The following is a 57671-nucleotide window of genomic DNA, read 5'->3' on the forward strand; positions in this document are numbered from 1 at the left end:
GCAAGCACTTGCGCGTTTTGAATCATTAACTCAGCGGTAAAGGCTTTATAAGTATTGGTTTTTAAATCATAAATAATTAAACCGTCTTTTTCGGCTTGCAGTACTTCCGCCATACTGCGAAACAGCATACCTGTCGCATCGTTTAATGCTGTTAGCTGGGTGATTTTTGCTTTTTCGGTTTGGGTGGCAAACTTACGGCTCTCAGCAAGGGCGTTCTCCGCCTTAATCAAATCCCACATCGCTTCACCAAGATTGTATATCTCAGTAACCGACCAGGCAGCAGCGCCCGCTAAGCCTAACTTACCTAAAAGCTTAGCGGTATTTTTAAGCCCACCATCAAGCACTACACCTGCAGCTGCAGCCGTTTTTTGAGCGGCTTCAAACTTAACTAACCACTCAATCGCTTCCTTAGTGCCTTTGGCCATGTCGATAAAATAGCTACCTACTTTAAACGCAGCCCATGCTCCGGCAACCATGGCGATGGTATCGCTATATTCATACAAAAATAGCCCAGTACTTTTAACACCTTCACCAATACTGATAATGGCATTACTGATCTCAAGCGCCCATTCTCTTAAACGGCCATCGGCGGCCATAGTGGCAAACTCGGTATTAAGCGCAGTTAATTGGCCTTTTAACCAATCCATTGCACCGGCATTTGATACCTCGGCATAAAATGCGCTTAAATTATCTTTAGCGTTAGAAATTAAGCCCGATAACAACGCCATGTTAGCAGCTGCAGCACCCGCCGCGCCTTTGGCCATTTCATCCATCAATGCCTTAATCACATCGCGGCTAAGCTTGCCTTGTTCGCTCAGCTTTTGCAGCTCAACGGTATTTTTACCCGTCGCCTTCTCAAGCAACTCCCACACGGGTACGCCGCGCTCAATCAATTGCAGAATTTCTTCTCCCTGCAATTTTTGCTTTGCCCAGGCTTGACCTAGCGCAAGTGAAATACCTTCAACTTCCTGAAACGAGCCACCTAACTTAAATGCCTGGTCAACAATGGCTTGCATTGAGCCATTCATAGGATCAAGTCCAAAGGCTTTAAGCTTTACAAAAACCTGGCTGACTTCTTCAAGCTGTAACGGGGTGTTTTTGGCAAAGTCTTTCACCCATTCAGTGGCTTGTTCACCGCCAGCAATAGACCCCATCAAAGCATTAAACTGCACACCTAGACGCTCGTACTTATCACCGGTTGAAAAAATGTCTTTCACCGCTTGAGTAACACGGTCAAAGCCTAAATACGCACCGGCTAATGCAGTGACTTGGCCAATTACACCGCGTAATGAGTTGGCATGTTCGCGGGCACTGTTATTGCCTTTGTCCAAGTCTTTGGCAAACTTATCAACTTTACGGCCAGTACCATCCAGTTCAGCGCCTAATTTACGTTGAGCAACGGTGAGGTTGTTGTAGTCAATGCCCGATTTAGACAGAGCATTTTGCAATTTAGTATGGCTTGACGATTGCTGCGCTAATTCGCGCTGCATTTGCTCCAGCTCTTTTTCAGCCACATCAATCGAGCGCGCCAACTGCACAAAGGGCGCATCGGTTTGGCTAGCACGTTGCTTTAAGTCTTGCAGTGCAAGCGCAGAAGCCGTTAGGGCGAGCTCTTGCTGTTCAAGCTCATTGCGTGAACGCTTAAAGGTGTTAATCAATTCTTGCTGATTGGCCAATCCATCAAGCTTATTGGCTAAAGTGTTGGCTTTTTGGCTGGTCGATTGGCTGCTGTCGCCAACCTCATTAAGTTCAGTGGCTAAGGGCTTAAGGCCATTAGTGAGCTGCTCGGTTTGTTTGCTTGTGGTACTGGCGCTTTGGGCTACTTGGTCAAGTTGTTGATCAAGCGGTGCAAGGCGCTGATTAAGTTCATCAACTTGGTTAGCACCGGATTGGCTGGCGTCACTGACACCATCGAGTTCATCTGCCAGGGCCTGCGTCTTAGGATTCGCCACATCCGACTCAACGCCGATGCGCTTAAGCTCATCAACTAAGGCGGCAATGTGCTGTTTACCGGTGGCTTCGGCAACAATACGCAGGGCGAGTTCTAAGGTTTTATCAGCCATGGCTCTCTCGATATATGTCGTTTAAATCAGGTTTAAACGAAGGTTAAACAGGCATGCAAAAGGGCACACGATTAATCGATGCCCTTTGCTTATTTAGTCTATTAACATTTGACTAGGCAGTTGGGGCATCTAACTCTGAATATTCAAAGGGATGGTCTTTACCTGCAACTAACTGTGCTTTACCGGCTAAGGTTGCGCTGACAAACTCGCTAGCAGCAAAGTCCAATGCACTGGTTGGCGATAAGCTGGCATCAAAAATATCCAGTTTGATAGGCTTACCGGTTTCAAGGTTGGTGCCTTCACCAAATAGGCGGGCACGTACCTGGGCATTAACGCCGCCTTTTACCAAGGTGCCACTAATGGCATTGTGCTGACCGGTTACCAGCACTTCTCCACCGGCTTCAACAGCACTGCCTTTTAGAGCGCGCACTAACCCAAGGGCGTAGTTCACTTCATAGTCGGTACCAAGCACGAGTGTGGCCGCATCTTTTTTCACACTAAACCCTAAGGTGGCAAAGTTAGATTGTGGTAATTGTGCCCAGCGTAAATTGGTCGGCAGTATTAAAGGTGTATCTGTTAAATCACCACTGCCTTGATTAATAACCTGAGTATCACCCAGCAGCGCCATCGCTATCAGCTCAGCGGGTTGATCGTCAAACATCCATTCAACCTCTACTGGCTTAGCAATTTTCACCACACTCAGCGCTTGGCCATAGTTAGCTTTCTTTTTACTACCACGCACTTTTTCATCTGCGTCGGTTTTAATAGCAAGCTTAGTGGTGTTAATAGGACCAATGATCCCCGTTGATTGTCCTTGGGCATTTAATCGGTCAACAAAGAAGTTGCCGGCAACAAGTAATCCACTCATAAGTATTTCCTTAAACGTTAACTAAAGATTAGGGTTAAAGCGTAACTGCACAGAAAAGGCCAATGGGTAATACCCATGGCTTTTACTGAAACGGGGTTTTATCGGGCTGTTGATGCGTAAAAACGGCCCCATTCTCTGACCATGTAGATCAATAGATTTGCCAGCTAGCGCGCTCAATGTTTTAACTAACAACTCACCCGCATCGGCTTCATGAATTGATAATCGGCACGCCAACATCACAAGCCAGGTTTGTTTAATTTGTGTCGTCGCGCCGCCTTGCGCGCTATCGGGTAAGGTGTCTCCCATGTAAAGCAAATGAACTGCTGGCGTTACTTGGCTACGCTCATCGACATCACTTAACTCATTAGCTTGGTAAACCTTTTTTACGCTTTTATTCGTGACTAAAGGTGCTAGCAATGCATTTAGCGCATCACCCGCCACCAGGTAGTTCTCTTTAATGTCATACATCAAATAAACCCCTTCGCGCTATTACGGCTAAACACGCTGCCAGCACTTTCTATCACCACTGTAAGTTCACTTTGCTTAACCGTTTCACCTGTATCAGCCAGCCCCAAACTAATATCGCCTTTGCTCACTGAGGTTAAAAACTTCACCACCGCTTGATAGCGCTTTTCAACTTGTTCAGGCGCTCTGTCGCCGTATAAAAAGTAACGGGCAATATCACAGCAATTACGTTCTAACACGGTCGGTACTGTCACTAGCGGCAGCTTATATCGTCCAACAATGTAGCCATCAATCTCAGCACTGGCATCAGACAAGGCTTGCTCAAGTACTGTCAGGTTAATTTCACCAGGCACGCTATCTTCACGCTCAGTCAGCAGCACCAAGTCTTGCTGACCAAACCGGCTTAGCATGTCGGCGGTGGTGGCATAAAGCGTGACATTAGACATACTTATTCATTCGCTTCTGTTTTAACGGTTGTCAGGTCAACAGACGTTTTCAATGTCTGGATTGCGCTGATTAACTCAGCTTTTTTCATTGCTTTAAAGTCAGTCACTTGCATCAATGCTGCCAGGTCTTTTAATTCTGCCACCGTCAACTCTTCAAGGTTTTTCTCCTTGCCATCAAGCTCCACTATGCCTGTTACTGTGCCATCAGCATTTAATGACGGATCACCGTTTGAAAGCTCCACACTCCCCGCCGTTGGTGCCACATCAGATACCGATACTGTGAGGCGTTTGTCAGCCTTAAATGCAGCCACTTGTTCATCCGATAACTCGGCCAAAGGTAAGAGGTTTTCGCCTTTGTTAAGCGCCACCCCCGCACGGCGATAACCAGTGGCCGCAAGGCAGACCACAAGAAGGACTTGAATTGTCGAAACAGATTTAGCCATTTCATTATTACTCCTAGTTAGTAGGTGATTTAGGCGTGTCCTTACGCCCAGTGTCGTTTAACTGATGATTACAGCTGCGGAACAACCAGTAACTGAAACTTACCTTTCAGCTCGTTTTGTACCGTGGTGCCACCTTCATCAATCAAGTCACGCTCTAAAATCTTACGTGCAGCTTGCTCAAGTGACGCGGGCACCACTAATAAGCTAGGGCGAATTTTGAGGGTTTTACCGCCATCACGAGTAAACGCGGTCATTTTCTCGTAGCTGTCCCACAAGTTCGTCGCGTTCAATGCTCGCTTGTTAGCAAAGGCCATTTGCCAAAAGCCAAAGCCGGCTTCGCAGCGCATGTCAGCACCAAACTGAAATTCGTTTTTGGTCCATACAGCAGGATCAGTTGGGTTAAACAAGGTGTTTAAGTCCAGCTTGCGACGTTCTTGAAAAATAAGCGGCTTCAATGGGCGCGTGGTATCAAGTAAAAACCACGGTTTACCTGTATAAGCACCGTCAACCACCATGTTAGGTACTGAAGCATCAACCCCAGAGCCGTCATGTGCAGCGTTCACTGGATGGTCAGTATCAAAGAAGTACTGGCCGTCATAGCAAGCGGTAGTAAAACCATCAGCAAGCAGCTGAAACACCAGATCATCAGGGAACTCTTGACCTTCTTGCGCTAACATTTGCACCATAGGCTTGTAAGTGCCCACAGTGTCATCTTCAACATCATCACGGCTAATGCCGATGGTGTTTTCAAAGGTGCGGTTAGTGATTGAATAGCCATGCTCTTTAATCGAGTTAATCACGCGATCGCCAAGCCACTCACGAAACGCAGGCATTGAACCCAACCAGCCATAGGTGTTCGACTTGGTATTGCTGGGCACTACGCTGGCAACTTGAAGATATTGGGGTTCAACATTATTCAGCGCATTTTGAAACTCCATCCGCACCATAGTGCGCAGGGCTTGTAAAGACGGTGCATTAATCGCGGCCATTAGTTTTGCTCCTTATCGCTTGCCTTTGCTTTGGCAAAGTCATCGTGCGACATGCCCCAGGCATCAGCCATTTGCTTTTCATCAGCGCTTAATGCGGCTAATGATGTTTTATCAGCGGGTTTATCCACTGTGGTGGTTTGCTTAGTGGTTAAGGCATTAATCGGCTGACGACCATCAAGGTGTGCTGACAATGCCGCCATGCCTTGCTGCTTACCCAAAGCGACTAAGTAATCTTGTTCACAAGTCAAAATGCGGCCGTCATCAAGCGCCGTCTTTACCGTTTGCTCAATGGTTAACTTGCCGTTTTCTGCCGTTAAGCTCACTAGCTGTTCACGCATTGCGTTATAGGTAGCAGCAGGGACAAACTGGCTTAAATCAGGGCCATTGGTGGCACTGAGCGCAACCAGTTTTTGATTAAGGCCATCAACGCTGCCAGCGGTGGTGGTCAGTTCATCAAGGGCTGATAACGCTGCAGTTTGCAGCTCTTCACTGAGTTCTGCCGCTGTGGCGTCAAACTCAATGCCCAGTTTTTGTAACATCGCTTGTAATAGTGGGTTCACATGAAATTCCTCCGAGGAAGTAAGGGCGTGGCCTGGGTTATTGATTGAGTGCTGATTTACGTGATGTTGATTTGCGTGGTGTTGATTTGCATAGTGTGGTGCCAGTTCGGCCGACAGCTGCGCTAACGGCAACATGCCATCTACGCCTGGACGGTTAGTTAATGCACCTGAATGAATGTATTGCGGGCGGCCGCTATCGGTGTCGTAACCGAATACCAGCGAGAAGTACTTGTACTCGCCAGCGGTTAAATAAGCGGTGGCGTTATCGGTAAAGCGCGGTTTAATAAACAAACCTTGGCCTTGTCGATATTGCACATCAGCAAGGCTAAACCAACCGGCAGCGGGTGCGGGTTGACCGTTTTTGTCTTTGTTGAGGGTTTGGTGTTCGTAGTCAATAACCAGATCACCGGCTTGGTGTGGGGTGTTGGCTTTAAGCGCAGCAAAGGCGATGGCATCCATCAACCACTTGCCAGCTTTAACATCGCTTGGGCGTCCATCTACTGCGGCAAAGTAACCAGCAGGCAACGCTTGAATATAACCATCGGCATTGGCCGTAGTGACATCAAAGGTTAACTGGCTGCTAAGGGCGGTAAGCTGAAACATAAAAAAGGCACTCTCAATAACATTGGAGTGCCTAGAATGCGGGTTTTACGAATTTGAGCGGATATGAAAGGTTTCGGGATTAATTTGAGCTATCAATTAAAATACTGTATTGCTTTTCTACTTGAGACCATGCCCCATGACCAAAATAACTCAAGTGATCGAGTTTTTCGCTTAAATATGTAAAAACCAACAACTCATCGAAGATACTACAAACATCATCATAAAAATGTAATGGGTTATTATCCTTAACTGGGATGCCTATATCCCATTGCCTAATGTTCTTGATGTTTAATGGAATCCATTTAACATTTGATGTGTCTTCATCACTTACCTTGATTGGTTTAAAGTTGAGATACTTTTCACATTTATTAATAAGTTCGATGTAGAAGTTCTCCAGCGCAGAACTATTACCCTTGCCAGTGGTAATCTTTGGGTTATTCTCCATCATTTCTAGCTTTACCATGGATTTGACAGTATTCGATACTAACTCTTTTATTTCAGAACGAAAGCACATCACCCCACCTTTATCCGGATCACTTTTCACATCTAAGTAGGCTTGCCCATTTAATGGATATAGTTCTTTATAAAATTTATTTCTTTCGTAAAAGACCACATTGAACTTCTGTTCTAATACGTCTAAAAGCTTAAAAAACTCCTCGCGATGCTTGTAGTAATTCGCAAACGTATTCTGGACTTTAGTTGCCTGAATTTGCTCATCTGTTGTCTGCATTTGCTTTATGGTTAATGCTGAACGGTGAGTTGCTACAACTAATCCTATTAAAGGAAAAATAAGAGAAAAGACGGTCAAGGGGATTTTTTGATATGTAAAAAAATTATCAAGCGCAGCTTTAGTTAATGAAGGGTAATAATTTAAATTATTTGTATGACTTATTAATGCCGCCAGAACTAAAGCTATACTTAATGTGCCAATAAACACACACCAGAAATACCCGTTATTGAGCAAAGGCTTTTTTATATCAAAACTATCTCTGAAAATTCGGAACATGCACTTCTTCCCTAAAAAACTAAGAACCTCTTAGATAGCCAGAATAACCTAGTTTAAAACCCGTTTAAATCTTTGTTAAAGTGTTTAACTCACTTTAGGATGAACCTTGTATAGAAACGCCGCAGATTTACCATCTGATAAAGTTTGCAGTAACATGTTGGCTTAAGACTACAAGCTCGGACACAAAAAAAGGCACTCTCAATAATATTGGAGTCCTAGAAGCTGTTTTACGAATTTGAGCGGATGTGAGAAGTTTCGGGATTACGGAACGTAGCGTCTTAGATAACGCCTAAATACCCAGCCGTTTTTGTAACTTTCACTAGTCTGATCGTAATAACTGACAAATACCCAATCTCTATCTTTTTCATTAACTTCAAATGCATCAATGATTACACCTTGGCCAAAATTCAAAGTGTCTATGACTTGATACTTTTGCCCAGCTGCAGCTCGCACATTCAGTTTCGTGGATTTAACAAAGCGGCAGACAGAAAGCTGTTCTTCACAAAAATCTCTCTTTGCGGCAATAATTACTTGTTTCTCTGTAGCTGTTTTATCAGTACTTAAGAATGGTAAAGCTACTTGAGCATGTAATATAGCGAAAATATAAGGGTATATAAAAACTTTCAATAATTCGAAAATAATTGAAATAATTAACTGCCCATATTTTGATGGCTCAGTTGTTTGGGTCGCAATGAATTGCTCAGGTTTTTGACTTAATTTGTTTTGCGAATAGTCTTTAAATGCTTGAATTTCTGATTCATCAAAATCATCCAACAAAGTTATATCAACAATTTTAGCTTGTCTCATTAAGTGAGAAAAACTATCTGTCGTGAGGCGACCGACGAAATTCTGTAAGTTAACTGAGTTACTCAGTTCTTGAATTATTTTCGAAGAAGGATTATTAAGCTGACTCTCCATAAACTTAGGTGAAAACATCTCACTCATCATCTTGCTGGTGGCAAGCTGATGCTCCATAAATTTAGGTGAAAGCATCTCACTCATCATCTTGCTGGCGGCAAGCTGACGCTCCATAAACTTAGGTGAAGACATCTCACTCATCATCTTGCTGGTGGCAAGCTGATGCTCCATAAATTTAGGTAAAAGCATCTCACTCATCATCTTGCTGGCGGCAAGCTGACGCTCCATAAACTTAGGTGAAGACATCTCACTCATCATCTTGCTGGTGGCAAGCTGACGCTCCATAAATTTAGGTGAATACATCTCACTCATCATCTTGCTGGTAGCAAGCTGATGCTCCAAAAACTTAGGTAAAGACATCTCACTCATCATCTTGCTGGTGGCAAGCTGACGCTCCATAAACTTCGGCAAATCCAACTCCTGCATCGTTTCAACAGAAGTTTTTTTGAATTGCTCATTCAACTTGTTTCACCTTAGTTTATGATAAACAAACGAAGCATCCAGCATAACCTAGTTTAAAACACGTTTAAATCTTTGTTAAAGCGTTTAAGTGGTTTTAAGACAAGTCGTTGTACTAAGTTCAGGGTTAAGTCGCTTAAATCGTGTTTGAGCGCTTTACGCTTCAAAGCTTGTCAGCTTAGAATACCATCTTTATTTTTAAAACCATGGACGGCACATGAATACGACCTTTTCTAAATCTCCTCAAACAGAGCAGCAAGCTCCCGAATCCGAGACATCATTAAAGTGGCTTATCACTTTCCTGGCCTTTGTGGCTGCCTGCCTACTTGCGTTGTACTTTTTGAATTTCAATGGTGGCTGGGGAAACCAAGGCGACTTTGGTGCATTTGGTGACTTTCTTGGTGGAGTACTGAATCCCATTTTAGGCTTTGCCACTGTCGGGCTATTGATCTGGTCACTGAAAATGCAAATGAAAGAGCTGTCTCACTCTAATGAGCAGTTGGCTTTAACTAGGCAAGAGTTGAAAGAGACCAAAGAAGAAACAGCATTAAGTCGCCAAGCTATGGAAGCGCAGGTTACTCATTTAAAACAAGATGCAAAACTGACTGAACTGCAGGGCGTGTTAAAAGCTCAGCTTGATATCATCAACGACCTTCTCACGACCCAAGTTTATTCTCGAGCAACTGATAGAGGACCTATAGAAATTACCTTCGACAAAATATTGAACAATCATAATGAAGTTCTTAGATATAAAGGTGCATTAAGTGAGCTGCAGGATTCTGACGACCCCAACCCACTGAATATTATAGGGAAATCATTGGAAATACAAATAATTCAGCTTGGTCATATATCCTTAGAATACTCTAAAGAAACTAACTCAAAACTTTATGCGTTACCCTACCTTGTTAATGCAATATCACTGCTTAGCAAATTCTATAAATTTCAACCAAACAAAAGTATTGAGATTCTCTTGAAAGAGATTGATACACAAATAAAAAAAGGCGAAGACGAATTTTAATTAACGCTATAAAAGTCGATAACAATCTCAAGAATAGATTGATCATCCAGTACTCACACCAAAATATTGCCTTGCAGGAATAGCGGCTGGCCCTGCTAGCATTCCGTCAGTGCCACCAATGATGAATAGCGGCATACACTTTATTACTACCAATGGCTACCCAAAAGTCAACACTGTCAGCGCCAATGCTGGCAGCAAGCCCACCTGCACTGGCTTGTAATATCTTACCGCCCTGGCGCTTGGGATTAGTTTTAAGATAAGCATCACTTAATGATGACCATGACATATCATTAACAGGATTGGTCTCGTTTTCAAATGCGCCTTCGGTAGCTGACTCAAGTACTGCTCAACTAAGTTTAATTAATGGAATTTAATTATCTAGCTATAAGAATTAAGCTCTTTTTGTCATAAAACGGGAACTATTTAAATTTGCGCGTGTTACGGAGCGTTTAAGGGCACAGCCATTGCTTTATTAAGTCTATGCCAAAGCATGCACTAAATGGCTCTCAACTAAGTCGATAATATAGTCCTGTTCAAACGACGCGATGCCAATAAATGGCCGTGCGGGAATATCTTGATTGGAGAACATACTGAACGGGCTAGTGGTACCACCAAATTGGTGTATTGCTGCGTACTCTTGATTACTGCCAAAATCTAAACCGGCTTGATTGAGCTGATAATGTAGGGTATCGGCTAAGGTGCCCTCTTCGGTTAACACACGGTCAGTTCGGGTTTTACGCTCGATTGTTGTGCTGCTTAACGGCTCCCAAGGGGTACCATCTGGGGCTTGTTGATCGATAAATCGCTGTTGATGTGTTTGCAGCAAGTATTCACCAATTTCTTGGTACACTGCTGACATGTCTTGACCTTGCTCAAGCAAATGTTGCAATGCTTTGTTAAGCTCCGGTAGGCCCTTGGTTTCAACCCTTACAGAAGCGCCCGCCATTATTTAGGCTCACTTGTAGCCGTATAATGCTGTTCAAATGGCGTACTGACATAAAGGCTTTCCCACACTTCGGCAAAGTGTGCTCGCTCTTGGCCTTTAGCTTGTTGTTCAAGCGCTGCTATTTGTTCAGACTTTTCACTATGACTTAACTGATTATTGTTTATCACAATAAATGCTGCATCGAGTAACAATGTCGGCTTGCCTTGCTCTGTATCTGCATTTGCTTTAGCCAGCATAGCCGCTAGGGCATTATCCATGATTGACTCCTTTTGTGAGCACTTGTTGTACTAGCATATCAAAATAGGCGGCAATATCGGTATTATACTCGACCAATGCACTACGATTTAACACCCAGGCAGCAAAGTGTTCGGCATGCCATTCATAATGATTATAGCCACTGTATTGAGTAAACCCACTTTGAAGTGGTATGGAGGGGCTACCCGCTTTAAAGTGTAGCTGATGCCCTACTTCGTGCAGCCAGGTAATGACTGTACCGCTGTTATGTTTACCTTCGGCATAGTTTCTTGCAATACTAGATAACGAAAATTTAGCGGTTCCTTGTTGGGCAAAGTGGCCTGCAAGTGACACGATTTGCCTGAGTTCGTTAACATCTACTTTATCCAAACGAGTGGACGCTGCCACTTTAACGATTACATGATTATAGGATGAAGAAGTAAAACCCCAAGACCTTCGATAACTGCTAGATGTAAATAAGCGCCTAGGATGGTATTTGTCATTTTGCAAATAGTCTTTTACTTCCCCCTCAATAGCTTTCGCCCCTACATTATTAACGCCCATTTCGGCTTGTTTTAAAAAAAGACTCTTAACTTTATATTGTTCTAAAAAATGTCCTAACTGGTCAATTTGTGGCGCACTATTCGTTTGTTTAAAGGCATTCAATAAGGTGTTTAAACTGTCATTAGAGACGCCTTTAACGGTACTAAAACTATTAGGTACAATTTTTTGCTCTGGTTGATATACATTTTTAGTGTTAGCTAATGCTTGCTGCTTTTGTTGATTCTTCTCTCGCTTAGGGATGTAGTCAAAGCCTGGATCAATTCCCTTTGGTACCAGGTGCATTTCACCGCTGTGTTTATCTAACCACTCTCGGCTGCCATCATCCGGCCGTTGGCTGGTCTTTAATCCTAAGCGGTTAAACTCATGTTCACTTACTCCATACACACGGCATTTACAGCCCCAACCATTAGAGGGGAAATGGGTTTGCCACCATGGATCGTCTTTTGCCAATATAGTGCCATGCCACTTTAAATGCATTTCACGCGGATAACGGCTATCACCATGAGCATAACGCCAATATGCAAAGTGTTGCAGCTGCTCATACCGCCCCGCATTATAACTTTGACGCATATTGGTATTATAAATAACCCGTGCCCGCCAATCGGCCTTTCCTGTATGTGACCAGCCATGCTTGGCCACAATGTCGTTAAACTCTTTTTTAAACCAGGTAATCGATTTACCGTCACTAATAGCGGCGTCTACGGCACGCCTAAAGTCATTAAGCAAATCATCCTTCATTGCCCCAGCAACACTAAAAGCGCTGTTATGGCCTGCTTGCCAAATGTCATTCCAGCGTTCAGATGGCATATTCAGTTTTTGCTTGAAAAAATCAATTTGCTCGTTAAAAGGCAACGAGCCGTAACTGGCTTTGGCCATTAGTTACCCTCGCTAACGTCATATTGCCCTGCTAAATCACCTGCAACAAACGCTTGCTGCATCAGTTCGCTGGCCTCATCAATCGACAAATCAAACTCAGCTAGCAAAGCTTGCAACTCTTCTAAGCTGTCGGCACTGGCCACAATGGCACCAATTTGTTCAAGGTGATCACCCAATACAGGCTGCATGTTCGTCGCCAGCTGCTGGCCCATGGTATCTAACTGGTGCTCAGACTCGTCAAAGCGCGCTTTAACATCGTCGAGTTTAAGCTGGGTTATTTTACTGGCAGCTAAGGCAGCCAAGGCACTAGGGGGCTTTTGTTGCTCGTTATTTTGAGTTAAAGATGGTGCTGATGCCAAAGTGCCTTCTGGCATTAATACTGGTTCATTATTGGCAGGCTTTGGAATACGCGTTTTATCATGCAGCCACGTTTGTGGCACTTGCAGGCCCATACCGACTAATATCTTTAATGGCTCCGCTAGTTGGGTTAAATCTTCTGGATCGGTAATATCAAACACTAAACGCGGGTGACGACGTGAGCTTTGATAACTTTTGCAGTTAAGTGCGTATAACGGCGCGATTAAATCACGGGTAATGGTTTCGGCTATTTGGGCTAGGTCAGCATCGCGCAGTTCCTGGCGCACTTCGTTATGCACATTACCTAATGCATTAGTTGAACTTTTACCGTCAGCCTGTGAGGTTAACGTGCCCCCTAAAATCACTTTGCTCATGGTTTTTTCAGCCCAGGTGAACATCAGTTCAAACGGGTCAGCTTGGCCTGTGGCGGCACTGTGAAAATCCATCACCATGCCTTTAGGCATAATGCCGCCCGCATTATGACCAATGCTCATTACCGCCTGCAGCAAAGCACGTTTTTCATCATCACTGGCACCCGCTGGATATTGACCTATGCGCAGCGGCAAACCGTAAATCTCTAAAAATTCAGCTAAGTCACGCACACTGTAGTTTTTAAAAATAAACGGCCAGATTAATTGGCGTACTAATCCACTGCGGCTGACATAGCCAGATTTAGCGGGGTGAACATGCTTAATCCAACCAAACGGCCACAGCTCAGCACCTTCATGGGACGCATTACGTAAGCGCAGCTCATTGCGTTGTTCAGGATGGGTCATAAACCAGGACGGATCACGATACTCTGGCATGTCCACAAACCATTCACCCAGTTCACGTTTCCACGCCAGCTCATGCATGCTAAAGCCTTTTAAAATGGCATCTGCCATCGACTTCACCAGGCTTTTTATCCAGTTACCTTCTTCAAGCATTTCTTGCAAATACTCAGTGTCAGCTTTTTCAGCTGCAGTGGCATTACGCGGTGGGGTTAAATAGTAATCCACGCCAATTAAGGCGCGTTTGCGCTTATCTAGCTCAGCGTATAAATGGCCGTCTTTTTCTTCAATATCTTCAGCCAGCTCACACTGGGCAATCAAGTCACCTTGTTCGGCCGATTGTAAAATTTCTGCTGCACGTGCCGGTGTTAAGCCACTGCTTGGATGCTCACTAAAGGTTCGGTGCAAACCCACTAAACGTACATCGTCAGTTTGCAGGGCTTTAGCGTCACGCTGTTTAAACGGGCGACCTAAGTGATCAACTATCGTGCTTGTTCGTTCTCGCATTACCAGCAACCTCGCTGTGGGGTGTCATCGTCATTGGGGCGTGCATGGCTTCTGGCATTCACATCACGATGGTGACTTTTAGGAATAGGGGTAAATTCAATGGGCGCACCGTCAAGGGTTGAGGCATACACCATCAAAAATAAACTAATGGCGGCATCACCGTGGCGCTCTTTGTCTTGTCCTGTGCGCACATCGCCAAGGCAAGGCGTACCACGACGGTTAATGCTTAAGGCGCGTAAGTCTGTGCCGGTGTCGTCATCCCGCGGAATAGTGATTAAGCCGTCTTCAAAGTGGCTTTTAAATCGGGGCATTTGTTCGCGGTAAAAAGGTTCTGACAACATCACGCACTCAATCACTTCTGTGCCGTATTTGTCCTGGGCGTATTCGGCTAAAGCCTGGCCGTTACCGCGTGCATCCATACCGCCGCCGCGTAAGCGTGGCAGGCGATCAACAATGAAAAACAAGATTTGCTCTTGCTGTCTAAAGGGGATGTTTTTAAGCTCAACTTGCAGCTTAACGGTAATGTGTAAGTCCTGGGCCAATTCACCCACATCGATAACCGTTAAGTCACCACTGCGGGCAAAGTCTTCACCGAATACATGAGGCCGCGCTGGATCTAAATGGTCTAAAATGGGCTTTAACTCATCAGTACACCATTGCAGTATTTCAGCTTCACGCAGGTTTTCAGGCCACAAACCAAAGTCGTTATTTTTCTTCAACCGAATAACAGGGCCGCTTTGTTCAATGCTGGCCATACGTGCTTCAATTAGCGCCCGGTTTAAGTAAGCGCCACCGCCCGATTTAGGCACACAAAAATATTCTTCCAGCGCATCTTCTTCGGTTGCAGTGGCTTTAAGTAGCTTGGCTTTCCACTCATCTTCTGCGGCCTGGCTCCACTCAATACCTCGAATCTGGCAAATACGCTGATATAGCCCGTCACTACAGGCATCATCTAAGGTAATGCGATGGACTGAGTAGTCCTTTTTATCGGCACGGGAATCATTAATCAGTTCGTTAAACAGGTTTTCAATACCGTTGTGGGTACTGATCAAGCGCACTTTTGCGCCCCACATGGTTAACGCCAATGCTGCTTTAAGTACTTCGGCAAGACGGTCATGAAAGGCGGCTTCATCAATGGTTACGTTACCTTGCATACCACGCAGGTTTGACGGGTTACTTGATAGCGCTTGAATTTTAAAGCCTGAGGCAAAGTAAATGGCAAAGGTTAAAATTTCTTTGCCATCTTGGCCGTCATCAACAAAAATTTCCTCTTGAATATCGCCTGCGGCTTTATCAAACACCTTGGCCCACATGGCTGCGGCATCAATAAACTCGCGCGCCATTTCTTTATTACTGCCCACATAAAAGTGATTGGTACCGCCTTGGCCACGAGCTGCGCCAGCGGTTAATGATGCATCTGCCGCTTCAGCCCAGGTTAACCCGGTACGGCGAGACTTTTCAGCAATCTTAAGTGACGACTCATCTGCTATCCAACGCTTTTGATAACCTAGCAGTACTTCTTTAGGATCAAAAATATTGAGGTAACTGGCCTCAACAGCAGGGTCAAATACAGGTTTAGTAATACTGGCATGCTGGGCGTTCATTACACGATCCCCAAAATTTCACGCTTAAGTAACGCCACAGCATCTTTAGTCAATCCCGCTGACTTAGCGACTTTTTCAGCAGCATTAGCAGCCTCGTTAGCAAAGGCGGTGCGAATTTCTTTTTCACGTTTATGGCTGGCCATCGCGGCGCTTTCAAGACGCTGCACTGCTAACATGGCATCCTTAATCATGCCCACATCTGCCGCTTCACCATCTTCGTTTAATAGGGCTTTAAACAGCTGTGAACGGGCCATTTCTAAAATAAGCTTGGTAACTTCACCTGTGGGTTTATCGCCCAGCTCTGCGGTCCACACTTGGGTGATTTCGCGCATTTCACGCAAGCTTTTACCCACAGCCTCCATTTTGGTGGCATAGCGGTTAAGACCCGCGCGTGACAGTTGCTGGTCATCGGGCAAGCCAGCGGTGTTGATCAGTGCGTTAATTTCTTCAAGCAACTCAACCTGGCTAATAGATCCATCACGCAAACCTTTATCTAAGCGTTTACGAATAGCCTCCGGTAACAAGTCAACCTTAGAGCGACGGCCACGAGTGGTACTTTCTGTTTTATTAACAGCCATCATCAGCTCCCTTTATGCTTAAGCGACGCAGCAATATCACGTCGTGCTTGCACAAACGCTTTTTTCAGTGCTCGCTCTGCTTGGCCAACCTGCGGCACCTTATTAAAGTAGATTTTGCTAAAATCACCTTTTTTAAAAGGTTTACCTTCTTTTAAGGTCATAGGCTTAATAACTTGCTCTTCCATATCAGCCACAACTAATGCCAATGCCGTATGGTAAATCACCTTTTTTTGAGCCGACGTAAGTGGTTTAACAGCCATGATCACTCTCCCGCACTAGGGCGTTTAATGCCTGGAATAAACACCAGTCCATCCACCACATCTTGACCACGGGCTTTTAGCTCAGCAATCAGGTAATTACCTTGCTCTTTAACACTGACTAACCCTTGTTCCTCTAACCAATACAGCTGGGTTTTAATGGTGTCATTACTCATTTCCACCCCAAAGCTGGCACAGGTATCGCGCACCATAGAATGGTTAGCCCCAAAGCCGACCATCGCGCTCAATGCTTTTAAAATACTGCGGCGTTGATGCTCATTTTTAATCGTGATTAACGACATGGTTTATTCCTTATTTTCCGCGTAATTCATTTTCAGTTAGCATTTCGGTCATGCTTTGCAGCGACTTAAGCTGGGGGGCAATCGCGGTAAGTTGGCCATTCACTTCAGCCATGCGTTTGTCCAATTGGTGAAAGTCTTCTTTACTGGGTGAGTGCTCGGCAATAATTTCAAGCTTATCGACCCGTTTTTCGATAACGGCTATCGCATCAGTTTTGGCGTAGGTTTTAGCGAGAAACCAATTAGCAATCAAAAATGTAAGTGAGATAACCGCGTAAATCTGTACCCAAAACTCTTTGATTAAATCAAACATGTCGGCCTCCGTTTTTAATCCGTTGGCGGTGTTCAAAGTCTTGCTGACAACTGACACACCGCAAAGCATTGGCCCGTTCGGCTTCTACGGGGTCATGACAGTCACCACAAACACCGGTGCCTTTTGTGATGTGGTAACGACGTGCTTTTTGAATACATGCATCACGTTCTTTGGCTTCAATACTGCTTGCCCAATCTGAATCGTCCATTACCTACCTAATCTTTTGCGGGTGAAGAAACTGGAGGGGTGCTTATTTTTCCTAGCAGCTTATCTTTATCGCTAGACTCTTTGGTGCTGCTCACCCAATAGGTGACCGCACCTGCCAGTAGGGTAAATAAGTTGCCTACTAGGTAGACGATAAGATCTCGATTTCCCTGGGGCGCATCGGTAAAAAACAATGCCGCCAATACCAATGCAAATAGAGCAAGTAGCGACAATGTAAGTACTGATGGCATCCAATGGTCTTTATGTTCAGCACGTGCATTTTGACGGTCAGCCAATGTGGCTTGATAGTTTTGCAATTCAAGCTCTTGCAAACGAATATGCGCTTGGCGAATTTGTTCTCGCTCTTGCTGTGCCCATTGCTGTAACTGCAAGGCGGCATTAGGGTCATTTTTAAGTTTTGCCAATACTGCCTCAGGGCTATTATCAGTGCCTAATGCACTGGCTATCTGTGCCCCGATACTTGCTGCTATGCCAATTGGCCCACCTAATAGTGGGGCGACAGTGGCAGCAATTGAACCAACCGTGCCGGCAATCGTTTTCCATTCCATTAATGGTTATCCTCTTGTGATTTTGCGTTAATGCAGGCTTTAGCTCTAAGTACATGAACCGCCATTACAGAACCCCAGCCAAGATTAAAGAAGTATTGACGGGTGGCATGGTGGCTGTGAAGGGGCGCAGCAGCCGGCACTTGCCCTGCCAATTCGGCAATAATGCGCGCATCAAAACCATCTTTGGCACATTGACGGTGCACACGGTTTTGAATTTTTTTAGGGCCAGTTGCAGCAATAGGGGAATGATTAACCGCGCTTTTAGCCTGATGATGAACGAAAGCCATTAGCTTGCCTCCATCTTGCCCGAAGCAAGCACTCGTGCATGACGTAATGCACGGTTAGGCGTTTGTTTTGCCCACAAGCTATCAAGTGCATGGGCTTCTACGGCTTTCCAGTGTTCGCCTTTAATGGCTGTTAGCATGTTTTTAAAGCCAGCTAAACCGTGCACACCTAATTGGTATGCCATCGATATCAGCACCGTTTGACGAGCTAAGTTACAACGATAAAAAGCCGCTTCAATTTCAGGGTGCTGAGTAACATCATTAATAAGCGTGGCAACATTTACCGCTAACCAATGTCTAGCGACAACTTCTGGCAACGAGAATTGATAGGCAATTAACGGCTGATTTTTAGCACCGATACGTTGGCCATAGCCAATGGTGGGAAAGCCTTCGCTGCAAAGATAAGGTTTAGGGCGAAAGCCTTCCTCATCAGCAAGTAAATTGACAGCTGCAACAGCTAAGTCTGTAAAGTCGCCATCGTAATAGTCAGATGGATAATCGTTATGTGCAGGCATAAAAAAACCGAGATAATGAACGTTATGTCATTGTCTCGGTTTAAGGTGTTTTAGCGGATTGGAAAGGTTTCGGGATTAACTAATTAGAGGAATAAATGAGCTTCTATCTATTTCCCAATAGTCACACAAGCAAGCTATAAAGCTTCTCAACTCAACAGAAGAACCACCTGTTCCAGAAATAGCTTTAGATTTCGATAAGTTCTCAAATTCTTTACCAACAGTAAATAATGATACTGACACATCATGTCTACTAAAGTATTCTGCTAGTATATTCGTCTGCATTTGGTGAAAGCTATCTTCTAAATTTGTTTTCATTTGATTGAATGTTGATTGTCCATCTTGAACATATTGATGAAGTAAGCCTTCAGAAAGAGCAAGTACCTTATCCAAACCATCTTTTCCCATAGAACCATAAGTTATGCCATTAAAGAGAGCTTTTTTTCTCTCTTCAAGATCTAAATGGGAATATTCTTGCTGTATAAAATCTAAACAAATAGAAAGATATGAACATATTAATAGGAAGCATCTTAAAGCCGTATGACGACTTGAAGACTTAATCAGAATTTGTTCCGCAAAAAATCTAGCATACTCAATTAACTCATTACACGTGTCAAAACTTAAACCTTTAACCAAAAGACCTTTTGCTTTATCCAAAATGCCTTTCCAGTCCCCATCAATTTTTTGCAATTCGTAGCTAGTTACTTCACAACAAAACTCTTCTTCACTCAACCTTTTACTTGTTGATTTTGATGCATTTTGCAACTTTGAAAGAAAATAACCATCTAAAACCAACACGCCTAAATTTCGACCAAATTCTTTTACGGAGGCTCTTTTTTCCGTTGTTGCAACAATTGCATTTTTCGCGTTAACGACAGTCTTAAGTCCATGCACCCAGAAAATTCGTTCTATTGCCTGTGGTGTTTTTTTATTCTTGATATCAACGATGGAAATATCTCTTGATAAGGGCGAATTTCTTGCATACAACCACAAATCAACATCTGTTACATCAAAACCGTCATATGTAACAGGAACGCCTCGAACAACATAATATCCAGATTTTAAAAAGTAATCCCTAAGATCCTCTTCCATTGAATGACCTTTATTTATATTTAGTTTAGTCATTATAGGTTCCCCGTTCTCAGGGCTGATAACATGTCAATTGTGGCTCTTTTACTTAAACCTACAGTTTTTCTAGACTTAACTCTATTAACTTCTGGACCTGTAAAATTCGTTACTGCTGCTGATGGAAGACAAATCAAAGAATGTTCACTGACATTTCCTTGAGTAAGAACTTGTAATGCAAGTTCTCCAACCTCTTTCTTTAACAGTTTCATCATTGGCCCAATCCTAGACCCTTTTTTACCTTGATACACTTGAACCACACCTTTCATTTCCATCACTTTATAATCGTGAAGAATTGCTGGGACTGGCCCTATGCTTCCTCCGTTGACCAAAGTTCTAATTAAAGCTGAAACATGATTAATTTTACCTCTGGAATGTTCACTTTTAGTCATACCATACGTGATTGAACTAACGAATGCTTTTGCTAAATCAAAAGCATCTTCAACCAGCGAATTACTATACTTAGAAAAAGCAGATGGCATTGTTAAATAGCCCGCCTCTTCTCTATCATTACTCACAACACTGATATCATATAGCCCTATCGAAGAGATTTTACTAAATAATGGCACGCCTAATACACGTTTAGCCTCATCAACACTAATACAGCCATACATTTTAAGCATTTGATTAACTTCAATAAGCTTTCTATTTTCCTCTCCATTCAGTGAGCTTAATACACTACTAATTTTGCGCGAGTATTCTCGTCTAAATATATTACCATTAAAGTATAAGTTATCTGTTTGATCTAGTTTTTCAAAATCAACGAAACCAACTTGCTCAGAACGAGTAAATACTTGATCCAGCTGTTCTTTGCTAAGTTTTAGTGTATCGGAAATTTCTTCCCCGGCTTCAGACTTTTTAATCGGCGCACATGAAGCTTTTTCTGCTAAATTTAAATAGGAATATTGAATAGGTGAAGGATCTAAAGAATCGAAAATATTAGAAGTATTCGTTAACACTGAAGCAGATGTAATCCCAAGAACTTCGATACCTGTATTCCCAATATCAATAATATTCTTATCTTTTAACAACTGCTTAATCGCGGGAAACTCTAAGGCATTGATATTAGATGCATTAGCTAATGCTTTCAGACGTTCATTAGTCAGTTGCATTTGGTTATCTGCCGAAATAGCTGATAATAGTATTCCAGCTTTACCTGCGCTGTATATTTCGCCAAACTCTGTTTGATTCTCTACACCTTGCAATTTACTTGTGTGATGGATCAACCAAGCACCTTGAGTTTTTTTATCCATTAAATATACTTCCTTATTTTATTTATTTTGGACGCTTAAAATAACACTCATAAATAGAAAATAAAGTGATTAATAGACAATTTCATAAGATATTTCGTATTCAGAATAATCTTCTCTGTTTTCTCGCAACAAATGCAGCTCTTTGGTCTGCAATAATCTGACTCACTCTGCGCTCAGTTAAGCCATAATCTTTAGCTATTACCTCTAGATTATTGCCTTTAAACTCTCGCCAAATACGGATATCTCGCAGCGCATCTTTAAGGCGTTCGCCGTTGGGGATATACATATCACGACCACCTAAGTAAGTACTTAATGTGGTGGCTAGGGCCTCGCTAACTGCCACAGAGTTGGGCACCTTATTGCCCTCAAGGGTAACGCGCATTAGCTCGCATAAGCTTTGCAATGTTGATGGCCAACGCTTGATAAAATCTTCACGCTCATCTGGTTTTAAAGTGCGCAAGGTTTCAAGGGCTTGCTCTAATTCTGCCGCTTCGGTGTTTAACAAATCCATTTGCTTATCCCTTTGGGTATGTTGAGGTGATGTATTACTCATATTTTTGCCATCCTTTGGCATTAACATGCCATTGAAGTAAAGACGATAACTGACTCATTTTCAAGTTCTACCGATACTCTGATACTGCTCAACTATGACCTCATAGTTAGCCGCATGACGTGACTGGCCTTTTACAGGTTGTTCACCACGGGCGATTATGCGTTCAATCAGCTCGCGTTTGTGCCAATTTTTAAGGCTTTCGAGTACTTGATAACCCATGTCTTGATCAAGCCAGCGCACGCTATCAACCCCTTCACCATGACGGCGTAATGTCATACGACGCACATAAGCATCTAATGCCGTTTCACTGCTGTCGCGGATGATCATGTGGTGGCTCATGGTGATCCAAATTGCGACAATCTTGTCGATAATTGCCACTTTACTGCGACCAGCTGACTGGCTTAACCGCCCTTTAAACGGCGTTTTAGCGGTATTTAAAGTGGCTTTTTTAGGTTCAAAGCCTTTATTTTTAAATGCTGTAAAAGCAATTTCGAGTTCAGATAAGGTCATGGCTTTTAACGAGTCTTTGCTTGTAGCACTTTTTAACATGGTGCGATAAAGATCATCCTCTAGCCCTAATTGCCCCTTAGCCACATTGATTAAGGTTTTCAGGCGGTTCTTTTTACGCAGTAGCTCTGCGGCTTGTTGGGGTAATAAATTCATTTCAATTCCTGTTCATCATTCGCTGAGTCAATCACAATGCTTTTCGTCGCTTTGGGAGCACTTTTAATATCGCGCCACTTGGGTAGGTAAGTGTCTAAATATCCCTGTGCATCAAACCCTTTAGCGCTAACACTTTGCACATATTTCATTAACCGTTTTGCATAGGGGGTTAGCTTCATTTCACGTCCTTAGCTGCTCATCAGTATCCTGCCACTACGCGGGATAGACTTTGACGACCTAAGCCGCCAGAGTTTCGCAATGATTTAATTGTTTAGGGTTTCAATCACGTCTAGAGCACGCTTGCAGGCATGAAAAACCACTTTGCGTTTGTCGCACATATTGACCGACTTAAAGCCCCTTAACTGATGCAATATGGCGGCGCAAAGTTGCAACGTTAAATGAGGAGTATCAACGGCAGTGGTACTGAGTGTGTTTCTAAGATCATCAACATCAGTATCAAGCAATTCGGCCAGACGTAACTTAAATGCCACACGATCAAGCCGTACTTGGTTGTCATCTAATAAAGTAGTGATATGTGAAGTCATGGGCGCTCCTTAAAGTGTGCTGATATCAAGGGGTAATTGGGTATACTTGCCGTTTGATTGGCGCTCATACAGGCGTAAATATTGGCTGGTACCAGTAATTTGAATGGCGTCCGCTATGGCATCCATGGCGAGTTTCCATTTGGCATCATCAATATCTAATTGGCGCAAACTCAGTACTTGGTTAACGTCTATACGACCTTGCTGATTAACCCGAAACGCATGCTCTACCATGGCCATTAGTCGTGTGTCAGCGCCGCCACTCCAACTTTTAATGCAATCGTCAATTAACGATTTTGCAGTTTGAATGCGCTCATCAAACACACGGTGTTCACCCACCGCACGGCGCACTTGATACTTGCCGTCAAAACTGGTCAGCAAAACATTGCCTTTACTGCCACCTACTTTTACGCCGTATTCACTGGCTGATAAGTCGGAAAAATCATCAATTTGCGCCATGGTGACCAACTTGAATTTCACCATTGATTGGCGAAGCTCTTTGGCAAAGCCCACAATCGACATCACCACTTCATCACGCAGTTTATCTACCGCTTTAATGCGGTCTTCTGGCACTAAATCACCTTTGGCATTTTTGCGATAACCTGCTGGTATGACTGTTTGTTGTTGAAAGTTCATGTTGTTACTCCTCATTCCAGCGTACGGTGACGCCATGAAATTGCACCGCGCTGCTGCGACGGCGAATACCTTTAATATTTTCAATAATCTCAACGGCTTTATTTTTAAAGTCGTTGCTTGGATTGGTGATATGTACCACGTTGGCTTTACGTCCAAGCACCTTCATACCGCGTAACCGAAGTGCGCTGATAACATCAAATTTGTTAAGTTTGTATTCCATAATTGCTACTCCTGCGGTGGGGTTGAGTGCTCATCTAAAAGACGGTTGTAACGATATGCCAAGGCAATTAGTTCTTGTTTTAGTAGTTCACAAAGCTGCTTGTGCCCGCCATTATCAGTTATGGATTGACGCTCTAAACGGCTATAGGTTGCCTCTGCCGAATACTGCTTAATTCGGCTTTGTTCTTGATTGACACTTATGCGTTTAAATTGGTGCTTGGCTGATAAAGTAGAGTGGACACAACCACTACGACAAGCTCGATATAAACGGAGTCGAATAGGGTTACTGGTGGATTTATTACATTGGTGTTTATCACATTCATGTAATGGGATTTGGCCCAATATTGGGCATACCACCACATGATTCATGAATGCTCCTTCGACTAGCTTTTGCATCCGGTCCATGTTGCCACCTTGTCCAGCATACTTACCGTTAATGAGCTGGCTAACGACGGTTTTGCTTATACCAAGTACCTTTGCAACCCCTTCTTGGCCATTAATATTTGCTTGCTCAGCCAAAATGGTTAACCAGTTATTCATGACCTTTCTCCTTGAATGGATAATATGTATTGGTATTTTGATCCCACATGCCTTGTGTGCGTTCGGTTGGATGCAAACGCCCCGTGTCACGTACTAGCAGATACTTTAATGTGGTACCTCTTGGGCTCCCCTTAATGCTATTAAGAGCTCGTATGTAACCCGCCTTTGAAAGGCAACCTAAGTAACGTGTAATAAGCGATGACTCTGCTGTTGACGTAGCTTGGATTAACCCTTTGTTAAAATGCCGATTAATACGAATAGAGTTCCAAACCTGTTGTACTACGGTATTGCGTTTAATGCGTTGCGGTGCACGTATTGCTTGAGGTTTACCAATTCCTAAAATCACATCGTCTTGCTGGGTAATGACTTGGTATAAATTACCTTTGTTACCGCTTTGTTTAGACATAAGCTTTATGGCTGATTGCTTTTGCAATCGCTTAGTTAGCTCAGTTACTAAATTCGTTTTCACACCCAATACTTGGGCAATTTCTCTTCGAGTAAACTGGTGTTTTTCACACATTAGCTTCCATGCTTTATGTGTAATTACGCCTTTACTTGACTGTTCCATAATGGTTAGCCCTTTACTTTCTTATTATATTTAGCGCAGATATACAGTGACTTAGCGTCGGCTGTGATTCAGGAATAACTGACCATCTCCCCATAACTCTTTGTCTACATACGCAAGGTCGTTTGATATGGCAAATCGCTCAATTTTTTCGAGTGCGATCAAAATTCTCCGTACTTCGCCACCGCTTCTGACGCGAATAAAATCCAGTAGGTCTTCGCCTACTTGTATATTGCGTTCAAGCAGTTCGGTTGCGAACATGGATACGTCTTCATTGTCTGCGGGCATAAACTCCACCCATTCGCTTATGCGATTAAATAGCTGCTTTCGGTGGCTTATTCTGCGGGCAATTTCTTCCATGCCGATGAGTACGACAGGCAGTTCTGTCGCGTCATATAAATCACGAATCGTTTCCATTGTTTTGGCTTGACCAACAATGTGATCTGCTTCATCTACAAACAGTGCAATCTGCTGGTCATTCATAGTTTGAGTAATGAAATCGACTGATTTTCGTAATGGATACATGGGGTCACTCCCCAGTTCTTTAAGAATTCTGGCTAAAAATGAGCTTGGCGTGTCGGTGGCATAGCAGCGCACGTATACTGGTAAATTGCCCATGTTAGTTAGTTGATTAAACATGTATGCCACTGTGGTTGTTTTACCAAAGCCACTTGCACCATGGATAAGGCCGATACCAGGTGTTATTTCGCTTCTGCTTTGTAGGTTGGCAAACATGTCTTGAGTGCGTAGTACATTTTTTACTTCTACTGTTTTATGTTTCATAATGTTGATCCTTTGGTTTTACTGGGTTTTGCATTTGCTTAATCTGGTATTTTCTAGGGTATAAGCTGAGCAGCTATTTCACTTGCCGGTGGGGCTGCTCGGCTTGCTTTAAAATCTTGTCTAGTCTGTTTCGATGTAATACATTGTTTAAACGATACTTTTTAAGCCATTCACTTTCCTTTTCATTTAATGTTCTATGCAAACTATCGGTTGTTAACAAAACCGCTTTTTCGTGATCGCTTCTTACAATCCGTGACTCTTGATGTGCTTGACGTGAGCGTCGTTCTGCCATTGCTTCACGTTGACGCTCAATAGCATTAAGTTCGGTTTCACTTAGTTGAGTATTTTTGGCAACCGTTGCTGCATGCAGCCCTGTTATTGCAGAATTGCTGTGTGTAGAAGTTTGCTCTAGGTGACTGAGATTGGCGCGTAACAGTTTTTTCTGAGCGAGTTCGTCGGCATATAAAGCATCAATGCCAAATTCCTCTTGTAGGCGTTTTGCTGATTTGCGAAACGCTGCCAATTCTTTTTGGGTTTGTTTACGGCGATCTCGAAATTCACTAGGCGCTATGCCACGATTTACTAAATCCATGTTGACTGCATCAACATAGGTATCCCATTGGTCTACGGGGTAAAGTGTGGCGCGGCCAATATCACAGGGATCAATAAATACCCGCACTGTTTGTCGCTGCCATGCTGCTTCCATTAGTTCAGGTGCCGTGTATTGAATACCGTCAGCTTTAACGGTGCCGCGTACCACTGTTGCTGTACCAATAAAGTTCAGTAAGGTGTCTAGGGTGTGCGGGTTATCAATCACACGTTTGCGATAGTTTGATCCGACCTTTAATTCAAACGGAGTTTTACCAGTTTTATCGTGTGGCACATGCTTATAATCAAACTCTAAATAGTCATTTAAAACCTGCTGTAGCTGTTCAGGTGTTAAGGCTAAATCAAGGCGTTCTGCCTCGGCTTGTTTCTTACCTTCACCTATGCGCTTTGCAAAGTTATACATTGACTCGATTTGTTGACGGTCGCTAACGCTATGCCCGATATAACCTGGCATTTTCTCCATCAGAACACGGCTCATGGTGCCAAAAAAGCGTTCAATAAACGGCTTTTCCCAACCGCTAAAGGCGTTAGCTTTGGATATTTTCAAATCAAGCAAGTTAAAAATAGTGGTAGTGCGTTTTGACACATAATCGCTGCCATTGTCGGTACGCATAATCGCGCCCTCTTCCGGTAATCCCCACTCAAGCAAGGTTTTACGCAGCAATAAGCAAATAGCTTCACTGTTTGAAGTTGGCGCCACAATTAATTGCACGTCACGTGTGTAGGCATCTATCACCGCCACAACACTATGACGCTTCAATTTCCCGTTGACGTTTAACTCAACGTCAGTAGGGGTTGAGTCAAACTCCCACACTTGGTTAGGCCCTGATAAGTGCGGGTACATACGCGCAAATAATGGCCTGTATTTATCAGTGTATTTGGTGGGATTAGTGGTAAAGGTATGAGCTAGCTCATTTTTCACTTCATACTGCACCAACCAACGTTTAAATGAACTAATTGAGGGTAAATCCCAGCCGTATTCAGCTGCTCGCACTAAAGCTAAGTCACGTACCTTATTTGCTTGATTTAATAGGTGTGGTTTCTTGGTCACTAATGCGAGTAAAAACTCATTTAAGCGCGGTTGAAGATCAATTTTAGAGGCTGTTTGTCCCTTGTATTGATCAACAAGCCCAATAATCCCTTGTTCTTCGTACGCTTTATACCAGCGATAAAGAGTAGCCTTTGCAAGCTGTGTAACTTGGGTTCTAACATCTTTAGTATTGAGTAATGTGGAGGTATTGAATGCTTTAACAAAAACAGCCACTCCGGCCGATTTATTTCCTGCAGCCTCATACGGCGAAACAAACTCACTAAAGGCATTAATCACCATTTCTCTGGCTTTGGCTTTAGATTGTTTTGCTTCGCTTAAACACATAAATTGCGCTAATCCCTGGCTCTTAACGTTGATACGTTGTTGGCGGTTTTGCTTACTTTGTACTTCGTCCTGCTTTAAAGCTGATTTTGCAGAAATGACACTTGTTAAAGTGCTGGACTCAACAGCCTTTGCTTTCAAGTAGCCTTGGGTTTCAGTAGGCAAACTGTCGATGTGATATTCAAAGCCTTTGCCCTGCTCACATTTCTTTTTTATCCAACCTTCACGGTTAGCTAGCTTTCTATTGCCTTGTACTGTTGTGTACATGCCTGGAATATTGAGCAATTCTTGAAGGGTGTAATATGGCTTAATCATATTTCTGCCCTACCAAATCAAATTCAATTTCATTAGATAGCTCAACTAAGATTTCTTTAGAAACCTTTCCCCAACGTGGTTTAACTCCGGTATCTGGAGCAAACATTTGTACGCACTTTTGAACCGTGCGCGGGTTGTACCCTTCTCTTAATGCCCAGGCTCTGCAGCTGAGCCCTCGCCTCATTAGTGCAGCATAGATCTGATTCGCATTTTCAATCTCCACGATGTCTGCTCCTTATTTCACAAATTTGTGATAATATTTAAATTGTTCGCATTGCGCATGTAGCACATACAAAAAGTAACATTCATACGCACTGCGTACGAATGTGATGATACGATCACATTCGTACGCTGGTCAAGCATGTTTGTAATGTTTCTTTTTCTATTTTATGCACTAGCTTCTGAATATGACTTTTAATAATTTAAATTCAGCAACTTAACTAAAAAGAAACAAGAAATGAAAAATGAAAATGATGTTTCTTTTCCGACGATGGGAAAGGAAACCTTTGCAGATAGATTAGAAATGGCGATAGGAACTACAAGCGTACGCGCGTTCGCATCCGCTATTGATTTATCTGAAGGGGCTTTACGCAAGTATTTAAGAGGACAATCACTACCTCAAATTGATAAAGCACTTCTTATGGCTCGACAGGCAAATGTTTCTTTAGACTGGCTAATTTCTGGTGAAGGTCACTCTCAGACGGGTAATGAAGTTACTGAGATTGTGAATAATGAATTTAATGAAGAGTACTCATTAATACCTGGTTACCATATATCGGTTAGCACTGGTCATGGCAGGATAACTGATAGTGAACCAGTTAAGCGCCATCTGGCTTTCAGACGTAAGTGGTTAAAATTTAGAGGGTTTGAAGCTGAAAAGCTTGCTGTGGTATTTGCTTCTGGTGATTCCATGGAGCCGACGATCCATAACAACAACACGCTATTAGTGAATACGTCTGATACCAAGCTAACGGATGGTAGTATCTTTGTTTTACGATTTGGCGATGAACTATATGCCAAGCGTTTACAGAAGAGATTTGATGGTGATGTGTTGTTAATAAGTGACAATAAAGAGTATGAAGATCAAATTGTGAAAGCTGATGAAATAGACAAGCTTCACATCATTGGTAAAGTAGTCTGGATTGGTAAAGATCTTTACTAAACAACGGTGGGTTGCTTTGTCTCAAACCCACCGAGCTATTTCCTTTTATTTGAGATTAATCTCAAACCTTACGAATAATCAATTACGCACCAGTCAAAATGGCAATCAGCCACAAAGCTTAGTCCTCAGTGGATTTCCCACCTAGTTTAATTAATTCCCGTTTGATTTCACTTTAATGCTTAATTCTCATACCTAGTGACTGGTTACATGATTGGATATTGAGCCAGCACTGGTTGAAGTAATCCACTCAAACAGTAAATAATCGCCATCACAAATAGGCTGTTTACCTCCATTCATTGAGTTGCCCTTTGCGCGCGCGATGAAGTGTTTCTGAGAATTTAAGTTGCCATAGTGTGCTGGGACTTTAATGGTACGAACTTGTTCGGCTGAACTGGTTTTAAAATGTCCGCACGCAATTTTTAAATCTTCATAGAATGGAAGGTATATAACATTATCTTGGGGTGCATCATTTAGCATAGATAACGCACTGGTTGATAAATGCAGCGAGTTTAAATCTGATGGTTTTAATATAATATCGAGTTTGGCATAGTAATCTTTTAAGTCAGCTAGCATTTGTTTATTAATCTGTTTTAGATCGCTCTCTTCAAGCTTTTCCCATAGTACAGTGTCAAAGGACATTAAACTGAGTTCATTACACTGATAAAAGAACCGTTTCCGCTCAAATTTTTCAAATGGATTACTGCCTATACTGCGTTTAATATAAGCATTATCAAATAAATTTTCATGGCGGTTAAGCGGATTATGCTCTTTTTCACTTCGACCATATTGATCTAACATAGTCTGGTAAAAGCCGCTGTAATGTTGAACCATTTTATCAATATCGACTTCACCTTGCGGATTATGATGGTTAATCATGATCAGCATAAAGATGATTTTGTATGAATAGGTATAATCTCGTTTTTCAATAAACTCTATAAAATCAGCTTTACGGGTATCTTTAGTACGAATAGGGATATTTTTATCTTGTCTAAGATCATCAAGCTTTTGCTGGCTGAAATAATTTAAGGTTTTACTGCCAAAGGGGATCGTTTTACTTGCAATAAGTTCACCTTTTCTCATCCACGCTTTAACAGTACCCGTTGATATAAAGAGTTCTCGTGCAAGTTGCTCTTCATTGAGTAAATCACTAAATTCTTTTTCAAAGTTAAAGATATTAATTGGCTCAATTCTTCGCTCAGACTCCCACAAGCCATCTAGGATAATCAGATCATGCTGTAGGGTGCCATGGACATCTTTTACCACATCACCAAAGGGTTGATAAAATCCTAAATTAAACAATCCATGAATTGACCAAGGCTTAATCACAGCGCCATAACTATCAACAACGTCAATCACATATAATGCTTCTTTTCCTGGATGATTTCTTGTTCCCCGGCCTAACTGCTGGGTATACAGCACCTTTGACATAGTCGGCCTTGCCATGACCAATATACTGGTTTGTGGGGCATCCCAACCTTCATTCAGTAACTCGCATGCACAAATTATTTGTACTTTCTCTTGCTGGTATAAAGCAAGGCCTGAGCGATCTTTACCGCTAACTGCCACTGCTGTTATGCCTGACTGATTCAACAATGCAGCCATTCGTTGGGTATGTTTAATATCCACACAAAAGATAACGCCCTGCTGGGCACTAATTTTGTATTCGCTATGATGAGTAAAGAAATACTTCTTCAACATATCAACAATGAGTTGATCCCTTGAAGGTAAGATGACTGTTTTTTGTAAGTCACTTTTAACAAATTCTTTGCCATTAAAACGCACTTTTGAAAAGTCGATATTTGACTCTAGTCGAAAAGCCCTTATCTGAGGAACTAGCTTTTGCTGAATAGCTTCCTCCAGTGTCATTTCAACTTCATACTGACCAAAAATATCAGCCAATTGACGCTGATCATATCGCTGATCCGTTGCCGTTAAGCCTAATAAGGTTTCTGGAGAGAAATAACTTAACACTTGCCTTAACCCATCTGCACCAGCTCGATGAGCTTCATCAACTACAATATAGTCAAAATAATCTTTAGCTAATTTACGATAATGCCGCAATACATAGGCGCTTGTTTGCACAACAATATCCAATTGAGTATTTGATAATGCAAGACCAACGTTGATATTTGGTAGACGCTTTTGTATTCGCTCTATTAATTGCTGACGTAAATCTCGGGTAGGTACGATGGCAAGTACCTGTTTAGCTTTGGATTGCTGAAACTGTAATCTAAAGTCTTCGATAAAGACTTCGGTTTTCCCCGTTCCAGTTGGCAACACGACTAAAAAGCTGTTTTGACCGTTTTCACGTTTTAAAATGAGATTATCTACTGCATCTTGTTGATGTTGATATATCTCGAAATTGTATGCTCGTTGTGCCCTATAAAGCGGCGACTTTTTGAAGCTATTTGCATCACCAAAATAATCTTTTATTTGGTCTTCAAATTTAAACTCGTCACTCATCCCCCTATCAGACCATCGATAAACCAAGTAACCATCTTTAACTAATGAGTTCTGCTTAAACAGTTGTGAGCGGTATTTATTTTCAGTCACGAAAGCAGATAAAGGGTGATGATAAGTTTCACCATTGAGTTCAATAGCAATGGGATTAGTGGTGCGTTGGAGAATGTAGTCGACGTAACGTTTATGACCTAACCTATCAATATAGGGTGCTTCTGCTTGCAAGGCATGGATAGATGCTGCACCATAAACTTGTTCAAATAACTCGGCAAACTTATATTCTGGTGGCGTTGGGTCAATATGATCCTCAGATCTATTCGCACCAAACTTTCTTAGTTCAATATCTTCAATTTCATCAAGTAGAAAGTCTTGCCAATCATTGAGTAATTGCAGCTTGTCAGATGCACAAAAACGATAAAGCCCCTGATATCGATGCATGAGTTTGTTTTGATAACTTGTATAGCTTACATAATGAAATGACGTTGGTGATAAATCGTATAATGTGTGATCAACCAATACAGCAGGTTTATCTAAAGCAGAATATTGACTTCCTCCACCTGAATAAACATACAAACGACCAACATCAACCACATCTTTAAGTTGATACTGAAAACCAGCAGCTATGTTATCTATGTCATTTCCAGTGATAGCCATGGTGTTACCGTTTTATCAAAATAGCATTAAGCCACTTATCATCTTGCCTATCGGGTCTGACATCCTGAGTTATCCATGTTTTGTTTATTGATAAATTAGAGTTAACAATAAACGAAGCTAATCTTTGTTCATTAGCATTGGTAAAGAAGCGACCGCCTCGATTTATATCATCATCACCATACTTAAATGAGCAATAGAAAATCCCCCCAACGGCTAAATATGAGGCTAAACGCTTAAAAGTATTGGCGATTAAAGGGCTAGGCACATGTAATAATGATGCACATGCCCAAATGGCATCAAATTTCAGTTTAGTGTCAAAGCTATCAAAAGTGGCGAGTGAGACTTCAAGGCCTGTATATAATGTCGCTTTCTTAACTAGGGCTTCGCTAGCGTCAAATGCGGTGACCTTAAAACCCTGTTGAATGAAGTAAGCACTGTCACGACCGCTGCCACAACCTGCATCAAGGATATGTCCAGTTAACGGAATGAGGGGAATAAACTCATTATAAAGGGCTGTCATATTCACATTAACAGTATCAGAATAAAAAGCATCAGAATGCTGGTTGTAGAAATCTATGGTCATACTGAGTTTAGTTATTTTAGGCGCTAGACATAATTCCAAGATTAACATAACCAATTGAAAGGTATAGTAACTAATTCATATTACCGCAACAAAAAAATACCTGCACTTGGCAGGTATTTTCGTAAGCTTAAAAAGAAGCAAGGCTAAAGTATTAACCCATACCTTATTTCACTAGCTCTGCTTTTTAACAAATTTCGATTTCAACATCATTTGGCCGTTGCCATCTACTTTACAATCGATGTCGTGGTCACCTGCGACAAAACGGTTAATAACCGCTTTTGTGCCGACTTTTAGTACCAAAGAAGACCCTTTTACTTTTAGATCTTTGATTAAGGTGACTTTGTCACCTTCAGCAAGCAAGTTACCTACGGCATCGCTAAGAATGATAACGTCTGGGTCTACTACCACTTCATTTGGGTTCCACTCATTAGCGCATTCTGGGCAAATTAATAACGTGCCGTCTGAATAGGCGTATGGTGACTCACATTTGGGGCATGGTGGGATTGTATCGCTCATCACTAATTCTCTTTAATTAACATACTGTAACAGCCAGAACTTTATATGCGATGCTGACTCAATAACGAGTCTATTGGGCTTTAAGCTGCATTCTGACCAAAATGATAATGGCATTATAATGAAATTATCATTTACACTCAATCCAGCATCATCTTTTAAGACTGAAAATGATGGTTAGCTCTTCACTTTTGGGTTATTAGTCGGCTGTTGATCGCCATAGCTCACATCATGTTGTTCAAGATAACCGCGAATTAGCTGACGTACAACTTGCGATGGCGTTAGGTCTTGCGATGCGCACAGTTGTTCAAATGCCTGCTTTTTACTTGGATCGAGTAGCACAGTAAAGCGTGCCGTTTTATTTTCCATTAGGGTCACTCCCATTAAAACATTATCATTTGATGATAATACCCTATATGCAATTATGCAGATACTCATTTACATAAAAGCACTTTCTTTTCGGTTCAACTACACTGATTTTTATCTTCCGCAGGCCCATCATTCTAGCTGCCAATTGCAACTTGTATTACCACTCTTATGGCAGTAATTGGCAAACTAAAATATCAGGTTAGGATGTTGTTTTTAGTTAATACTAGGCTTGACCGAATCAGTTTTGCACCGCATATTACAAGTAACAAAATACTTACATTTGATTTTCTGGTTAGTCTATCCGTCAGATGTTCTATTACTCGTATTAAGGATGGCATGTGTTGCGGTTTCATTCGATAATTTTTGACTAAGTGATGACACTAAATGATTGCCATAGGCGTCGCCAGTAAATGAGTTTAATTGCCCATTATTTACATAAGTGGAAATTCAGAGTAGCCATATTAATTGGCTTATGTTTACTGTGGCCGATACAAAGCATCATCATTAGCGCCTTACAGGCTGGGGCGCTTGAACCCTATCGTATTCAGTTGCCGGTCAATGTTGATAACACCACTCGTGATAAGTGGGGCATAAAGCATGATGCAATTATTGAAAAGATCTTTGTGAGTGGCAGCTTCAGCGACTGGCATATTGACGACACTTTCTATCAACTAACACAACAAAACCAGCAGTGGTACTTTGACTTACCGGTCTACCCTGGGGATCTTGAATATAAATTAGTGCTTTTTATTCAAAATAAAGTCGAACCGGTGTGGATTTTAGACCCTAATAACCCTCAAACCAGTGTTAACCCCTGGGGTGGCGAAAATTCGCTTATACGGATAGCTGATTGGCCAAAAATCACTTTAATTAGCCAAATTCTTACCGCAGCGTTATTAGGTACATTTTTACTCTTTTGTATTCTCGAACCCTTTCTTTACTGGTTACTGCACCAAAAAATACCGTTTCATCGTAAATTAGTACTCAGCAATATTCTGATATTGGCCTGCGCGCAACTATTATTTTTCAGTTATCAACTGCATCTAAATAGACAATTAATTAAACAAGGTTTAATCGATAGCGTGCACGCTATGCATCTGATTTTACATGGTGAGGGAGTGGATTTTGAACAACTGGACACACAAGCAAACAATATCAATAGGGGGTTAAGTCAGTTTTTTGTCCCTGCTACCACGCGCATTGATAAAACCCAAAGTAGTTTATTTCAAATTACCCTTTCCGATTTTGCAGTGTTGGATAAAAATGGCCAGTTAATTACCCTGCGCCATCGTGGGCAAAATGCACAAATCCAACAGTCTCGGGCTGAACAACTGGGTTTTAATAATAGCCGCGACTACTTCGTTGACGGTATGTGGCGTGACTTGCTGCCCAAAGCAATAGCTGAAGCGCAAAATGGCCAGATAGTAATAATGTCACGACCGCAGAATATGAATGGGGTTGAAACATCGCGGACACGGACTGCTGAGTTGATACTTGGGTTTAGTCAGTTTGTGCAGCCGATTGTATATCGCGGCCAGTTAAAAGGCTTCTATGCGGGGTCTATTCAAGTAAAGCTTTACGGTGACGAACTGCTGAGAATGTTTCTATTTCAGTTACTCTTGCTTGGCGGGGTAATTGTGTTATCGAGTTGGTTATTCACTCGTGTGGGTAAAATGGTCACTGAAGATATTTTAAAGTTAACCAAGTGGACTCAAAATATTGTCAAGGGTGATTTGTCACAGGTGTTAACCATCAATAGCCAGGATGAAATTCAGCAATTGTCTGAAAACTTCAATAACATGCGCCAGTCTTTACAGGACAGCTTTACCCAAATAGCAGAGCAAAATAGTAAGTTATATCAAGAAGCATATTTTAATGGTTTAACGGCGCTACCTAATCGAAAAAAATTATATAGTGATCTTGCAGATCAATCTATTGGCGCTTTGCTGGTGATTAACATTAACGATTTTGGTGAGTTTAATGACTTTTATGGTGTCGATACCGGTGATGAGATTTTACTGGAGGTAGCCAATCGATTAGCCGCTAAAAATAGGCCGGTTACCTTATATAAAACTGGCCCTGATGAGTTTGTCGTAACATTAACAACTCAAATATTAACCTCAGACACAGTATCAAATTTTGTATCAACCGAAAGTTCAAATAATCATCTACAATTGGCAAAACTTGGACAGCTTTTATTTGACGATGTTTGTCAAAAACCTCTGCTTATCAAAGATAGTGAATATTATATCTCCGTCAGTATTGGCGGAGCACTGTTATCGGTTAATCAGCAAGTATTAGCTAAAAATATACCTGGTTCAACCATAGCTAATTCAAGTTCAACAACGTCAGCAAACCAACTACATCGGCATGCTGATTTAGCAAGGCGCTTTGCTAAAAAACAACAGCTGACTTATTGCTGTTTTAGCAGCGAAATGGCTAATTCAGCAGCATTTGAAGAAAACATGCGCCAAAGCAGAATGCTAGCTAAAGCAGCACAAGAGCAATGGGTAGTGCCCTATGTTCAACTTATTCAGCCTTTAATTGATGCGCCAATAAAGTTTGAGTGTTTGATGCGGCTCCAACTACCCGATGGGCAAATATTAGCGCCGCACCAGTTTATGGCAGCAGCCAGACAATCACGTATTTATCCGCAGTTAATGCGCTGTATGCTGCAAAAGTCAATTGCACTGTTTAAAAATCAGCCCTATGAGTTTTCGGTTAACATCACGTTAGATGATATTGCCATTGCACAAAATTTGGAGGCTATTGTCAGTTTACTTAAAAGTGAACCGGACACCACGCAGCGGATAACCTTTGAATTATTAGAAAGTGAAGAAATAACTAACTACGAGGCGGTGGAGCATTTTATTAAGTTAGTCAAACCGTTAGGCTGCAAAATTGCGATTGATGATTTTGGCGCAGGTTATTCGAACTTTGTGCATTTGCTCAGTTTAGATATTGATATTATCAAAATAGATGGATCATTAATCCGCCATTTAGATAGCGACCCTAAAGCGCAGTTGTTGGTTGAAACCATAGCTATTTTCGCCCATAAAATGGGAAAAAAAACCGTCGCTGAGTTTGTCGAAAACGACGCTATTCTCAGCTTACTTAACCAGTATGAAATTGATTATGCCCAGGGATACTTACTGGGCGAACCTGCAGCATCCATAGCTCAAGCATTGGCGATTTATTCAGCTGAGTAGCTGTTTCAAAATTAGCTCAAAATCAGGCCGCTGCAACACACCCAATTGCATGCAAGTCTTTGATAATATTGCTAATTCAGCATACTTGGAAGTAGACTGTTGTGGATGATCTGGCTTAATTAAGCATAACAAATCATCAATCAAACAACCTAATGCACGCACTTCAATTTTGTGCATTTTCAGGCGCTGTTGCGGCGGTAAGTGAGCTAAATTAGACGCTGCACCAAAATCACCAAATAACACCTTAAACTCATCATCCACCATAATATTATGTGCATAGATATCGCCATGACTAACCTGCTGCTGATGCATATGGGCCATGGTGTGACTCATTTGTTTTGCAATATGCGCTATCGCCTCTACAGAATACTGCGTATCAGCGTTAAAAGTGTCTCGGGTACAGGTACTTAATGAGGGTGGCAGGCCTAAATTTTGATAACCCTCTGGAATAAGCGCCATTACTAACCCCAGTTGTTCACCATGATGAATTTGGCCTATGGCGGGAATTAAATTGTTATGTTCACCCGTTGTTAAACAACAATCAAGCTCATCTGCTGGGTAACCGTCGCTGGTGATAGCGCCTTTAAACATTTTCACTGCTACATTGTCGGGCAAATGTGCTTGGGACACAGGTTTCTCAAGCCAATGCGCTTTATATATAATGCCCGATGCACCCTGGCCAATTTGGGCGCTGAAATGCAAGTGTTCTGGGTGGATCATTGGCACGCTGTTATTCAAACATTCATCAACATGGCTATAAGGGTTACCCGCAAACGCTAACCAACTGAGTTTGGGTAAGTCGAATAACCAATCGGGTAAATGGCTCAGTTTGTTGGCCGATAACCGCACTAATTCCAACTCACGACAGTTAGCCATACTGCCCGGTAATTCAGTTAGTTGGTTACCGGCTAGCGCCAGTTTTTTAAGTTGGGTTAAGCGGCCGATTGAATCTGGTAAGTGGGTTAACTGGTTATCAGTTAATATCAACCAACGGGTATGGTCGGGTAAAGCCTGTTCACTCACGTGGGTAAGTTGATTGGCTTTAAAACCAATCATTTCAAGCTTAGGGCATCGGCCTAATACCTCTGGTAATTCAGTGAAGCAATTTTGTGATAAAAACACGATGCGCAGCTGGCTTAATTGATCAAAGTCATCAGGTAGGCTCGATAATTGATTATTCGATAAGTCTAAAATCTCTAAACTGTCGGCTAATGACAAGAGCGCCCTTGGAAACTCGGTCAGTTCTGCCACTATTTGCACACGTGCAAGCCCTTTTAGTTCACCTGATTCAAGCTGAGCTAAGGTATGCATACTGGTATTCCTGTCAATGTGGTAATCAACTAGATAAACGCGAAATAATAAAGAAGCTGCTGCTTGATAGCAAATAGTCATCAGATTCATATTGAAATGATAGGCTGAAATGATAGGCTGAAATGATAGGCAAAAAAAACCACTGCATAGCAGTGGTAAAATGGATACTAAAAGTGTCAATTGGGGTTGGTTTTTAGTTTTATTTTCATCTGAATGAAAATAATATCCTAAGTGATCTCTAACAAAGCAGATCAAACAATGGTGTTAAATAAGTTCAGCCAACATAGCGTCGTTGTATTCAACAACTGCTTCACCTTGACGCACTTTGGCTACGTAGTCAGGGTTGGCAATAAATGGACGGCCAATAGCCAATAAATCAAATTTATTGTCTGCTATTGCTGCACTGCCAGTTTCGGCGGTATAGCTACCCACACCCACTAAGGTGCCAGTGTAAACACTGCGCAGATAGGTCGATATATTGCCACCTAAGTAATCAAACTGCATTGAGTCGTCAAAAATACCGCCGTGTAAAAACGCTAAATTGCGTTTAGCTAACTCAGGTAATAAATAGTCAAACACAGCACGGTCACGTGGGTCGGCTGCCATATTAAAATAGGCACCAGGAGAAACTCGAATAGCAGTGCGGTCTGCGCCAATTCTGGCAACAACAGCATCCACAACGTCTAAAGCAAAACGTGACATATTTTCAGGAGTTTGGCCGTACTCGTCTTCACGACGATTGTTGTCATGATGCAAAAACTGGTCAATTAAATAGCCATTCGCTGCATGAATTTCAACGCCGTCAAAGCCAGCATCAATCGCATTTGCCGCTGCTTGAGCATAATCAACCACTAACTGCTTAATATCATCTAAGGTGGCAGCTTTTGGAGTTTGATAAACCAGTTCGCGCATTCTAGGCACTGTACCTTCAACAGCTTGTGCAGAAGAAGAGAGTACATAGTCACCATCAAAAAAGTGTGGGTGTGCTACACGGCCAGTGTGCCAAAGTTGAGAAAAGATTTTACCGTCACTTTTATGCACGGCATCGGTCACTTTACGCCAACCGTCAATTTGAGCTGGAGTAAATAAGCCTGGGGTGTTTGGGTAGCCTTGAGCATCTGGGCGGATAATAGTCGCTTCGCTGATAATTAAGCCTGCTGCAGCGCGGCGAGCATAGTAATCAACCATCTTCTGTGTTGGCACAAGGTCATCATCCGCCATACAACGCGTTAATGGTGCCATTAAAATCTTGTTTGCTAATGTTAAGGTGTCATTGAGTTTGTAAGGGGTAAATAAACTGGCCGTCATGTGGTTAACTCCATTCTTGAATATGCGTTCAAGATAATCTTATTTGAATATTCATTCAAGTAATTTTTGAATGTTTATTCAAAATTGGTTAAACTCACCCAATAATTACTAATGCTAAAGAGAACGCCATGAGAAATGCAGAGTTTGATCGCCAAGTTGTACTGCGTGCGGCCATGCGAGCATTTATGATGAAAGGTTATGCGAAAACCAGCATGGCGGATTTAACCAAAGCGACTGGATTGCACCCAGGATCAATTTATTGTGCATTTGAAAACAAAAAGGGCTTACTGCTAGCGGCAATAGGCCAATACCATGCTGACCGCAGCGCGCAATTTCAACTATTGTTTACCAATAACAATAACCCGTTGCACAACTTAAAAACTTATTTAGCGGGCATTGTAGAAGAGTGTTTGAGTTGTGATGCCACCCAGGCTTGTTTGCTAACCAAAGCGTTAAATGAAGTGGGTGAGCAAGATGAAGATATTAGTCAGTTGATTAATACCAACCTTAACGCCTGGCAATTCGGCATTGAGCAGGTGTTTGAAGCGGCAAAATTACAGGGACTAATCGACAGCGACACTAATAGCCAATTACAGGCGCAGTTTTTAATGATGGGCATTTATGGTTTGCGCACATTTGCCCATACACACCCAACAAAAGAAGTGTTGTTACCACTAGCTGACAAATTATTTAATAGCTTACTTTAAAAACAAAATGACGCCTTAGCGTCATTTTTATTGAACTCCAATATGGGTTTAGCTTGCTATTAACCAATTACTTTTTGAGAAAATACTCGCTCGCCCAAAGCGTTCAAAATAGTACACTCGCCATCTAATACCGCAATAATCGATTTTCCGCGACGAAAGCTATCAGGGATCATCACCCGACCAGACTCACTAATGGTTAAATCAGTTAATACTGTGTTATGCATTTCAAGCCCTGCGGGTGCTTCATAAAATAATATTGTCACAGTGGCTAATGACGGTTTATCGCTATTTGCATCTTGCTTTGATTCAGATTTCATTCTTTACTCTCGTACCAGTAGACACTAGTTAAGTGAAGGATTAATTAGCCAATATTCCGTATTCAGTCTATCAATCTTTTTCATTTATATACTGTGATGTGATTAAGTCATAACAAAAATCACATCACTTTTAAGTTTAATAATATGCTTTTTACCGCGTTAATCCTATACAAAAAGAAACAAAGGTAACCAAAATGTTGCCAAAATCATCTTTGTTGATTGAATATAACCTCGCTTAAACCGACATATGTTGATTTAAATATAGATTATCTACACGTTTTTTAAAGTCTGATCTAAACAGCTTGAATGATTCCTGCTAGAATCGATGACAATTTTTAGCCTTAAACATTTAATAAAACGAGATTAAGATGGGCAGAGCATATCAAAATAAAAAAGAGTCCATGGCGAAAACCGCTGGCCAAAAGACACGTATTTACTCACGTTACGGTAAAGAAATTTACATTTGTGCTAAAGGCGGTGTTGACCCTGATGGCAACTTAGCACTACGTAGCTTGATTGCCCGCGCGAAGAAAGATCAAGTTCCAGCACACGTTATTGAACGTGCTATTGAAAAAGCCCGTGGTGGCGGTGGTGAAGATTACGATACGGCTCGTTATGAAGGTTTTGGCCCTGGTGGTTGTATGGTGATTGTTGACTGCCTAACTGATAATGGTAACCGTACTTTTACTCAAGTTCGCCAGGCGTTTGTTAAAAATGATGCCAAGCTAGGCGGTCCAGGTACTGTTGGCCATATGTTCGAACATCAAGCGGTATTTGTGTTTGATGGTGATGACGATGAAGCGATTTTAGAACTGCTTATGATGGCTGACGTTGACGTTGCCGATGTAGAACTAGAAGATGGCATTATCAGTGTATTTACACCGGTATCTGAATTTAACAATGCCCGCACAGTATTAACTGAAGCCTTCCCAGAAATTGATTTCAAGGTAGAAAACTTAGCTTTTGTACCACAAACCATGACTGAAATCAGCGGCGAAGATATCGAAAGCTTTGATAAGTTTTTAGCGGCATTAGATGATTGTGATGACGTACAAAACGTGTATCACAATGCTGAGATTAACGAGTAAGTTAATCACCGCATGCAGGCTAAAATTTATCAAAGCCTCTAATAAAAAACGCAGCTTAAGCTGCGTTTTTTATTAGAAGCTGGATCCGTTAACTCAATTAACGTAAATCCATCTCTTGTACTTTTTCATACGCAATTTCTGGCGCGGTGACTTCAGGCTTAGCATGCAAGTCTGCTTTTAAATGGCCTTTACGGTGTTTAAGTGCTGCGTCTAATTTTTTAGCTGCACTAGAAATAGCTGGGTACATCACTGAATCTAGACCTTTAGCGGCAATTCGAGTACCTTCATAATTGGTGCTAACTTCTACATCATATTCGCCATGTTCTTTAGCGATAATAATGTCTAATGCAATAAGGGTTGGAAAATGGTTAGCAAGCTTAGCGAACTTTTCTTCTACATGTTGTTTGACAGTGTCAGTAACATCTACATGGTGACCAGAAAGATTTATTTTCATAAAGTGTCCTTAGCGTTATAACGTTTCTTTAATGTCATATTAATTGACTGCATAAAAGAGAACTTGGGGCATTTACTGTAGATTTCAAGAGATTAAATCAAAAAAGTGTCAAAAAGGAATATCAAAGTCACATCTATAATTTAATTCTGTATTGCTTGTAACAGTAAAGTTAGATCAAACTAGTTGAACAACCTTGTTCTCAATCTGAGTTAACATCACCATACACACTTAGTATAGACATAAACAAGTAACTTTGTTTACTACTTTTACTCGCTTTACAACACAGCTCACAAAGCGGTCTAATAAATGGCTTTTTAAGTTAAAATTTAACCAGTTAAGCGTGTTGCACCCTACTTTGATAAACTTAAATTAATCTATAGGTTAACCCAATGTCTCTCAAAACCCTGCAAATAGATATTGTCTCGGATGTTATGTGTCCATGGTGTATCGTTGGCTATAAGCGGCTTCAGCAAGCCTTAATCTCTTTTAGTGATCTTGAGGTAAAAATCACTTGGCACCCGTTTGAGTTAAATCCCAATATGGGCAAACAAGGTCAACACCTTGGTGAGCATTTAGCTGAAAAATACGGCTCTACACCCGAGCAAAGTCAGCAAAATCGCGCCAATTTAACGGCTATAGGTAAAACGCTAGATATTGAGTTTAACTTCACCGACCAATCGCGTATTTACAATACCTTTAATGCCCACCAGCTGCTGCAATGGGCAAAGTCATTTAATAAACAAACTGAACTTAAACTCGCTTTGTTTGATGGCTATTTTACCCAGCAGCAAAACCCTGACGACATTGCAGTATTATTAAACCTTGTCGACAGTGTTGGATTAGACCGTGTCGAAGCAGAACAAGTATTAGCATCACAGCAATTTGCCGAGTCGGTTAGACAAGAGCAAGCTTTATGGCAAAGCAGAGGCATAAGTGCTGTTCCAGCGATTATATTGAATCAAAAGTATTTGATTTCAGGTGCACAAAGTGCGGATTACCTAATTGAAGCCATCAAGCAGTTGGTAGCAGAGTAGATAAACTCAGCCTCTGCTTGCTCAACTTTAGTTTACTCAGCTTAGTTTACTCAGCTTAGTTTACTCAGTTTAGTTTACTCAGTTTAGTTTACTCAGTTTAGTTTACTCAGTTTAGTTTGCTCAGCCTAGTCCCATAAAAAAACCAGCTTGCGCTGGTTTTTTGTTATTGATATTCAAGCAACTTTGTTGCGTTATATCGGTTAATTCAACTTAGTCACATTCAAGGTCGGTGAATCGCTACTTGGACCGGTTACCGTAAAGCGATAGGTTGCATTACTGGCGACAGATAACTTCATGTTAGCGCCCTTCTTAGCTAAGGTTTTAATCGCACCTTCAACAACGGTTTCATCAGCGGCAATAGCACCAAAGTCGACGGTAGACCAATCGCCTGTGGCGATTTTAAACTCGTAATCGCCAGAGGCAATGGCGATATCAACCGTGTAAACAGATGAGCCTTGATAAGCAAGCGCATCAACTTCTCCCCAACCATTCATGCCACCGCGAATATAAACGGTATTACCGGCAAACATATCGGTTTTATCTATGGTTAAGATAGGTTCGTTCCGGTTACTCATGTCAAATGTGAAGCTGTAAATGGCATCGCTATCAAAATTAAAGCCTAAATTAGCCCCTTTGACCGCTAACGCTTTAGGCACTCCTAGTTGAACGGTTCCATCAGCATCTGCGCTACCATAATCTACGCTGCTCCAGTCACTTGAAGCGATTTTGAAGCCTTTAGTGCCTGCGGTTACCATGATTTCAGCGCGGTATAAGCTGCCACCTAGATAAACCATTTCACTGTCAGTAGACCAACCATTCATGTCACCACGTAAGTAAACCGATGTGCCGACAAATGGCTCTTCATTGAACACAGTTAATACTGGGTTGTCTTTGTTTGCAGCATCTAATGAGAACACATAGGTTGCATCAGCAGCGGCGGTAAAGGTCATGTTGGCCCCTTTCGCGCTCAGTTGCTCAGCTATGTCCTCGTCAACCGCTGCAACATCGGCTGACACAGCACCAAAGTCAACAGTGCTCCAGTCAGCAGAAGCTATTTTGAACTCATAACTGCCTGCGGCCAGTGTGATCGCAATGCGGTACTCACCTGCGCCCACATAGGTGAACTTATCCACTTCCCCCCAGCCATTCATGCCACCACGAACAAATACATCTGTGCTGCCATAAGGCACAACATCGGGTGCACCAGCTGTGGCATTAGCACTTAAGCCTTCACCTTGAACATCACCTTGGTTTTTTACAAATACGGCTGTGGTGTAAGCCGGCACAGTAAAAGTACCCTCGGTATCACCCTGACTGAAGCTTGCGTCTTGCACTATGCTGTCAATAGACATCATCTGTTTAGCATGTAAGCTAAAGCCCGCGGCGGTGGCTATGGCATGTGATTGCGTTTGTGCGCTACCGTTTACCATCACCACTATGGCGTCAATAGCTGGGTCAATATCGGTTAGCCCTAGGCCGTCATCGATGCTCATGACTATCACGCCCTGCTGCTGATTTTTACCAATGTTATGGAAACCCACTCGGTCGATAATGTCTTGCGCCGTGGTTAAGCGGAACAACTTGCTTGATTGACGAATTGATAGAAACTCATTAAACACACTTGATGCAAAATCAATTTCTGACATTGACGCGGCGGCATTAGGGTTAGCTGAAATACCGCTAATCACCGACCATTTATCTTTATTGTCTTGTGCTAAAGGTAAGCCAACATTCCAGTTATTACTGTTTTTGCTAAAGTCGACCCAGTTGAACCAATCGCCGGCATCGTAGGTGTTACGGTCCATTGATTTTGAGCGCAGCATTTCACCGCCCATTTGGAAGAATGGAATACCTTGGCTCATTAACGGAATGGTGGCGGCAATATTCTGCACTCGAACACGGTGTTCTAACGATAAACCGACGTTATGTTTATATTGCAGAGTATCCCATAGGGTTTCGTTATCATGCTTTGACACATAGTTAATGCTGTCTGCCGGGTCTAAGGTGTAACCGGTTGGTTGGCTGTTCCAGCTAAAACTACTGCCTTTGGCTGAATTGCCGTTAAAGTCTTTTAGGATGTAGTTTTGTAAGTTACCCGCCATAGATAAGCGCAAGGTATCTTGATCACGTAAGTAATCATCTTTTTGCTCTGTGGCAAATAACGCGCCACCACGCACGGCTTCACGGATACGATCGTTAAAGGTGCCCACTTCACTGCCAGCCATATTGGCTTGGGTTGCCTGTTCGAATAATCGATTATCAGCCACCTCACCAAAGTTCCAACCTTCACCGTAGAAGTAGTTATCGGCATCGACAGCCTGAACCGCTTCTCGAGCCGCTAAAATACTGCTTTTGGGCATATGACCCATGACGTCGAAACGGAAACCGTCATAGCCATATTCTTTGGCTAAAATCACCATTGAATCAGACACAAACTTGTCCATCATTCTATGTTCTGTGGCGGTATTGTCACAACAGGTTGATGATTCAATTTTGCCGCTGATTTCGTTATATCTGTGGTAATAACCCGGTACCACTTTATCGAGTACTGAATTGTCCCATAACCCTGATGAACTGGTGTGGTTATAGACCACATCAAGTACCACGCGTAAACCAAGCTCATGCAAAGCTTTGTTCATTGCTCGCAATTCTTTTACTCGTGCAACCCCTTCAGGGCTTGAAGCATAACTGCCTTCTGGTGCAATAAAGTGCTGTGGATCGTAACCCCAGTTAAAACCATCGTATCCACGCATGGCATTGACTAGATCTTGTGCATCCCCTGAACCAGGTAAAAAGTCCGCTAATATATCAACAATTTTGGCGGCTTTATCTTCTGTTTTACAGGCTTTAGCATTGTCAGCAATCTTGCTGCATAACATGCCTAAGGTATCGGTAATTTCAATCCGCTTAGTCACATCTTCTTCTATGGTGGCAATATCGGTTACTGGCAATACATGAAAATGGGTAACACCGCTTTCAGCAAGTTGACGTAAATGCTCAACCGGCGCGCTGTCTTGTTCAGTAAAGGCTAAATACTTACCACGATTAGCGGCTGATGTGGTTTCATCTCTGATACTAAAATCACGTACATGGCCTTCATAAATAACGATATCTTCTGGGTTTTCTACCGTTGCAACTGTGTGCCCGTCCCAACCATCGGGTTTGGTGTCATCGTCAGATAAATTAATAAACTGACTGTAACGGCCATTGGTTGATACATTGAGTGAATAGGGATCTGTGGTTTCCAGTGTTTCAATTTTTTTCGATACTGGATGATAGACTTTTACTTCATAGCGATAATATTGACGGTCTAAGCTCATGTCGCCACTAAATGACCAAATACCGCTTAGGCTATCTAAGGTCATGGGCTCAGTTTTAGTCAGCTTTTTAGCACTGTCATATATCTTCAAATTAACCGATTGTGCCGTCGGCGCCCACACTTTAGCGCTAATACCGTTGTCGTACATAATGCCTAATGACGCTTCATCGGCATCTGCATCGCCCTGGGTATAAAGTGCATCTAACACTTTAGCCACTTGAACATGAGTTGCGGCAGCGGGCTTGTTATCACTGTCGTATGCGACTAACACCAATTGTTCTTTGGCGATATTTTTCGCTTCATCAAGGCTAAAGTTAGCTTCATAAGCAGGCCATTGTGCTAAATGTGGCACTAGGGCTTTTTGCTCGTCAGTGAGCGTGGCTTCGGTTAACTCAACTTGAATGCCGTTGATATTACTGTCGTTATCAGCTTCAATGCCTGCGGTTGCCGAATGATGTAATACAAATTTAGCGATGCCATCGGAAGATTCATTCCACACAAAGGTGTTTTGATCTAACCAATGAGCGCTAGCACCATCAATGGCAAAGCCGACATCTAAAATAGGATAGTCATACACATCACTTTCACCGTGAATGGTGAAGTTAGCACGGTTAAATTGTGCTTCAGGGGCAGAGTCATCGGCAAAAGACTTAAGGCTCATCACTGAATCGCCATCGCCTAATGCTTTGCCTGAACCTTCTGTGCCGATATGAATGATAAAGTTAGCGCACTCGCTGTAACCTTCTTTTAAATTGATTAACCAGTAAGCGCCGTAGTTTGGGTCGATACCATCAAAAGAGTGGCCATTAGCCCAGTCAGTTGAATCAAAGGGTGGCGCATAGGCGTCACAGGTATCATTGTTCCATGAATGGAGCTTATAACCGGGATAATTAGTATTACCACTGCTGTTATCTTTATCTTTAATGCGGTTGTAATACAACACAGCCTGATTAGGCCCAGCAAGTACAGAAGGCATAGGCAAGTCGGGGTTGTAACCGACAATACAGCTTTCATTATTAGCATCGGGAAACTTAGGTGCTGGGCAACTTAATGGTGGTGGCGGCACACACTCTGTTCCCCCTGCATTAGGTACGTTTGGTACATTACAGGTTAGTAATACTGTGCCTGGCTCGGTTGAGTCACTGCCACACCCCATTAGTGCTGTCATACTCAGTGCAAATACACTGAATGTCGTAATTGTTGACTTAGTCATCATGACTGACTTCTCCCCATCACTTTTTGCTGTAGAGCAACCGCTTGGTTGGTATTTGTTGTTATTGTTATATTGGTAACTTTGATAATTGCTAATTGATTACATCGCATAAGTGAACCCCATATAGAATTCGCGACCAAAGTACTGCAAGGTGCCGGTTTTGTTTTCGGTGCCGAAGTAACTTCTGGTAGGCTCGTCGGTTAAGTTATTCACCTGGAACAACACCCCTAGACCGTCAGTGACTTGGTATGATGCCTGGTAATCAATCACGGTTTCGCCGTCAAAGTTAACCACTTGCTCATTAATAGCGACTTGTTCCGAGACAAATTCATCACGGAAACGCGCACTTACGCGGGTTTCAAAACCTTCATAGGAATAAAACAAAGTGGCACTGACAACGTTATTAGACAGACCAGGTAAAGCTTGGGCTGTCGTATCGCCGCCAAGGTTAGTAATTGATTGCACTTCAGATTCTGTGTAGGAGTAACTCGCATTAAAACCTAATCCAGACCAGGCATCGGGTAGCGAGGCAAACACTTGGGTGTAAGCCAGTTCCAAGCCTCGAATGTAACCGCCTTCAGCGTTGTTCACTGCGGTGGTGTAAGTGCCATTGGTGGTGGCAATTTGCTCACCGCTGATTTCATCAGTGATATATTCAGGTACGTTGAATCCATTGCCTTTAAAGTCAAAGTTTTCAATCGCGACGGTATCAATGAATGAATCAATGTTTTTGTAGAAGATGGCCGCAACAAATGCACCTTCATCAAAATACTGTTCAAAGGATAAGTCGTATTGATCAGCATAAAATGGCATTAAAAATGGGTTGTTGGTGCTTGAACCATTAATTTTGCCATCATCAGATACTGATGCACTGATATCACCGGCTAAACGATTGATCGGTGGGCGTGACATCACTTTGGCTGCAGCAACCCGTATTTGTGAGTCTTCAGCCACTTTGAAGTTCAAGTTAATCGATGGCAGATAATCGGTATAGCTAACCCCTTGCACCGTTGGCGCGTAGTTTTGGTTAATAATGCCAATGCTGTCAGCAATATTTTGCGCGCCTAGGTTTACATCGCCTTCAACGTTTTGCAGCATGGTGGCTGATTGATCGGTATCAACCATACGCACACCAAAGTTACCGGTAACAGGAATACCCGCTATTTCAGAATCGATGTTAGCCATCACATAAGCAGATAATACTTCTTCATACACCTCGCCGCTTTGTAGCATGGTCCACGAGTAGTTAGTGGTGTAACCCTGAGGGTCGATAACGCCACCCGCATTGCCCCAGGTTTGTACCGGTTGTGGTACACCATTTGGAAACCAAGCGTTTAACGCGGAATCTAAGTCAATGGCTAAATAAGAGGGGAAGTAACTAAAGTCACCTTGCCAATCGACCACTGTGGTCATGTCGTCAGTAAGCTTTAAGGGCGGCTGAGATTTAGAAAAAGCGCCATCATTACCGTATTCAAATACCGAGCGGTCATTTGAATAGTTACGGTCAGAATAACGCGCGCCAAACTCAACGCTGGTAATCACATCCATTTCTAAGTCGTATTTAAAATCAACACGATAGGCTTTAACTTCATCTTCATTCAGAAAAGGATAAATACCGTATTTACTGACCATAACGCGGTCTATATCAGAAAAAGCATCGGCTTGATTAAAACCCACATCGGGTAAATCTAGGCCATTGAGTAAATAACTGATTGACACATTTTCATCAAAAATAGGGGTTTCTGCATTAGCATCTTGGGCGACATTAGCCCATAACAAACCGTTACGGAAATCACTTTTAGCCGATGATAACGACACGTCAACATTCACATTTAAACGATCAGTGACTTGCCAGTCGGCATTAATGCCAAAATTATTAACTTCATCAAAGTCTTGATTGTCATCGTTAACAATTTCTACCCGGGTATAGCTTTTTGAGGTGCGATTAAACGTGCCGCCAGTGACGCTGTTGCCGTCAAATACCGGGTTAGCAACACTAGCATTACGGCCGCCTAATTTGGCGCGAAAACCACGGGCAAACGATTCACTGTCAAAGCGAGACATAAACGCATCGGCTTTGAGCACAAAGTTATCAACGGGTGCCCATTCAATGGCGCCCATATAACCATTGCGGGTTTCTACGCCGCCTAGGTGCTGCATTTCAAAACCTTCACTAATGTATTCATAGCTTGGGTTATCAACCGGGCCGTTAGTATCGTTCGCTAGGCCATCTAACTCTTTAGAGTCGTTATAAGCCAAACCAATAAACTGCGTCGCGACGCTAGGTTGTTCTAAACGGGCATAACCAACCGCAATACCCACCGTATCTTCTAAAAACTTGCCTTGATAGGAAAAACTTAAGCGGCTGCCATATTCTTCTGCGCCAAACACTTCACTGGCGCGATCGTTATGCATGCCTCTGGCATTGACCACAAAACTATAGTCTTTATCTATGCTTAACGGGCTAATAGTTTGCAGCTCAACCGTCCCCGCTACACCACCTTCAATGAGTGAAGCCTTAGGCGACTTATAAACGGCGGCAGAGCTAATCAGCTCTGAAGGATATTGGTCAAACTCAATACTGCGCGAACCACTGGTAGAGACTTGTTCGCGACCATTAAGTGTTGAAAATACAAACCCGCCAGACATTCCGCGAATGTTAATTTCAGCGGCCTGGCCACCGGTTCGTACCGCGGAAATACCCGGTAAACGCGTTAATGCATCGGCCATTGAGACATCGGGCAAGGCGCCTAAATCATCGGCAGATAATTGCTCGGAAACCGTGTCACTAAATCGTTTAGAGTTAAGTGAATCAATAAGGCTACGACTGTAGCCTTTGACGGCAATGCGCTCGATTGCTTGATCATTTTCTGCAAGCGTGTCATCTGCAATAGCGTCACTGGCAGCTTGAACACTGGTGGTTTTATCCACTTCAAGGCTAGCATCAGCTTTAACTGTTTTGTGTTGCACTATGGGCTTTATATCATCTGCTGCATTAGCGCCATAAGACATGAACATCACGCTCATACCTGCTGTTGCTAAAGCCAATGATAAAACACTGGGTTTACTTTTGAGCATTGGTTTTCCCCTTCACCTTTAAGGTTTTTATTGTTGTCCAATACTCGGATATACCACCCACATTATGCAGAATACCGGACACTTATTATTCCGATATACTAGGCTTCTCCCCCTTTTGATAACAATACAATGCATACGTATTCATAACATATTGGTAACAATTGAATTTTCAACATCACAGCTAAAAAGCTAACTTGTGTATTTTTAGTGTTATAAATTAATACTTTGTAATTAGTTTTGGGTGCGCCATATTCATTTGTGTTAGTGCTCATAAGAAAATCATTTAAACCGAGCGCCTAAAAGCATAGATAAAACATGGACATTAGCGTCCAGTTAGTGTTGAATCAGCACCGAATAACGCATTGTGAATGCAATGTGGTCGCTCAAACTAGGAGTATCAGATGGGTTTTAAAGTCACTGTGGATTGGCACACTTCACCTGCAGCAGAGGGTGAGTTTAATCGTGATCATCAAGTCAGTTATGGCAGTGGTCAAGCGGTTCAAGCTTCATCAGCGCCAGAATATAAAGGCAATGCCGATAAAGTTAATCCAGAGGAAAACTTATTAGCTGCGCTGTCTTCTTGTCATATGCTGACTTTTCTGGCCATTGCACACCTAAAACGTTTACCGGTAGATAGCTATACTGATAACGCCATTGCTGATTTAGGTAAAAATGATGCAGGTAAAATTGCAGTGGTTAAAATGACCCTTTATCCTCAGGTTGTGTTTGCCGATGGCCTTGAAGTAAGCGAAGAAACAATCGCTAAAATTCATGAAAAAGCCCACGCCAATTGCTTTATCGCTAATTCTTTAGCCTGTGAAGTTGAAATTAAGCATTAATTTTTAGCTTAATTATGCTGTTTTGATTGTTAACAATCATGCGCTAAACATAAAGCACCAAACACAAAAAAGCCGCTTTCGCGGCTTTTTTGTGTCTACTTATCCATATCTATTTATGCTTGTTTTAAAAGTGCCTATATCACTACAGGCACTTTAAGTATGACTATTTAATATCATCCGCTTTGCCACTTTTTGGCAACGGCAATGCGTTAAGCGGTAACATTGGCTGCTTAGCTTGCGCTTGCTGTAAGTATTCAATCGCGGCGGCTAACTGAGCATCGTCCCCCTGGTATGTTGCATGGGGTAAGTTACTCACTTCAATATCCGGTTCAACCCCATGGGCTTCAACTACCCAGCGACCGTCCATTGCATATTGTGGATACTCTGCAACCCTTGCCATGCCATTGTCAGTTACACTGTTACGACCCGATAACCACACCCCTGCACCAGCGGTTTGCTTACCGATTAGCGGCGCTATACCTAGGGCTTTAATACCTGCAGAAAAGGTTTCCCCATCTGAATACGTCATTTGATCAGCCAAGACCACTAGCTCGCCACGGAATGTTTGCTGCATATTGGTGCTAGCACTGCCATGGGTGGGTTTCCAAAATGCCCACGCTTTACGCAGTAATTTCTCAATAATCCAACTGTCAATATTACCGCCTCTATTGCGGCGAACATCGATGATTAATCCTGGTTTGTCGTAGTTGGTGTAAAACTCACGCGCAAAACTTTCTATATCGCCAGCGCCCATAGCGTATAAATGCAAATAACCAAACTCACCCTTTGATGCTTCGGTAACTTTAGTTTGATTATGTTGCACCCAATCTAAATAACGCAATGTGGCATCAGTGTTAGTGTCGGTAGGTAACACCACGGTTTTATGTTGATTTCTGCCACGCTCTAGGGTTAATAACACTTGTTTGTTGGCTTGGTTACGCAATAGCTGTGTTACATCACCTAAATTTGCCACTGGCTTACCGTTAATGGCTTTAATGATGTCACCCACTTGGGCATCAACTTCAATACGGGCTAATGGTGAAGCCTGGCTCGGTAACTCAGGATCATTTTGATAAATATGGGCTATCTCAACGCCTTTGGAACTCAGATTTAACCGTGCACCGAGTGACGCCGATTTTGCCGCATCGTTATCCTGCACCATATCGCCACCGCGAACTTGCGAGTGTAGCGAGTTCAGCTCGCCCATCATTTGTTCAAATATATCGTTTAGCTCGTTACGTTCGGTGACCCTTTGCAGTAAAGGTTGATACTTAGCCTTAGTCGCTTGCCAATCTAGTCCGCGCATTTGGGTATCAAAAAATTGGTCTCGGTGCATTAACCACGCATCTTCAAATATTTGCTGCCATTCTTGCATAGGTGAAATGCGTAATTGCCATTGATTTGTTTTCACCTTCGCCTGACTCACATCTGCAGGTAACTTCTCACCCGCTGCAACAATCAATAACTCTTTCGGATTGGCTTGTTTGCGCAGTAAAATAGTGGATTGATCATCAGCTAGAGTAAAGTCAGCGACATCTTCAGCAAATACGTCCACTTTTGGCGCGACATTATCGAACTTAATCCACTTTAAAGCGCTTTTATCATTCACACTATCAATAACATACAGACCTGATTTTGATTGTTGTAAACGGCTGTAATTGCCTGACTCAACAGGTACTTGCCATAGTCGTTGCGCCAAGCCTTGCCATTCAAGTTTTATGTCGGCTGTTTCAACTTTACCCTCATCATCTTTGTCATTTTGTACTGATAACTCTGTTGTTTTAGCAAACGGAAATAGTGCTTTTTTATTTAACGCCAGGGCAAACACTTGGGTGCGTTTATCAAACACCGGGCCCATGTTTCTGTCGCCCCAAGGTGAACTTGGCGTGGCATTGAAATCACGATTAGATAAAAAGTATAGCCAGTTACCATCTAAACTAAAGCTTGGTGAGAATGATTCATATTTATCAGAAGTTAGTGTTTGCGCTTTAGATTCATTAACTGAATACAGCACGATTTGTGGGCGTTGCTTACCGATTTCAGCTTTAGTTAATGCGATATATTCGCTGTCTTGTGACCAGACAATATCTTGATATGGCCCTAGACCTTCGCCATTAACGGCAATTTTGCTATTTTTACTCGTGGTTAAGTCAAGTAACCACACATTGCCCATATAATCGTCATGGACCAAATATCGACCACTCGGTGAAAGCTTTAAGCTGGTACGTAACGTATTGCCATCTTTAGTCAGCTGTTTTGCACCTTCGCTGCCATCGGCTGGGAATTGCCATATTTCTTGTTCGCCAGAAGCATCACTTATGCCGTATACCCATTTACCATTTTTACTCAGTAATGCATCACGTACCCTGCTATCGGGTGCCGACGCTATTTGTATTAAACGACGATCATCTTTATTGGCAATAGCAACATGGCTGCGAGCAGTTATCACCACTTGATCGCCTTTAGGGCTCAAGCTGGTTGAGGTAGCGTAATCCATTGGATCATTAACCCAGTGCTCACGTCGATGGGGAAAATCACTGCTTAATTCGACATCCACAACCGAGTCTTTATTACTGGCGAGATCAAATAATTTGATGTCTGCACCCTGCTGAAAAACCACTTTACCTTGATATAATTTAGCATCTCTGACTTGCCAATCGGTATATTGGCTATGCTGCTTAATGTCGCCTCCGGTTAATGACATAGACCAAATATTATCATTACCTGATGCATCACTAATAAAATAAACTCTGTCCTGCCACAACATAGGTTGACGTACTGACCCTTCATGTTGGGTGGTTAATTGCTGTGCTTCTTTGTCTTCGCCTAAACGATAACGCCAAATTTCACCTTTGGCGCCGCCACGATACACTTTGGCATTATCACCACTGGCTTGCAGACCAAATTGGGTAAAATAAACATATTCGCCTTTAGCATCAATCACCCCTTCTATCGCATCGGCAAGCGGTAAATTAGTTACCGTTAACGTATCAGGATTAATGGTTTTTAATACCCAGAAGTTTGCTGGACCAAAGGCATTGTCAGTGGAATACAGGATCTCACCTGTGGCTGTCCAGCCTTGTAGTCTTATCCGCGAGTTTTCAAAGCTGACCCGCTTGGCCACGCCACCGGCCATAGGCATAACATACACTTCTGTTGCACCTTCGTAGTTAGCGCTAAATGCAATCCATTGTCCATCTTGGGAAATACTGGCATCGGTTTCTTCCGCCGCTTGAGTGGTTAACCGACTGGCGACTTGGCTATTAAGCTGGGTTTTCCATAAATCCCCTTCAGCGGTAAACACTAAGGTATTGTCATGTAATGCGGGGGCGCGATAATAACCATTACTGGCTTGCACCACTGATGAGAACGCACTAACACAACCTAGGGCAATCATGCAGCTTAATACTGAGCGACGAAGTTTCATTAAGGGTTTATTCCATATTATTTTTGTTAGCAGACAAGTTACCAGAATGTGACTTTTTTAAAAGCCTAAAAATGTAACTAATGGCAACAGATTAATCGCCTTTATTGCGGTGTCTTCATAACGCTAGACTACTTATTTTGGAGAGAGGAAGCTCAATGGAAACGATATTAAGTGGCAAAGGTATCAGTTGACGTGAAGTGCTGTGATAAATATCACCGCTAAAATAGGCGCTAAGAGACATGTCCCATAGAGCCTATTTAGTTTGATTTAATAAAACATCACTTTACAGTTAATTGCTGCTTAATCTTGTTGTAATCTTCATGTAGTGGATGATTAAGATTATTCAACTCAGGAAACCGTTGCTCCATCGTTAACATGTAGCGCTCAGCTTGTGACAATTTTTTTAATTTAACCAACTCAGTTAACCTTAGCATCGCTTTATCAGCGGTATCTAAGGTGATCATACCTGAGTCTTTTAAATATTGATTATTAGCAACTTGGGTAAGTTCACTGTGTTCTGATGGTTTGAGTTCCGACATCATTTTTTGCTGACGACTTTGCTCAACTTGCTCAACCACTTTAGCGGTTTCATTCGCTTGTTCAGCTTGCTGCGATAAACTTGTTTGCGACGATCCTTTACTGCTAAATCTATCATCTGCGCTATGAGTGTCGACGATGTTTTGCTCTTGGGCGAATGACGACAATTGAGGTGCTGTAGACATAGGTGCTGCAGAGGTATTAGGTGCAGTCGAGTTAGGTGATGACATGGGCGCAGACTTAAGCGCGGCAGAGGCTGTTATGTCATTAGCTTGGTTATCAGCCACTGGCATATCCAATGATAACGCCTCAAAATCTGATGAGTTTAGACCGGATGGATTAAGCTCTAATGAATTATAGTGCTGCTTCATCGGCATCATCATAAACAAGCCTGCCACCAGCACCACTGATGCTGCGGAAGACAGTTGCCAACGATATTGTCGCCAACCTTTTATGCTTACAACATTCGTTTTGTCCTGGTTTTGAACCGCTAGCGTTAATGCCGCTGACTGACTTAAGCTTAATTCGGTTTGTGCTTGGGCTAAAATCGCTTCATCTAGTTGCGCTGATGGCTGCGGTTTGGGGCCTTGATGGTATAGCTTAGCGATTTCATCTTGTAAGGCTAAAAATGTTTCATCATGTTGTTGAGTCATCTTTATACCGCCTGTAATTTTTGAGTGACACAAGATTTAATACTTTGATAAGCATAGCGAATACGACTTTTAGTTGCTTCCACTGTCACTTGCGCAATATCGCTAATAACAGATGCGGTCAGGCCTAATTCGACATTAAGTAAAAAGGCTTCTTTTTGTACTGCAGGTAACAAATCAATACAGGCTTGTAATAATCTAGCTTGCTGTTGTTGCTGCAATTGGATATCAGGTTCTACATTTGACGCAGCGTTAAAGCTGTCCATGGTTTGATCTTCTGCCAACTCTTGCGTGTCATCCAAGGGCTTTACCGCGCGAACGTGATCGATAATTAAGTTATGGGCAATTTTATATAGCCAGGTGGTGAATTTAGCACTGACCTGATAATTTGCCGCCGCTTTTATTACCTTGCCCCACACCTCTTGATATAAATCTTCCGCCAAGACGTTATCGTATAGCTGACGCACAAAGTAACGATATAGCGGTCCTTTATGTTTAGTGTAAAGGGCCTCAAATGCTTTTATATCGCCCGACTGGTAAGCTAACATCAATTGCTCATCGCTTTGCGCATTAACAAGATTTACGTCTAACTCAAGGGTTTCACTATTATTTGCTGTCATGCACACTCTCTTAAAAATCCGTTTGTTTACCCATAAGCTAGAGGTTAAGTGCCACCAGCCTAGGGATAATAGTGTTAATTGGTTTGCATCGTTTTCGGCACTGAGCGAGTTACTGTAGGAGAAAGCGCTGATGAATACTCAGTTGGCTGTACCTTGTCATAAAAGCCCCCTTGTTGCCCGACACCCTGTTCAACGAGCAATTTAGCCGAACGCATTAATTGAACAAACTCATGCCGATAGCCAAATCTATCTTCGCCTAATCCCGTTTGAGCGAGTGTTATCAACTTATCATAATCAGTATTATGCACATAATGATTATGGTTGAGTAATTGCCCAAATCCCGCGACTGCGGCGGCAAACCTGAAATCATCACTGGCTTGTTGAATGCCTTTAACTTCGATGTCGGCATAAATAGGCTGGCTGATTAATTGACTGTCATTTGCCGCTAATTTGCCACCTGAAAAGGGTTTATAACGCAGTTTTAAGAATGCTATTTCGTTACGCGTAAATGGCTTACCCACCTCCCCTGAACTCGGCTCACGATTTTGCTTATAGCGTAATGGCTCATGCATTAAACTTTCACTGTCGTTATAACGTAGCTCGTAAATTGCAGTTACGTTATGGCCGGCACCTATTTCGCCCGCATCCACGTTATCGTTATTAAAATCTTGGCGCTGTAACTGACGGTTTTCATATCCTATCAAACGATATTCCGACACGATGGCGGGATTAAACTCAACTTGAATTTTAACATCAGATGCGATGATATCTAAGGTTTGTGATAATTGATCATGTAACATTTTACGTGCTTCATTGAGGTTATCGATATAGGCATACTGACCATTAGCTTGATTAGCCAGTTGCTCTAATAAAACATCGTTAAACTGGGCAGATTGCGAGCCTAAGCCAAACCCTAATGTGGTCAAGCCAAT

57 protein-coding genes and 1 other RNA gene (2 of these 58 cut by a window edge) are annotated in these 57671 nt (G+C 42.4%); 7 read left to right on the forward strand and 51 right to left on the reverse strand.

The annotated features are described in order from the left end of the window. The 9 genes from FJ709_RS13590 to FJ709_RS13630 form a co-directional block, all read right to left on the reverse strand. Positions 1–2063, reverse strand: the 5' portion of a protein-coding gene (locus FJ709_RS13590; RefSeq protein WP_226410565.1) for a tape measure protein. It extends 1951 nt beyond the left edge of the window; the window shows 2063 of its 4014 coding nt (coding positions 1–2063); its start codon is at positions 2061–2063; its stop codon lies beyond the left edge, outside the window. A gap of 112 nt (positions 2064–2175) precedes the next feature. After that, positions 2176–2931, reverse strand: coding sequence for a phage tail tube protein (locus tag FJ709_RS13595; RefSeq protein ID WP_226410566.1), 756 nt, complete (start codon positions 2929–2931; stop codon positions 2176–2178). 21 nt (positions 2932–2952) lie between these two features. Beyond that, positions 2953–3399: a phage tail terminator protein gene (locus FJ709_RS13600; RefSeq protein ID WP_226410567.1), complete on the reverse strand. Its 447-nt coding sequence runs from the start codon at positions 3397–3399 to the stop codon at positions 2953–2955. After that, the gene (locus tag FJ709_RS13605; RefSeq protein ID WP_226410568.1) at positions 3399–3842 is read right to left on the reverse strand and encodes a gp436 family protein; all 444 of its coding nucleotides are present in this window, start codon (positions 3840–3842) and stop codon (positions 3399–3401) included. The genes FJ709_RS13600 and FJ709_RS13605 overlap by 1 nt, the downstream gene beginning before the upstream one ends. Before the next feature lie 2 nt (positions 3843–3844). Then, positions 3845–4285: an HI1506-related protein gene (locus tag FJ709_RS13610; RefSeq protein ID WP_226410569.1), complete on the reverse strand. Its 441-nt coding sequence runs from the start codon at positions 4283–4285 to the stop codon at positions 3845–3847. A gap of 68 nt (positions 4286–4353) precedes the next feature. After that, positions 4354–5274 (reverse strand): Mu-like prophage major head subunit gpT family protein, encoded by a 921-nt coding sequence (locus FJ709_RS13615; protein ID WP_226410570.1) that lies wholly within the window; start codon positions 5272–5274, stop codon positions 4354–4356. Next, positions 5274–6437: a phage protease gene (locus FJ709_RS13620; RefSeq protein WP_226410571.1), complete on the reverse strand. Its 1164-nt coding sequence runs from the start codon at positions 6435–6437 to the stop codon at positions 5274–5276. The genes FJ709_RS13615 and FJ709_RS13620 overlap by 1 nt, the downstream gene beginning before the upstream one ends. A gap of 79 nt (positions 6438–6516) precedes the next feature. Beyond that, positions 6517–7443 (reverse strand): hypothetical protein, encoded by a 927-nt coding sequence (locus FJ709_RS13625; protein ID WP_226410572.1) that lies wholly within the window; start codon positions 7441–7443, stop codon positions 6517–6519. A 261-nt stretch (positions 7444–7704) separates the two neighbouring features. Next, positions 7705–8823 (reverse strand): SH3 domain-containing protein, encoded by a 1119-nt coding sequence (locus tag FJ709_RS13630; protein ID WP_226410573.1) that lies wholly within the window; start codon positions 8821–8823, stop codon positions 7705–7707. Positions 8824–9037: 214 nt separating this feature from the next. Between FJ709_RS13630 and FJ709_RS13635 the strand changes: the two genes are divergently transcribed. Continuing rightward, on the forward strand, positions 9038–9838 hold the full coding sequence (locus tag FJ709_RS13635) for a DNA translocase FtsK 4TM domain-containing protein (protein ID WP_226410574.1): 801 nt from the start codon (positions 9038–9040) through the stop codon (positions 9836–9838). A gap of 106 nt (positions 9839–9944) precedes the next feature. Here the strand turns inward: FJ709_RS13635 and FJ709_RS13640 are convergent, their stop codons facing one another. The 28 genes from FJ709_RS13640 to FJ709_RS13775 form a co-directional block, all read right to left on the reverse strand. Beyond that, positions 9945–10124, reverse strand: a complete 180-nt coding sequence (locus FJ709_RS13640) for a phage virion morphogenesis protein (RefSeq protein WP_226410575.1) — start codon at positions 10122–10124, stop codon at positions 9945–9947. A gap of 192 nt (positions 10125–10316) precedes the next feature. Further along, positions 10317–10784, reverse strand: coding sequence for a phage virion morphogenesis protein (locus FJ709_RS13645; protein ID WP_226410576.1), 468 nt, complete (start codon positions 10782–10784; stop codon positions 10317–10319). After that, positions 10784–11041 (reverse strand): hypothetical protein, encoded by a 258-nt coding sequence (locus FJ709_RS13650; protein ID WP_226410577.1) that lies wholly within the window; start codon positions 11039–11041, stop codon positions 10784–10786. Before FJ709_RS13650 ends, FJ709_RS13645 begins: the two co-directional genes overlap by 1 nt. Then, on the reverse strand, positions 11034–12458 hold the full coding sequence (locus FJ709_RS13655) for a phage minor head protein (RefSeq protein WP_226410578.1): 1425 nt from the start codon (positions 12456–12458) through the stop codon (positions 11034–11036). The genes FJ709_RS13650 and FJ709_RS13655 overlap by 8 nt, the downstream gene beginning before the upstream one ends. Next, complete coding sequence (locus FJ709_RS13660; protein ID WP_226410579.1) at positions 12458–14092, reverse strand: DUF935 domain-containing protein; 1635 nt, start codon at positions 14090–14092, stop codon at positions 12458–12460. Before FJ709_RS13660 ends, FJ709_RS13655 begins: the two co-directional genes overlap by 1 nt. Continuing rightward, positions 14092–15696 (reverse strand): hypothetical protein, encoded by a 1605-nt coding sequence (locus tag FJ709_RS13665; RefSeq protein WP_226410580.1) that lies wholly within the window; start codon positions 15694–15696, stop codon positions 14092–14094. The genes FJ709_RS13660 and FJ709_RS13665 overlap by 1 nt, the downstream gene beginning before the upstream one ends. After that, the gene (locus tag FJ709_RS13670) at positions 15696–16274 is read right to left on the reverse strand and encodes a DUF3486 family protein (RefSeq protein WP_226410581.1); all 579 of its coding nucleotides are present in this window, start codon (positions 16272–16274) and stop codon (positions 15696–15698) included. Before FJ709_RS13670 ends, FJ709_RS13665 begins: the two co-directional genes overlap by 1 nt. Before the next feature lie 2 nt (positions 16275–16276). Further along, positions 16277–16534, reverse strand: a complete 258-nt coding sequence (locus FJ709_RS13675; protein WP_226410582.1) for a hypothetical protein — start codon at positions 16532–16534, stop codon at positions 16277–16279. 2 nt (positions 16535–16536) lie between these two features. After that, on the reverse strand, positions 16537–16833 hold the full coding sequence (locus tag FJ709_RS13680) for a VpaChn25_0724 family phage protein (protein ID WP_226410583.1): 297 nt from the start codon (positions 16831–16833) through the stop codon (positions 16537–16539). Positions 16834–16843: 10 nt separating this feature from the next. Beyond that, positions 16844–17143: a DUF2730 family protein gene (locus FJ709_RS13685; protein ID WP_226410584.1), complete on the reverse strand. Its 300-nt coding sequence runs from the start codon at positions 17141–17143 to the stop codon at positions 16844–16846. Further along, positions 17136–17351 (reverse strand): TraR/DksA C4-type zinc finger protein, encoded by a 216-nt coding sequence (locus FJ709_RS13690; protein ID WP_226410585.1) that lies wholly within the window; start codon positions 17349–17351, stop codon positions 17136–17138. Before FJ709_RS13690 ends, FJ709_RS13685 begins: the two co-directional genes overlap by 8 nt. A 7-nt stretch (positions 17352–17358) precedes the next feature. Then, entirely contained in the window at positions 17359–17916 is a 558-nt protein-coding gene (locus tag FJ709_RS13695; protein WP_226410586.1) for a hypothetical protein, read from the reverse strand. Continuing rightward, positions 17916–18203, reverse strand: coding sequence for a hypothetical protein (locus tag FJ709_RS13700; protein ID WP_226410587.1), 288 nt, complete (start codon positions 18201–18203; stop codon positions 17916–17918). The genes FJ709_RS13695 and FJ709_RS13700 overlap by 1 nt, the downstream gene beginning before the upstream one ends. Next, positions 18203–18715 (reverse strand): glycoside hydrolase family protein, encoded by a 513-nt coding sequence (locus FJ709_RS13705; RefSeq protein ID WP_226410588.1) that lies wholly within the window; start codon positions 18713–18715, stop codon positions 18203–18205. The genes FJ709_RS13700 and FJ709_RS13705 overlap by 1 nt, the downstream gene beginning before the upstream one ends. A 75-nt stretch (positions 18716–18790) precedes the next feature. Further along, positions 18791–19837: a hypothetical protein gene (locus FJ709_RS13710; RefSeq protein WP_226410589.1), complete on the reverse strand. Its 1047-nt coding sequence runs from the start codon at positions 19835–19837 to the stop codon at positions 18791–18793. Next, a complete protein-coding gene (locus FJ709_RS13715; protein ID WP_226410590.1) occupies positions 19837–21090 on the reverse strand; it encodes a hypothetical protein in 1254 nt (417 codons plus the stop codon). The genes FJ709_RS13710 and FJ709_RS13715 overlap by 1 nt, the downstream gene beginning before the upstream one ends. A 100-nt stretch (positions 21091–21190) precedes the next feature. Beyond that, positions 21191–21643, reverse strand: a complete 453-nt coding sequence (locus FJ709_RS13720) for a Mor transcription activator family protein (protein ID WP_226410591.1) — start codon at positions 21641–21643, stop codon at positions 21191–21193. Between the two features lie 60 nt (positions 21644–21703). Beyond that, complete coding sequence (locus FJ709_RS13725; protein ID WP_226410592.1) at positions 21704–22306, reverse strand: gp16 family protein; 603 nt, start codon at positions 22304–22306, stop codon at positions 21704–21706. Beyond that, complete coding sequence (locus FJ709_RS13730) at positions 22303–22485, reverse strand: hypothetical protein (protein WP_226410593.1); 183 nt, start codon at positions 22483–22485, stop codon at positions 22303–22305. The genes FJ709_RS13725 and FJ709_RS13730 overlap by 4 nt, the downstream gene beginning before the upstream one ends. 7 nt (positions 22486–22492) lie before the next feature. Then, positions 22493–22565, reverse strand: an RNA gene (locus tag FJ709_RS13735) — hammerhead ribozyme type II. Positions 22566–22569: 4 nt separating this feature from the next. Beyond that, complete coding sequence (locus tag FJ709_RS13740; RefSeq protein ID WP_226410594.1) at positions 22570–22851, reverse strand: hypothetical protein; 282 nt, start codon at positions 22849–22851, stop codon at positions 22570–22572. Positions 22852–22860: 9 nt separating this feature from the next. Beyond that, entirely contained in the window at positions 22861–23484 is a 624-nt protein-coding gene (locus tag FJ709_RS13745; protein WP_226410595.1) for a DUF3164 family protein, read from the reverse strand. Positions 23485–23488: 4 nt separating this feature from the next. Next, entirely contained in the window at positions 23489–23704 is a 216-nt protein-coding gene (locus FJ709_RS13750; RefSeq protein ID WP_226410596.1) for a hypothetical protein, read from the reverse strand. 5 nt (positions 23705–23709) lie between these two features. Then, a complete protein-coding gene (locus FJ709_RS13755; RefSeq protein ID WP_226410597.1) occupies positions 23710–24243 on the reverse strand; it encodes a hypothetical protein in 534 nt (177 codons plus the stop codon). Further along, a complete protein-coding gene (locus tag FJ709_RS13760) occupies positions 24236–24811 on the reverse strand; it encodes a hypothetical protein (RefSeq protein WP_226410598.1) in 576 nt (191 codons plus the stop codon). The genes FJ709_RS13755 and FJ709_RS13760 overlap by 8 nt, the downstream gene beginning before the upstream one ends. A 51-nt stretch (positions 24812–24862) precedes the next feature. After that, positions 24863–25591: an AAA family ATPase gene (locus tag FJ709_RS13765; protein WP_226410599.1), complete on the reverse strand. Its 729-nt coding sequence runs from the start codon at positions 25589–25591 to the stop codon at positions 24863–24865. Between the two features lie 73 nt (positions 25592–25664). Continuing rightward, positions 25665–27887 (reverse strand): DNA-binding protein, encoded by a 2223-nt coding sequence (locus FJ709_RS13770; protein WP_226410600.1) that lies wholly within the window; start codon positions 27885–27887, stop codon positions 25665–25667. Then, a complete protein-coding gene (locus FJ709_RS13775) occupies positions 27880–28110 on the reverse strand; it encodes a helix-turn-helix domain-containing protein (protein ID WP_226410601.1) in 231 nt (76 codons plus the stop codon). The genes FJ709_RS13770 and FJ709_RS13775 overlap by 8 nt, the downstream gene beginning before the upstream one ends. 234 nt (positions 28111–28344) lie before the next feature. On the opposite strand from FJ709_RS13775, the gene FJ709_RS13780 reads away from it, so the two are divergent. Beyond that, positions 28345–29049, forward strand: a complete 705-nt coding sequence (locus FJ709_RS13780) for an XRE family transcriptional regulator (protein WP_226410602.1) — start codon at positions 28345–28347, stop codon at positions 29047–29049. 192 nt (positions 29050–29241) lie between these two features. Here the strand turns inward: FJ709_RS13780 and FJ709_RS13785 are convergent, their stop codons facing one another. The 4 genes from FJ709_RS13785 to FJ709_RS13800 all read right to left on the reverse strand — a co-directional run bounded on the left by FJ709_RS13785 (position 29242) and on the right by FJ709_RS13800 (position 33628). Continuing rightward, positions 29242–32163, reverse strand: coding sequence for a DEAD/DEAH box helicase family protein (locus FJ709_RS13785; protein ID WP_226410603.1), 2922 nt, complete (start codon positions 32161–32163; stop codon positions 29242–29244). A gap of 4 nt (positions 32164–32167) precedes the next feature. Next, the gene (locus tag FJ709_RS13790; RefSeq protein WP_226410604.1) at positions 32168–32785 is read right to left on the reverse strand and encodes a class I SAM-dependent methyltransferase; all 618 of its coding nucleotides are present in this window, start codon (positions 32783–32785) and stop codon (positions 32168–32170) included. A 132-nt stretch (positions 32786–32917) separates the two neighbouring features. Next, positions 32918–33262 carry a zinc ribbon domain-containing protein YjdM gene (locus FJ709_RS13795; RefSeq protein WP_226410605.1) on the reverse strand — a complete coding sequence of 115 codons (345 nt, stop codon included), beginning with the start codon at positions 33260–33262 and terminating at the stop codon, positions 32918–32920. Between the two features lie 174 nt (positions 33263–33436). Further along, complete coding sequence (locus tag FJ709_RS13800; protein ID WP_226410606.1) at positions 33437–33628, reverse strand: ribbon-helix-helix domain-containing protein; 192 nt, start codon at positions 33626–33628, stop codon at positions 33437–33439. A gap of 410 nt (positions 33629–34038) precedes the next feature. On the opposite strand from FJ709_RS13800, the gene FJ709_RS13805 reads away from it, so the two are divergent. Further along, positions 34039–36837 (forward strand): EAL domain-containing protein, encoded by a 2799-nt coding sequence (locus FJ709_RS13805; protein WP_226410607.1) that lies wholly within the window; start codon positions 34039–34041, stop codon positions 36835–36837. On the opposite strand, the gene FJ709_RS13810 is transcribed toward FJ709_RS13805, so the two are convergent. Together FJ709_RS13810 and FJ709_RS13815 are read right to left on the reverse strand one after the other, a co-directional pair. After that, a complete protein-coding gene (locus tag FJ709_RS13810; protein ID WP_226410608.1) occupies positions 36826–38148 on the reverse strand; it encodes a leucine-rich repeat-containing protein kinase family protein in 1323 nt (440 codons plus the stop codon). The genes FJ709_RS13805 and FJ709_RS13810 overlap by 12 nt on opposite strands. A gap of 264 nt (positions 38149–38412) precedes the next feature. Next, positions 38413–39456, reverse strand: a complete 1044-nt coding sequence (locus FJ709_RS13815; protein ID WP_226410609.1) for an alkene reductase — start codon at positions 39454–39456, stop codon at positions 38413–38415. Positions 39457–39584: 128 nt separating this feature from the next. Between FJ709_RS13815 and FJ709_RS13820 the strand changes: the two genes are divergently transcribed. Next, a complete protein-coding gene (locus FJ709_RS13820) occupies positions 39585–40163 on the forward strand; it encodes a TetR/AcrR family transcriptional regulator (protein ID WP_226410610.1) in 579 nt (192 codons plus the stop codon). A 59-nt stretch (positions 40164–40222) separates the two neighbouring features. On the opposite strand, the gene FJ709_RS13825 is transcribed toward FJ709_RS13820, so the two are convergent. Further along, positions 40223–40480 (reverse strand): TIGR02922 family protein, encoded by a 258-nt coding sequence (locus FJ709_RS13825; RefSeq protein ID WP_226410611.1) that lies wholly within the window; start codon positions 40478–40480, stop codon positions 40223–40225. A 368-nt stretch (positions 40481–40848) separates the two neighbouring features. Between FJ709_RS13825 and FJ709_RS13830 the strand changes: the two genes are divergently transcribed. Further along, on the forward strand, positions 40849–41568 hold the full coding sequence (locus FJ709_RS13830) for a YebC/PmpR family DNA-binding transcriptional regulator (RefSeq protein ID WP_226410612.1): 720 nt from the start codon (positions 40849–40851) through the stop codon (positions 41566–41568). Between the two features lie 97 nt (positions 41569–41665). Here FJ709_RS13830 and hpf read toward each other — a convergent pair whose 3' ends face one another. Continuing rightward, entirely contained in the window at positions 41666–42022 is a 357-nt protein-coding gene (gene hpf / locus FJ709_RS13835; RefSeq protein WP_226410613.1) for a ribosome hibernation-promoting factor, HPF/YfiA family, read from the reverse strand. Between the two features lie 389 nt (positions 42023–42411). On the opposite strand from hpf, the gene FJ709_RS13840 reads away from it, so the two are divergent. Further along, entirely contained in the window at positions 42412–43056 is a 645-nt protein-coding gene (locus FJ709_RS13840; protein ID WP_226410614.1) for a DsbA family oxidoreductase, read from the forward strand. A 200-nt stretch (positions 43057–43256) separates the two neighbouring features. Here FJ709_RS13840 and pulA read toward each other — a convergent pair whose 3' ends face one another. After that, the gene (gene pulA / locus FJ709_RS13845) at positions 43257–47591 is read right to left on the reverse strand and encodes a pullulanase-type alpha-1,6-glucosidase (protein WP_226410615.1); all 4335 of its coding nucleotides are present in this window, start codon (positions 47589–47591) and stop codon (positions 43257–43259) included. A 96-nt stretch (positions 47592–47687) separates the two neighbouring features. After that, positions 47688–50666 carry a TonB-dependent receptor gene (locus FJ709_RS13850; RefSeq protein WP_226410616.1) on the reverse strand — a complete coding sequence of 993 codons (2979 nt, stop codon included), beginning with the start codon at positions 50664–50666 and terminating at the stop codon, positions 47688–47690. A gap of 401 nt (positions 50667–51067) precedes the next feature. Between FJ709_RS13850 and FJ709_RS13855 the strand changes: the two genes are divergently transcribed. Continuing rightward, the gene (locus FJ709_RS13855; protein ID WP_226410617.1) at positions 51068–51505 is read left to right on the forward strand and encodes an OsmC family protein; all 438 of its coding nucleotides are present in this window, start codon (positions 51068–51070) and stop codon (positions 51503–51505) included. Between the two features lie 163 nt (positions 51506–51668). On the opposite strand, the gene FJ709_RS13860 is transcribed toward FJ709_RS13855, so the two are convergent. From FJ709_RS13860 to FJ709_RS13875, 4 genes are all read right to left on the reverse strand, one after another. Beyond that, positions 51669–54932 carry a S41 family peptidase gene (locus tag FJ709_RS13860; RefSeq protein WP_226410618.1) on the reverse strand — a complete coding sequence of 1088 codons (3264 nt, stop codon included), beginning with the start codon at positions 54930–54932 and terminating at the stop codon, positions 51669–51671. A 278-nt stretch (positions 54933–55210) separates the two neighbouring features. After that, positions 55211–56122, reverse strand: a complete 912-nt coding sequence (locus FJ709_RS13865; RefSeq protein WP_226410619.1) for a hypothetical protein — start codon at positions 56120–56122, stop codon at positions 55211–55213. A 2-nt stretch (positions 56123–56124) separates the two neighbouring features. Beyond that, positions 56125–56739 (reverse strand): sigma-70 family RNA polymerase sigma factor, encoded by a 615-nt coding sequence (locus FJ709_RS13870; protein ID WP_226410620.1) that lies wholly within the window; start codon positions 56737–56739, stop codon positions 56125–56127. Positions 56740–56813: 74 nt separating this feature from the next. Further along, positions 56814–57671: the final stretch of a vWA domain-containing protein gene (locus FJ709_RS13875; RefSeq protein ID WP_226410621.1), read on the reverse strand. It continues 1113 nt past the right edge of the window; the window shows 858 of its 1971 coding nt (coding positions 1114–1971); its start codon lies off the right edge, out of view; it ends in the stop codon at positions 56814–56816.

Origin of the sequence: Shewanella glacialimarina (assembly GCF_020511155.1) — a bacterium.
GTDB lineage: Bacteria > Pseudomonadota > Gammaproteobacteria > Enterobacterales > Shewanellaceae > Shewanella > Shewanella glacialimarina.

Excerpts from the sequence above, each read along its gene's own strand:
- FJ709_RS13595 (WP_226410566.1), bottom strand. The coding sequence starts at position 2,931 with ATGAGTGGATTACTTGTTGCCGGCAACTTCTTTGTTGACCGATTAAAT.
- FJ709_RS13600 (WP_226410567.1), bottom strand. The coding sequence starts at position 3,399 with ATGTATGACATTAAAGAGAACTACCTGGTGGCGGGTGATGCGCTAAAT.
- FJ709_RS13605 (WP_226410568.1), bottom strand. The coding sequence starts at position 3,842 with ATGTCTAATGTCACGCTTTATGCCACCACCGCCGACATGCTAAGCCGG.
- FJ709_RS13610 (WP_226410569.1), bottom strand. The coding sequence starts at position 4,285 with ATGGCTAAATCTGTTTCGACAATTCAAGTCCTTCTTGTGGTCTGCCTT.
- FJ709_RS13615 (WP_226410570.1), bottom strand. The coding sequence starts at position 5,274 with ATGGCCGCGATTAATGCACCGTCTTTACAAGCCCTGCGCACTATGGTG.
- FJ709_RS13620 (WP_226410571.1), bottom strand. The coding sequence starts at position 6,437 with ATGTTTCAGCTTACCGCCCTTAGCAGCCAGTTAACCTTTGATGTCACT.
- FJ709_RS13625 (WP_226410572.1), bottom strand. The coding sequence starts at position 7,443 with ATGTTCCGAATTTTCAGAGATAGTTTTGATATAAAAAAGCCTTTGCTC.
- FJ709_RS13635 (WP_226410574.1), top strand. The coding sequence starts at position 9,038 with ATGAATACGACCTTTTCTAAATCTCCTCAAACAGAGCAGCAAGCTCCC.
- FJ709_RS13640 (WP_226410575.1), bottom strand. The coding sequence starts at position 10,124 with ATGTCATGGTCATCATTAAGTGATGCTTATCTTAAAACTAATCCCAAG.
- FJ709_RS13645 (WP_226410576.1), bottom strand. The coding sequence starts at position 10,784 with ATGGCGGGCGCTTCTGTAAGGGTTGAAACCAAGGGCCTACCGGAGCTT.
- FJ709_RS13650 (WP_226410577.1), bottom strand. The coding sequence starts at position 11,041 with ATGGATAATGCCCTAGCGGCTATGCTGGCTAAAGCAAATGCAGATACA.
- FJ709_RS13655 (WP_226410578.1), bottom strand. The coding sequence starts at position 12,458 with ATGGCCAAAGCCAGTTACGGCTCGTTGCCTTTTAACGAGCAAATTGAT.
- FJ709_RS13660 (WP_226410579.1), bottom strand. The coding sequence starts at position 14,092 with ATGCGAGAACGAACAAGCACGATAGTTGATCACTTAGGTCGCCCGTTT.
- FJ709_RS13665 (WP_226410580.1), bottom strand. The coding sequence starts at position 15,696 with ATGAACGCCCAGCATGCCAGTATTACTAAACCTGTATTTGACCCTGCT.
- FJ709_RS13670 (WP_226410581.1), bottom strand. The coding sequence starts at position 16,274 with ATGGCTGTTAATAAAACAGAAAGTACCACTCGTGGCCGTCGCTCTAAG.
- FJ709_RS13675 (WP_226410582.1), bottom strand. The coding sequence starts at position 16,534 with ATGGCTGTTAAACCACTTACGTCGGCTCAAAAAAAGGTGATTTACCAT.
- FJ709_RS13680 (WP_226410583.1), bottom strand. The coding sequence starts at position 16,833 with ATGTCGTTAATCACGATTAAAAATGAGCATCAACGCCGCAGTATTTTA.
- FJ709_RS13685 (WP_226410584.1), bottom strand. The coding sequence starts at position 17,143 with ATGTTTGATTTAATCAAAGAGTTTTGGGTACAGATTTACGCGGTTATC.
- FJ709_RS13690 (WP_226410585.1), bottom strand. The coding sequence starts at position 17,351 with ATGGACGATTCAGATTGGGCAAGCAGTATTGAAGCCAAAGAACGTGAT.
- FJ709_RS13695 (WP_226410586.1), bottom strand. The coding sequence starts at position 17,916 with ATGGAATGGAAAACGATTGCCGGCACGGTTGGTTCAATTGCTGCCACT.
- FJ709_RS13700 (WP_226410587.1), bottom strand. The coding sequence starts at position 18,203 with ATGGCTTTCGTTCATCATCAGGCTAAAAGCGCGGTTAATCATTCCCCT.
- FJ709_RS13705 (WP_226410588.1), bottom strand. The coding sequence starts at position 18,715 with ATGCCTGCACATAACGATTATCCATCTGACTATTACGATGGCGACTTT.
- FJ709_RS13710 (WP_226410589.1), bottom strand. The coding sequence starts at position 19,837 with ATGACTAAACTAAATATAAATAAAGGTCATTCAATGGAAGAGGATCTT.
- FJ709_RS13715 (WP_226410590.1), bottom strand. The coding sequence starts at position 21,090 with ATGGATAAAAAAACTCAAGGTGCTTGGTTGATCCATCACACAAGTAAA.
- FJ709_RS13720 (WP_226410591.1), bottom strand. The coding sequence starts at position 21,643 with ATGAGTAATACATCACCTCAACATACCCAAAGGGATAAGCAAATGGAT.
- FJ709_RS13725 (WP_226410592.1), bottom strand. The coding sequence starts at position 22,306 with ATGAATTTATTACCCCAACAAGCCGCAGAGCTACTGCGTAAAAAGAAC.
- FJ709_RS13730 (WP_226410593.1), bottom strand. The coding sequence starts at position 22,485 with ATGAAGCTAACCCCCTATGCAAAACGGTTAATGAAATATGTGCAAAGT.
- FJ709_RS13740 (WP_226410594.1), bottom strand. The coding sequence starts at position 22,851 with ATGACTTCACATATCACTACTTTATTAGATGACAACCAAGTACGGCTT.
- FJ709_RS13745 (WP_226410595.1), bottom strand. The coding sequence starts at position 23,484 with ATGAACTTTCAACAACAAACAGTCATACCAGCAGGTTATCGCAAAAAT.
- FJ709_RS13750 (WP_226410596.1), bottom strand. The coding sequence starts at position 23,704 with ATGGAATACAAACTTAACAAATTTGATGTTATCAGCGCACTTCGGTTA.
- FJ709_RS13755 (WP_226410597.1), bottom strand. The coding sequence starts at position 24,243 with ATGAATAACTGGTTAACCATTTTGGCTGAGCAAGCAAATATTAATGGC.
- FJ709_RS13760 (WP_226410598.1), bottom strand. The coding sequence starts at position 24,811 with ATGGAACAGTCAAGTAAAGGCGTAATTACACATAAAGCATGGAAGCTA.
- FJ709_RS13765 (WP_226410599.1), bottom strand. The coding sequence starts at position 25,591 with ATGAAACATAAAACAGTAGAAGTAAAAAATGTACTACGCACTCAAGAC.
- FJ709_RS13770 (WP_226410600.1), bottom strand. The coding sequence starts at position 27,887 with ATGATTAAGCCATATTACACCCTTCAAGAATTGCTCAATATTCCAGGC.
- FJ709_RS13780 (WP_226410602.1), top strand. The coding sequence starts at position 28,345 with ATGAAAAATGAAAATGATGTTTCTTTTCCGACGATGGGAAAGGAAACC.
- FJ709_RS13785 (WP_226410603.1), bottom strand. The coding sequence starts at position 32,163 with ATGGCTATCACTGGAAATGACATAGATAACATAGCTGCTGGTTTTCAG.
- FJ709_RS13795 (WP_226410605.1), bottom strand. The coding sequence starts at position 33,262 with ATGAGCGATACAATCCCACCATGCCCCAAATGTGAGTCACCATACGCC.
- FJ709_RS13800 (WP_226410606.1), bottom strand. The coding sequence starts at position 33,628 with ATGGAAAATAAAACGGCACGCTTTACTGTGCTACTCGATCCAAGTAAA.
- FJ709_RS13805 (WP_226410607.1), top strand. The coding sequence starts at position 34,039 with ATGAGTTTAATTGCCCATTATTTACATAAGTGGAAATTCAGAGTAGCC.
- FJ709_RS13810 (WP_226410608.1), bottom strand. The coding sequence starts at position 38,148 with ATGCATACCTTAGCTCAGCTTGAATCAGGTGAACTAAAAGGGCTTGCA.
- FJ709_RS13815 (WP_226410609.1), bottom strand. The coding sequence starts at position 39,456 with ATGACGGCCAGTTTATTTACCCCTTACAAACTCAATGACACCTTAACA.
- FJ709_RS13820 (WP_226410610.1), top strand. The coding sequence starts at position 39,585 with ATGAGAAATGCAGAGTTTGATCGCCAAGTTGTACTGCGTGCGGCCATG.
- FJ709_RS13825 (WP_226410611.1), bottom strand. The coding sequence starts at position 40,480 with ATGAAATCTGAATCAAAGCAAGATGCAAATAGCGATAAACCGTCATTA.
- FJ709_RS13830 (WP_226410612.1), top strand. The coding sequence starts at position 40,849 with ATGGGCAGAGCATATCAAAATAAAAAAGAGTCCATGGCGAAAACCGCT.
- hpf (WP_226410613.1), bottom strand. The coding sequence starts at position 42,022 with ATGAAAATAAATCTTTCTGGTCACCATGTAGATGTTACTGACACTGTC.
- FJ709_RS13840 (WP_226410614.1), top strand. The coding sequence starts at position 42,412 with ATGTCTCTCAAAACCCTGCAAATAGATATTGTCTCGGATGTTATGTGT.
- pulA (WP_226410615.1), bottom strand. The coding sequence starts at position 47,591 with ATGATGACTAAGTCAACAATTACGACATTCAGTGTATTTGCACTGAGT.
- FJ709_RS13850 (WP_226410616.1), bottom strand. The coding sequence starts at position 50,666 with ATGCTCAAAAGTAAACCCAGTGTTTTATCATTGGCTTTAGCAACAGCA.
- FJ709_RS13855 (WP_226410617.1), top strand. The coding sequence starts at position 51,068 with ATGGGTTTTAAAGTCACTGTGGATTGGCACACTTCACCTGCAGCAGAG.
- FJ709_RS13860 (WP_226410618.1), bottom strand. The coding sequence starts at position 54,932 with ATGAAACTTCGTCGCTCAGTATTAAGCTGCATGATTGCCCTAGGTTGT.
- FJ709_RS13865 (WP_226410619.1), bottom strand. The coding sequence starts at position 56,122 with ATGACTCAACAACATGATGAAACATTTTTAGCCTTACAAGATGAAATC.
- FJ709_RS13870 (WP_226410620.1), bottom strand. The coding sequence starts at position 56,739 with ATGACAGCAAATAATAGTGAAACCCTTGAGTTAGACGTAAATCTTGTT.